At 59.1% G+C, this 57,671-nt stretch carries 48 protein-coding genes and 1 pseudogene (2 of these 49 cut by a window edge); 27 read left to right on the plus strand and 22 right to left on the minus strand.

The window, feature by feature from the left end; genetic code table 11:
• Positions 1-1,003: the 5' portion of a sarcosine oxidase subunit beta family protein gene (locus ACSQ8V_RS19905; RefSeq protein WP_436206879.1), read on the minus strand. It extends 248 nt beyond the left edge of the window; only the first 1,003 of its 1,251 coding nucleotides appear in the window; its start codon is at positions 1,001-1,003; its stop codon lies off the left edge, out of view.
• 36 nt (positions 1,004-1,039) lie between these two features.
• A complete protein-coding gene (locus ACSQ8V_RS19910) occupies positions 1,040-2,179 on the minus strand; it encodes a branched-chain amino acid ABC transporter substrate-binding protein (RefSeq protein WP_436206880.1) in 1,140 nt (379 codons plus the stop codon).
• A 235-nt stretch (positions 2,180-2,414) separates the two neighbouring features.
• Between ACSQ8V_RS19910 and ACSQ8V_RS19915 the strand changes: the two genes are divergently transcribed.
• Positions 2,415-3,329 carry a LysR substrate-binding domain-containing protein gene (locus ACSQ8V_RS19915; RefSeq protein WP_436206881.1) on the plus strand — a complete coding sequence of 305 codons (915 nt, stop codon included), beginning with the start codon at positions 2,415-2,417 and terminating at the stop codon, positions 3,327-3,329.
• A 1,633-nt stretch (positions 3,330-4,962) separates the two neighbouring features.
• Here ACSQ8V_RS19915 and ACSQ8V_RS19920 read toward each other — a convergent pair.
• The 7 genes from ACSQ8V_RS19920 to ACSQ8V_RS19950 all read right to left on the minus strand — a co-directional run bounded on the left by ACSQ8V_RS19920 (position 4,963) and on the right by ACSQ8V_RS19950 (position 15,077).
• Positions 4,963-6,378, minus strand: coding sequence for an inorganic phosphate transporter (locus tag ACSQ8V_RS19920; protein ID WP_436206882.1), 1,416 nt, complete (start codon positions 6,376-6,378; stop codon positions 4,963-4,965).
• 449 nt (positions 6,379-6,827) lie between these two features.
• On the minus strand, positions 6,828-7,955 hold the full coding sequence (locus tag ACSQ8V_RS19925) for a zinc-dependent alcohol dehydrogenase family protein (protein ID WP_436206883.1): 1,128 nt from the start codon (positions 7,953-7,955) through the stop codon (positions 6,828-6,830).
• Positions 7,952-9,616, minus strand: coding sequence for an acetolactate synthase large subunit (locus tag ACSQ8V_RS19930; protein WP_436206884.1), 1,665 nt, complete (start codon positions 9,614-9,616; stop codon positions 7,952-7,954). The genes ACSQ8V_RS19925 and ACSQ8V_RS19930 overlap by 4 nt, the downstream gene beginning before the upstream one ends.
• Before the next feature lie 91 nt (positions 9,617-9,707).
• On the minus strand, positions 9,708-11,684 hold the full coding sequence (locus ACSQ8V_RS19935; protein ID WP_436206885.1) for an acyl CoA:acetate/3-ketoacid CoA transferase: 1,977 nt from the start codon (positions 11,682-11,684) through the stop codon (positions 9,708-9,710).
• Between the two features lie 454 nt (positions 11,685-12,138).
• Entirely contained in the window at positions 12,139-13,275 is a 1,137-nt protein-coding gene (locus tag ACSQ8V_RS19940; protein WP_436206886.1) for a sensor histidine kinase, read from the minus strand.
• A 426-nt stretch (positions 13,276-13,701) separates the two neighbouring features.
• Positions 13,702-14,589, minus strand: coding sequence for a class I SAM-dependent methyltransferase (locus ACSQ8V_RS19945; RefSeq protein ID WP_436206887.1), 888 nt, complete (start codon positions 14,587-14,589; stop codon positions 13,702-13,704).
• Positions 14,586-15,077, minus strand: coding sequence for a polyhydroxyalkanoate granule-associated phasin (locus ACSQ8V_RS19950; RefSeq protein ID WP_436206888.1), 492 nt, complete (start codon positions 15,075-15,077; stop codon positions 14,586-14,588). Before ACSQ8V_RS19950 ends, ACSQ8V_RS19945 begins: the two co-directional genes overlap by 4 nt.
• A gap of 1,164 nt (positions 15,078-16,241) precedes the next feature.
• Between ACSQ8V_RS19950 and ACSQ8V_RS19955 the strand changes: the two genes are divergently transcribed.
• The 3 genes from ACSQ8V_RS19955 (at position 16,242) to ACSQ8V_RS19965 (ending at position 18,983) form a co-directional block, all read left to right on the plus strand.
• Entirely contained in the window at positions 16,242-16,691 is a 450-nt protein-coding gene (locus ACSQ8V_RS19955; protein ID WP_436206889.1) for a fatty acid desaturase, read from the plus strand.
• A 388-nt stretch (positions 16,692-17,079) separates the two neighbouring features.
• A complete protein-coding gene (locus ACSQ8V_RS19960) occupies positions 17,080-17,430 on the plus strand; it encodes a DesA/ISL3 alpha bundle tail domain-containing protein (RefSeq protein WP_436207968.1) in 351 nt (116 codons plus the stop codon).
• Between the two features lie 689 nt (positions 17,431-18,119).
• Complete coding sequence (locus ACSQ8V_RS19965; protein ID WP_436206890.1) at positions 18,120-18,983, plus strand: sensor histidine kinase; 864 nt, start codon at positions 18,120-18,122, stop codon at positions 18,981-18,983.
• Between the two features lie 49 nt (positions 18,984-19,032).
• Here the strand turns inward: ACSQ8V_RS19965 and ACSQ8V_RS19970 are convergent, their stop codons facing one another.
• Positions 19,033-20,049 carry a Crp/Fnr family transcriptional regulator gene (locus ACSQ8V_RS19970; protein WP_436206891.1) on the minus strand — a complete coding sequence of 339 codons (1,017 nt, stop codon included), beginning with the start codon at positions 20,047-20,049 and terminating at the stop codon, positions 19,033-19,035.
• A gap of 180 nt (positions 20,050-20,229) precedes the next feature.
• Here ACSQ8V_RS19970 and ACSQ8V_RS19975 point away from each other — a divergent pair, with 180 nt between their 5' ends.
• The 3 genes from ACSQ8V_RS19975 to ACSQ8V_RS19985 all read left to right on the plus strand — a co-directional run bounded on the left by ACSQ8V_RS19975 (position 20,230) and on the right by ACSQ8V_RS19985 (position 22,701).
• Entirely contained in the window at positions 20,230-20,562 is a 333-nt protein-coding gene (locus ACSQ8V_RS19975; protein ID WP_436206892.1) for a hypothetical protein, read from the plus strand.
• Between the two features lie 542 nt (positions 20,563-21,104).
• A complete protein-coding gene (locus ACSQ8V_RS19980; protein ID WP_436206893.1) occupies positions 21,105-21,746 on the plus strand; it encodes a chemotaxis protein CheB in 642 nt (213 codons plus the stop codon).
• A gap of 550 nt (positions 21,747-22,296) precedes the next feature.
• Entirely contained in the window at positions 22,297-22,701 is a 405-nt protein-coding gene (locus ACSQ8V_RS19985; RefSeq protein ID WP_436206894.1) for an AraC family transcriptional regulator, read from the plus strand.
• Between the two features lie 1,836 nt (positions 22,702-24,537).
• Here ACSQ8V_RS19985 and ACSQ8V_RS19990 read toward each other — a convergent pair.
• Together ACSQ8V_RS19990 and ACSQ8V_RS19995 are read right to left on the minus strand one after the other, a co-directional pair.
• The gene (locus tag ACSQ8V_RS19990; protein ID WP_436206895.1) at positions 24,538-25,674 is read right to left on the minus strand and encodes a sensor histidine kinase; all 1,137 of its coding nucleotides are present in this window, start codon (positions 25,672-25,674) and stop codon (positions 24,538-24,540) included.
• A 173-nt stretch (positions 25,675-25,847) separates the two neighbouring features.
• Positions 25,848-26,066 (minus strand): hypothetical protein, encoded by a 219-nt coding sequence (locus ACSQ8V_RS19995; RefSeq protein WP_436206896.1) that lies wholly within the window; start codon positions 26,064-26,066, stop codon positions 25,848-25,850.
• A gap of 311 nt (positions 26,067-26,377) precedes the next feature.
• On the opposite strand from ACSQ8V_RS19995, the gene ACSQ8V_RS20000 reads away from it, so the two are divergent.
• Positions 26,378-26,737 (plus strand): response regulator, encoded by a 360-nt coding sequence (locus tag ACSQ8V_RS20000; RefSeq protein WP_436206897.1) that lies wholly within the window; start codon positions 26,378-26,380, stop codon positions 26,735-26,737.
• A 202-nt stretch (positions 26,738-26,939) separates the two neighbouring features.
• Here ACSQ8V_RS20000 and ACSQ8V_RS20005 read toward each other — a convergent pair whose 3' ends face one another.
• The gene (locus ACSQ8V_RS20005) at positions 26,940-27,350 is read right to left on the minus strand and encodes a GFA family protein (protein ID WP_436206898.1); all 411 of its coding nucleotides are present in this window, start codon (positions 27,348-27,350) and stop codon (positions 26,940-26,942) included.
• 492 nt (positions 27,351-27,842) lie between these two features.
• A complete protein-coding gene (locus ACSQ8V_RS20010; protein ID WP_436206899.1) occupies positions 27,843-28,238 on the minus strand; it encodes a hypothetical protein in 396 nt (131 codons plus the stop codon).
• Positions 28,239-28,358: 120 nt separating this feature from the next.
• Here ACSQ8V_RS20010 and ACSQ8V_RS20015 point away from each other — a divergent pair, with 120 nt between their 5' ends.
• Positions 28,359-28,991 carry a helix-turn-helix domain-containing protein gene (locus tag ACSQ8V_RS20015; protein WP_436206900.1) on the plus strand — a complete coding sequence of 211 codons (633 nt, stop codon included), beginning with the start codon at positions 28,359-28,361 and terminating at the stop codon, positions 28,989-28,991.
• A gap of 711 nt (positions 28,992-29,702) precedes the next feature.
• On the opposite strand, the gene ACSQ8V_RS20020 is transcribed toward ACSQ8V_RS20015, so the two are convergent.
• On the minus strand, positions 29,703-32,120 hold the full coding sequence (locus ACSQ8V_RS20020) for a PAS domain S-box protein (protein WP_436206901.1): 2,418 nt from the start codon (positions 32,118-32,120) through the stop codon (positions 29,703-29,705).
• Between the two features lie 197 nt (positions 32,121-32,317).
• On the opposite strand from ACSQ8V_RS20020, the gene ACSQ8V_RS20025 reads away from it, so the two are divergent.
• From ACSQ8V_RS20025 to ACSQ8V_RS20065, 9 genes and pseudogenes are all read left to right on the plus strand, one after another.
• Positions 32,318-33,469, plus strand: a complete 1,152-nt coding sequence (locus ACSQ8V_RS20025) for an ATP-binding protein (protein ID WP_436206902.1) — start codon at positions 32,318-32,320, stop codon at positions 33,467-33,469.
• A gap of 355 nt (positions 33,470-33,824) precedes the next feature.
• On the plus strand, positions 33,825-34,325 hold the full coding sequence (locus ACSQ8V_RS20030) for a low affinity iron permease family protein (RefSeq protein ID WP_436206903.1): 501 nt from the start codon (positions 33,825-33,827) through the stop codon (positions 34,323-34,325).
• Positions 34,326-34,682: 357 nt separating this feature from the next.
• A complete protein-coding gene (locus tag ACSQ8V_RS20035) occupies positions 34,683-35,555 on the plus strand; it encodes a manganese catalase family protein (RefSeq protein ID WP_436206904.1) in 873 nt (290 codons plus the stop codon).
• 118 nt (positions 35,556-35,673) lie between these two features.
• Positions 35,674-36,444 (plus strand): glycosyltransferase, encoded by a 771-nt coding sequence (locus tag ACSQ8V_RS20040; protein ID WP_436206905.1) that lies wholly within the window; start codon positions 35,674-35,676, stop codon positions 36,442-36,444.
• Positions 36,445-36,673: 229 nt separating this feature from the next.
• Positions 36,674-36,877 carry a hypothetical protein gene (locus ACSQ8V_RS20045; RefSeq protein ID WP_436206906.1) on the plus strand — a complete coding sequence of 68 codons (204 nt, stop codon included), beginning with the start codon at positions 36,674-36,676 and terminating at the stop codon, positions 36,875-36,877.
• Between the two features lie 202 nt (positions 36,878-37,079).
• Positions 37,080-37,724: a PAQR family membrane homeostasis protein TrhA gene (gene trhA, locus ACSQ8V_RS20050; RefSeq protein WP_436206907.1), complete on the plus strand. Its 645-nt coding sequence runs from the start codon at positions 37,080-37,082 to the stop codon at positions 37,722-37,724.
• Positions 37,725-39,060: 1,336 nt separating this feature from the next.
• A complete protein-coding gene (locus ACSQ8V_RS20055) occupies positions 39,061-39,345 on the plus strand; it encodes a type II toxin-antitoxin system Phd/YefM family antitoxin (protein WP_213768150.1) in 285 nt (94 codons plus the stop codon).
• Positions 39,342-39,761 carry a PIN domain-containing protein gene (locus ACSQ8V_RS20060; RefSeq protein WP_436206908.1) on the plus strand — a complete coding sequence of 140 codons (420 nt, stop codon included), beginning with the start codon at positions 39,342-39,344 and terminating at the stop codon, positions 39,759-39,761. The genes ACSQ8V_RS20055 and ACSQ8V_RS20060 overlap by 4 nt, the downstream gene beginning before the upstream one ends.
• A 337-nt stretch (positions 39,762-40,098) precedes the next feature.
• Positions 40,099-40,290: pseudogene (locus tag ACSQ8V_RS20065) on the plus strand (electron transfer flavoprotein subunit alpha/FixB family protein); the annotation flags it as partial.
• Positions 40,291-40,503: 213 nt separating this feature from the next.
• On the opposite strand, the gene ACSQ8V_RS20070 reads toward ACSQ8V_RS20065, so the two are convergent.
• The 3 genes from ACSQ8V_RS20070 to ACSQ8V_RS20080 all read right to left on the minus strand — a co-directional run bounded on the left by ACSQ8V_RS20070 (position 40,504) and on the right by ACSQ8V_RS20080 (position 44,028).
• On the minus strand, positions 40,504-42,315 hold the full coding sequence (locus ACSQ8V_RS20070) for a chloride channel protein (RefSeq protein ID WP_436206909.1): 1,812 nt from the start codon (positions 42,313-42,315) through the stop codon (positions 40,504-40,506).
• A 107-nt stretch (positions 42,316-42,422) separates the two neighbouring features.
• Positions 42,423-42,836 carry a MarR family winged helix-turn-helix transcriptional regulator gene (locus ACSQ8V_RS20075; protein ID WP_436206910.1) on the minus strand — a complete coding sequence of 138 codons (414 nt, stop codon included), beginning with the start codon at positions 42,834-42,836 and terminating at the stop codon, positions 42,423-42,425.
• A 385-nt stretch (positions 42,837-43,221) separates the two neighbouring features.
• The gene (locus ACSQ8V_RS20080) at positions 43,222-44,028 is read right to left on the minus strand and encodes a LytTR family DNA-binding domain-containing protein (protein WP_213768155.1); all 807 of its coding nucleotides are present in this window, start codon (positions 44,026-44,028) and stop codon (positions 43,222-43,224) included.
• A 378-nt stretch (positions 44,029-44,406) separates the two neighbouring features.
• Between ACSQ8V_RS20080 and ACSQ8V_RS20085 the strand changes: the two genes are divergently transcribed.
• The 8 genes from ACSQ8V_RS20085 to ACSQ8V_RS20120 all read left to right on the plus strand — a co-directional run bounded on the left by ACSQ8V_RS20085 (position 44,407) and on the right by ACSQ8V_RS20120 (position 52,828).
• Positions 44,407-45,273 carry an FAD binding domain-containing protein gene (locus ACSQ8V_RS20085; RefSeq protein WP_436206911.1) on the plus strand — a complete coding sequence of 289 codons (867 nt, stop codon included), beginning with the start codon at positions 44,407-44,409 and terminating at the stop codon, positions 45,271-45,273.
• A gap of 46 nt (positions 45,274-45,319) precedes the next feature.
• Entirely contained in the window at positions 45,320-45,841 is a 522-nt protein-coding gene (locus tag ACSQ8V_RS20090) for a (2Fe-2S)-binding protein (RefSeq protein WP_436206912.1), read from the plus strand.
• Between the two features lie 71 nt (positions 45,842-45,912).
• Positions 45,913-48,324 (plus strand): aerobic carbon-monoxide dehydrogenase large subunit, encoded by a 2,412-nt coding sequence (locus tag ACSQ8V_RS20095; protein ID WP_436206913.1) that lies wholly within the window; start codon positions 45,913-45,915, stop codon positions 48,322-48,324.
• A 43-nt stretch (positions 48,325-48,367) separates the two neighbouring features.
• Positions 48,368-48,997 (plus strand): SRPBCC family protein, encoded by a 630-nt coding sequence (locus tag ACSQ8V_RS20100; protein WP_436206914.1) that lies wholly within the window; start codon positions 48,368-48,370, stop codon positions 48,995-48,997.
• Between the two features lie 18 nt (positions 48,998-49,015).
• Positions 49,016-49,909, plus strand: coding sequence for an AAA family ATPase (locus ACSQ8V_RS20105; protein WP_436183383.1), 894 nt, complete (start codon positions 49,016-49,018; stop codon positions 49,907-49,909).
• A complete protein-coding gene (locus ACSQ8V_RS20110; protein ID WP_436206915.1) occupies positions 49,903-51,117 on the plus strand; it encodes a vWA domain-containing protein in 1,215 nt (404 codons plus the stop codon). Before ACSQ8V_RS20105 ends, ACSQ8V_RS20110 begins: the two co-directional genes overlap by 7 nt.
• Positions 51,114-52,169, plus strand: coding sequence for an XdhC family protein (locus ACSQ8V_RS20115; protein WP_436206916.1), 1,056 nt, complete (start codon positions 51,114-51,116; stop codon positions 52,167-52,169). Before ACSQ8V_RS20110 ends, ACSQ8V_RS20115 begins: the two co-directional genes overlap by 4 nt.
• Positions 52,166-52,828, plus strand: a complete 663-nt coding sequence (locus ACSQ8V_RS20120) for a nucleotidyltransferase family protein (RefSeq protein ID WP_436206917.1) — start codon at positions 52,166-52,168, stop codon at positions 52,826-52,828. The genes ACSQ8V_RS20115 and ACSQ8V_RS20120 overlap by 4 nt, the downstream gene beginning before the upstream one ends.
• A gap of 118 nt (positions 52,829-52,946) precedes the next feature.
• Here the strand turns inward: ACSQ8V_RS20120 and ACSQ8V_RS20125 are convergent, their stop codons facing one another.
• From ACSQ8V_RS20125 to ACSQ8V_RS20140, 4 genes are read right to left on the minus strand one after another with little or no spacing between them, the layout of a single operon-like run.
• Positions 52,947-54,533 (minus strand): gamma-glutamyltransferase family protein, encoded by a 1,587-nt coding sequence (locus ACSQ8V_RS20125; protein WP_436206918.1) that lies wholly within the window; start codon positions 54,531-54,533, stop codon positions 52,947-52,949.
• Positions 54,534-54,548: 15 nt separating this feature from the next.
• Complete coding sequence (locus tag ACSQ8V_RS20130) at positions 54,549-55,139, minus strand: flavin reductase family protein (protein WP_436206919.1); 591 nt, start codon at positions 55,137-55,139, stop codon at positions 54,549-54,551.
• 39 nt (positions 55,140-55,178) lie between these two features.
• On the minus strand, positions 55,179-55,910 hold the full coding sequence (locus ACSQ8V_RS20135) for a GntR family transcriptional regulator (RefSeq protein ID WP_213768169.1): 732 nt from the start codon (positions 55,908-55,910) through the stop codon (positions 55,179-55,181).
• Complete coding sequence (locus tag ACSQ8V_RS20140; protein ID WP_436206920.1) at positions 55,907-56,893, minus strand: polysaccharide deacetylase family protein; 987 nt, start codon at positions 56,891-56,893, stop codon at positions 55,907-55,909. Before ACSQ8V_RS20140 ends, ACSQ8V_RS20135 begins: the two co-directional genes overlap by 4 nt.
• A 337-nt stretch (positions 56,894-57,230) precedes the next feature.
• Here ACSQ8V_RS20140 and ACSQ8V_RS20145 point away from each other — a divergent pair, with 337 nt between their 5' ends.
• Positions 57,231-57,671 carry the 5' end (the start) of an ABC transporter ATP-binding protein gene (locus tag ACSQ8V_RS20145; RefSeq protein ID WP_436206921.1) on the plus strand. It continues 618 nt past the right edge of the window, so the window shows 441 of its 1,059 coding nt (coding positions 1-441); the start codon lies at positions 57,231-57,233; its stop codon lies beyond the right edge, outside the window.

Genomic DNA, 57,671 nt, shown 5'->3' on the forward strand with positions numbered 1-57,671 from the left:
GCCGCAGGATACGCAGGCGCCGGAAACCGGGAAAATGCTCGGCCAGCGCGATGAGCGTGGCGGTTTGCGCGGGCAGGGTACCTCGCTGCGCATAAGAAACGTAGTGGTCGAGACCGCCGCCGATTACAAGCTCGCCCTTGTCCGACTGACTGACATACATTCCCGTTGCGGGCGAAAGAACGACCGTATCCAGGACCGGCTTGATCGGCTCCGAGACCATAGCCTGAAGCGTGAAGCTTTGCAGGGGCAGGGTGACGCCCACTTTTTGCGCAAGCAAGGAAGTGCTCCCTGCTGTATTCAGAAGAACGCCAGACGCCTTGACTTCGCCTTGATCAGTCGATACCCCGACAACACGACCATGGTCATCTCGCAGAAAGCCCTTTACTTCGCAGTTCTGCACAATATCTACACCAAGGGAACTGGCGGCGCGCGCATAACCCCACGCAACGGCGTCGTGGCGCGCGGTGCCCGCCCGGCGCTGGACAAACCCGCCGATAACCGGAAGTCGGGCGGTGCTGGACATATCGAGCGCGGGGATCATCTGCGCCACCTGTTCACGGCTCATGATTTCCGAGTCGATTCCATTGAGTTGCATTGCATTTGCCCAGCGCACGACGTTGTCCGTGTCATGTGGCGTGTGAGCCAACGTGACGATGCCTCTTTGCGAGAACATGATGTTGTAGTTCAGATCGCGGCTGAGATTTTCGTAGAGCTTCAACGAGAACTCGTACAGCGCTGCGGATTCCGGCAGCAGATAGTTGGAACGGATCACCGTCGTATTGCGTCCCGTGTTGCCGCCCCCGATCCAGCCCCGCTCAATGACCGCAACGTCGCGGATGCCGTGCACTTTCGCCAGGTAATACGCGGCTGCGAGCCCGTGACCACCGCCGCCGATGATCACGAAGCGATAATTTCGCTTGAGCGCAGGGGTTCTCCAGGCTTGCGTCCATCCCTTCTGGTCTCTTAATCCTTCCCAGAATAGCCGGCCAGCGGAATATCTCATTTCAGTCTCTGATCTGAATGTTCTACGCGCTGCTACTTACTGGCCCCGGCTCTTGACCTCGACCGTACCTACGGGATTCCATGTTCCCTTGCTCTCCTTGAACAGGCTGACGTGCGAGGTTCGCAGATCGCCCTTCTGGTCGAAGGAAACTTCGCCGGATACCCCGTTGAAAGAGACTTTATGAAGTGCGGCCAGGATGTCGGCAGGTGCGGTTGAATTGGCGAGTTGCATGGCCTTGATCAGCGCCCAGGCCGCGTCGTAGGCGTAAGGGGAGTAAAGAACCGGCTTGCCATACTTCGCGAATCGCTTCTCGAATGCGGCACCATTTGGCAACTGGCTGATGGGGTAACCCGACTCCGACGAGATGGAACCCTCTGCCGCCTCGACGCCCGCAAGCTGGACGAACTTATCGGTCTCGATGGTGCAGGACGCGAACACCGTTCCCGACATACCGAGCGAGGTCATCTGGCGCCGCATTGGACCTGCCTGGGCGTCCACGCCGCCATAGATCAACACTTGAGGCTGCTTCGACTTCAAGTTCGTCAGGATTCCGCGAAAATCGACCGCTTGATCGGTCGTGTACTCGCGCCCGACTGGCGTAATGCCTCGCCTCGCCAGGCTCTCGACGGCAGCGTCGCTGAATGCCTGGCCAAACGCGGTCCGGTCGTCGACCACGACAACCTGCTTCGCCTTCAGGTTGTCGACCACATAACCGACCAGCGCATCCGCGACGTCCCGGTCATCGCCTATTGTCCGGAACGTGGTTTTCATTCTCTGGCGCGTGAACATTGGATTCGTCGACGACGGAGAAATCTGCGCAATCCCGGCGTCGCTATAGACCTTCGACGTAGCCAGCGTCGCTCCGGAGTTGATGTGTCCGACCAACCCTACGATATGGTCGTCCACCAGTTTTTGTGCGACCGTAACCGCTGTCTTGGGGTCGCCCTGATCGTCCTGCACATCGAGGACGAACTGTACGGATTCCCCTTTGATTTTGATGTTCTGCTCATTGGCTTCATCGATTGCGAGCTGCGCGCCATATTGAGAGTCCTTGCCGATATGAGCAATCGCCCCCGTGAGGGGTCCTGCATAGCCGATCTTGACCACCTGGTCAGCGAATGCGCCAGAGGCTGCCAACGCGATAGATATCGCGAGTGTGCTTTCAAGGATCTTCATGGGATTCCCTCGTTTTATTGGTTTGCGGCCCGCGCCGACCTGCACATCCTCAAACCTCAAAAATCGTGCGTCAAAGCAGTTTTCCTGCGGCTTTGCATGCGAAAACTGATGCAAGGCTCCGGCCTCTCTCCTAAGATATGGGCCTACCATGAGTTTTTGATGCGATATCGGCCGCTCAGGCTGACTTGCCTGTGTCCAGCGTGGCGATACGATCGGTTAAACGGGAGTAAATACGGTGGCATCTTCAAGTAAGCGGCTTCCCCCGCTGAATACGATTGCGGCATTCGAAGCCTCTGCGCGCCATATGAGTTTTACCCGCGCCGCTAAAGAGCTATGCCTCTCGCAGGGGGCGATCAGCCGGCAGATCCAGATTCTGGAGCAGCGTCTCGGAGTGCCGCTGTTCGTCCGGCGCCATAAAGAAATACAGCTGACGAGGCCCGGCGTGATTTTTCAGCAAGCGATCACCGAGAGCCTTGGGACCATACGGCGGGCTGTGGCAGTCATTGAAACGCTCGATGACCGAAGCGTCACCATTTCCGCAAGCGTCGCGATGTCGAGCTTCTGGTTAATGCCAGCAATCCTCACCTTTACCGATGAACATCCGGACATCAAGATTCGCGTCGTCGCGAGTGATGAGCTCATTGACCCGTCACGTGAGCACATCGACCTGACGATCCGATACGGAGACGTTCAGATTGCAGGGATGCAAACTCAGAAGCTTTTCGACGAAGAGATATTCCCCGTTTGCAGCCCGGCATACAGGGATGCTCACCCTGTTTCTTGCCCGGAAGACTTGACCCGCCAGACGCTGATCGAGTACGACGACGGCATCTCATCGTTTACCTCCTGGGACAACTGGTTGAAACTGGCGCGCATCCGTCACCCGGTGCTGCATCCTTTCCTGCGCCTGTCCAACTATGATCTCGTCTACCGGGCCATGTGCGGAGGTAAGGGCATTGGCTTGTCTCCCGCGTACAGCATTCCGGCGGAAGCCAGAAACACGTTACTCGTGCGTGCTCTTGATATTGGCATCAAGACAGGGCTGGCAGAGCACATCGTTTACCCCGAAAGTGCGTCCTTAAGTCCCCCGGCCTCGTTCGTTCTCGACTGGCTGCTAGACCACGCTCGCTGCAGCGTCTGGTCCAGTTAAATTGAGGTCAGTTGAAAGCGTGAACACCGAGATTTCGCAAATTTAGGAATGGACGCATACGTGAATCGAATCATCAAAGCTGTCTTAAGGAGTTCCGTGAGAGAGCCCTGAAGCTGGCAATGACCAAGGGCATCGTCTATAGAGGCATGGTGTGTATTGCTTGCCTACTGCAGGAGAATGCGCAGATTCGTCACGGAGTCGATTACCCCTCACGAAGCCGGCGACCTTCTGGTCGCCGGCGGTATCGGTAAGCGGATCTGCCCAGAGTGCAACAATGGGATGATCAGTGACGGGTCTCGGGTGAGGTATGTCGCACAACGCGATGTTGGGGATGAGAGACATGATGCGGCGGGCGATGCACGACGCGATGCTCGTCGTTGTCGCGATGAATTGGTTCCGCAAAGGTAACGGTTGGGATCACTGCAGTTATCAACAGTGCACACGCTAGAACGGCTTTCTTTTTCATGTATTTCTCAAGGGAGGTGAAGGAGGCAAGGCCGTTGAACTAGTCATGATCATGATCGTGCCCTTGGTCGTGGCCTTCGTGGTAGTCACCACCACCATGGTGGTCGTCGCCCCTGCCGGGGAAAAAGCAACCGCTGAGGCTGCTGGTTAGCGAGAACGCAATCAATATCCATATCAGTGGTCGTTTCATCATGTCTGTTCCTTTATTTTGTTTTCTATCAGGCCGATGCGAGTCAAGGCCTTGTGCGGTGCGCATCATTTAGTGCGACCAGTAGCCTTACCGGCCCAGTCAATCGGGTTTGTGCGAGACTATCAAGATAACTGCAGCAATTATCGGTCCACGGCTACCTCGATCGGCTCACACGACAGTCGCGCTGATCCGAGAGCTGCAGCGACAGAACAAGTGAAACGTATCGGATGTTGGCCTTGCCATGTGTTGATGACCCTGGCCGCTATTACGGGCTCTCGCGTTCCCGAGATGGTGCCGTCGCGATCCAGCGTGCGTCGGGCAAGCGTTAGGCGCGCGCATTCACCGCGTAGAGCACGGGTGATCGCTAAACTCAGATCCACACTCAAAAAGGGAATGCCAGTGGTGATCGCAGAGCCGAGCATGGCGAATAGGCGGCGTTGCGTGATCGCTGTGAGTGCGACGTTATAGACATGGAGTCCTAACAGTGTCTGTTGACTTCGCCTGAGCCAACAGAGCACGCTATAGGTCAACGAATTGAGAGCGACAATGACACCGTAGAAAACAGTTCCATTCGTTCGGGTGGTCGGATTCGCGAGAGTCTGTGTTAGGACGGCGTGTGTAAGAGGGAAGCTCACACCCATCAGCAGGAACAGGTTTGCCAGCGGGAGTGGGCGGTCCGCTGTGCGTACGTATTCGATGAGCGCATGATGGTTGCGCCCACACTACGCCGATGATGAAGAAGCTGATCTAGTCGGGCCACCGTTGTTCTAGAGCGGGGCCAAAATCCGCAGGCCACGCAGCGCTCGGTCGCCGATGGCACGTTGATTTCGATCACGGGTAAGTCGATGGCGGTCGCGAACACACTGGCACTGAATGCATCGAGCTGGGCGGTCGGGACTGAGTCAGGTTGCCGGATTACGCACGTGGGTTTGCTCGGCAGGGTTGCTGGAGAGATCCCCGGAGAGGGTGGGTCGATCTTCAGAATTTGGGGTTGTCCAGAACATAGAACAAGCCGGCGGAAATCGCGATTGTTACCGGCAGCGTGACTATCCATGTGAGTGCGATGCGGAACAACACGCCGCTTTGTACCCCCTGACCGCCGGCGACCATCGTGCCTGCAATACCGGAGGTGATGATATGGGTCGTGCTGACCGGCAGACCGGTGAATCCGGCCGTGCCAATCAGCACCGAACCCACCAGTTCCGCGCTGGCACCCTGACCGGGCGTCATATGCTGCTTGCCAAGGCGCTCACCGAGCGTGCGCACCACGCGTTTATAGCCGACCATGGTGCCAACGCCGAGACAGAGCGCGCTCAGCATGCGCACCCAGAACGGTGCATATTGAACAGGTGGTCCCATCTGCTTGAGCAGATCCGCGGCCTTTGCCTTGTCCGTAGGACTGACATTCTTGATCTCGCCGATGTGCTTCATTTGCGACAGTATGTCGTACACCGCACCGCGTAATTGTGCGCGGGTGGTCCGTTCGCTGGAATTGGAATTGTCTTGCCCATTAGGCTTAAGTGCCTCGCTCGCCAGCTCGGGACCAGCATGTTGCAGCAATGCAGCCGATTTAAGCGCCTGGGGTTTTACGTCGTCGCCGTATTGCTGAATCAAGGGGATGGCGGCGGTGGCATTCTGGCTTAGTTGGGTCATCTGTTGGGCCGCCTGTGGATTGAGCGCATAGCTGGCCGGCAGCAAGCCGATGATGGTCAGCATGATGAGGCCGATGCTTTTCTGGCCGTCATTGGTGCCGTGCGAGAAGCTGACGGAGGTACAGGTGAGGATCAAAAGCCCGCGCAGCCACCAGACAGGCGGTTCTCCTTCCTTTGGCGCTTCGAACAGATGGCCCTGGCGCACAACGAGCCGCAGGATGCCGTAGAGTCCGCCAGCCAGCAGCAGGCCAAGCAATGGCGAAATGGCTAAGCCTTCCAATACGGTCACGATCTGCTTCCAATCAACGCCTTGTGTCAGACTGCGCGACTTCAAAAGAGCATCGGCGACGGCAACGCCGATAAGCGCGCCGATAATGCAGTGAGAACTGCTGTTGGGAATGGCGAAGGCCCAGGTCAGGATGTTCCAGAACAAGGCGGCGAAGATTGATACCAGCATGGGCAGTGCTGGGGATCCGTCGGGAGGCGTCAGCACATCCGGCGGCAGGATCTCGACGAGTGCGTAGGCGACGGCGATGCCTCCCACGAGGACCCCGACGAAGTTCATTAGACCGGACCACAGGACGGCAGGGACCGGCTTCAGGGACTGTGTGTAGATTACCGTTGCAACGGCGTTTGATGAGTCGTGGAAGCCGTTCGTGGCCTCAAATGCCAGAACCATGGCAAAGCAGACCAGCAGCATGCCGATGACAATGCCCGATGAGGGAACGAAGTGAACGAGCATATACGCTCCCAGGATTACTCGACGGCATGAATTTGAGATCCGGACGTATCCGCTGCGTCAGGACAAACCTTGATTTTATGTATCTGCCGTGACACAGGTAAGGCAATGACCACAATAGCCGGATTCCGGGTCGGTAGCGCTGATCCGGCATTTCAGGTCAACAAGAGGGCCACGCGGACTTCGCTCACACTTCATGTTTTAGTGCGGCGCAATGCTACATCCCACTTCGAGATGGTCGGACTCGGCCTTTTCTCCGGCCACGCAACGCGCGGTTATCGACTTACGTACTTGTTCAGCCCGCACCCCGGGGAGCTGCGGTATTCCCAACTTGCCGACATTCTTCGCTGAGCATAGCGACCGAGGGTTATGCCGTCGGCACGGGAACAGCGGCCGCAAGACCGCTTCGTGAATCTCGACCTATCCAACGGTTCAGTCTTCGACAGAGTCCTTCATTCGAATACCACTACTTGGCGGATCGCTTTGCCTTCGTGTAGCAGGTCAAAACCAAGATTGATCTCATCGAGCTTAAGATGCCCCGTGAGCAGCTTGTTCACCGGCAGACGACCCTGCAAATATAGATCGATGTAGCGCGGGATGTCCCGCGAAGGCACGCATGTGCCGATATAGCTGCCTTTGAGGGTGCGTTCCTCTGCCACAAGGCTGACCGCGGGAAGCGGCCAAAGCGCGGTTGACGGCGGCAGCCCGGCCGTGACGGTCGAACCGCCGCGACGCGTAATGCGGTAAGCCAGATCCAGCGCATTGATCGAACCGGCGAATTCAAAGGCGAACTCGACGCCACCGGAACTGAGCGCGCGGACGTGTTCGACAGCATCAGCCCGACCGGCATTGACCGTGTCCGTGGCGCCGAGGGCGCGCGCCTGCTCGAGCTTGGCGTCGGACAAGTCGATCGCCACGATCTGCCGGGCGCCCGCTGCCTGCGCGCCAATGAGCGCCGCCAGGCCAACACCTCCGAGGCCCGCTACCGCAACCGATGCGCCGACCCGGACCTGCGCCGTGTTGACCACGGCGCCAACGCCTGTGAGCACGGCGCACCCGAACAGCGCGGCTTCGTCCAGCGGAACGGCAGGATTTATCTTGACGACAGAGCGGCGCGAGACGGTCGCGTACTCGGCAAACACTGAACATCCGAGATGATGGTTCAGGGCCTCACCACCGCGCGTGAGACGACGCGCACCGGACAGCAACGTGCCGGCGCCGTTTGCAGCAGCGCCGGGCTCGCACAAGGCCGGGCGGCCTTCGGCACAAGGCGCACAGTGGCCACAGCTCGGCACGAACACCACGACAACATGGTCGCCAACCTGGAGGTCGGTCACGCCTGCCCCTAGTTCCTCGACAACACCCGTGGCTTCGTGACCGAGCGCCATAGGCATTGGACGTGGCCGGTCGCCGTTGATCACGGACAGGTCGGAGTGACACAGGCCGGCGGCGGCGATCTTGATCAGCACTTCATCGGCGCCTGGCGGTGCGAGGTCAATCTCTTCGATATGCAAAGGGCGGGAGACGGCGTAGGGCGGTGTTGCGCCCATCGCCTGCAGGACTGCTGCCTTGATCTTCATTGTGCGACCTCCATGACCCGGTTCTTGAGTTCCTCGACGAGTACGCGGGTGTTCTCCGAGTAGTCGACCGGAACGATGACCAACTGCACGCCGCCTTCGCGGAATGCCGCTTCCAGTGTCGGCGCCAGCGCTTCGGCCGACTCAACGCGCCGTCCTTTGGCGCCATAGGCATCCGCATACTTGACGAAGTCGGGGTTGCCGAAAGTGAGACCCCAGTCCGCGAAGTTGTCGACGGCCTGTTTCCATCGGATCATTCCGTAGGCATCGTCCTGGATGATCAATACGACGAGGTTCAGATTCAGCCGGACGGCGGTCTCGAGTTCCTGCGAGTTCATCATGAAGCCACCGTCCCCGCACACCGCCATCACGCGCCGGGCAGGGTAGAGCAGTGCCGCCATCATGGCCGACGGCAAGCCCGCCCCCATTGTCGCCAATGCGTTGTCGAGCAGCAGCGTGTTGGCACTGCGTGTCCGGTAACATCGCGCGAACCAGATCTTGTACATGCCGTTATCGAGCGCGACGATGCCGTCGGCCGGCATCACCTCGCGCACGTCGTGGACGATGCGTTGCGGCGTCAGCGGGAAGCGCGATTCCTGTGCCCGGTCCAGCGTGCGTCTCAAGATACCTTCGCGCAGCGGCGCCAATGCAGCCGCGTTTGGAAGCTTGCCTTGAACCTGGTCGGCAAGCCGCGCCAGACTCAGGCCGAGGTCGCCCACTACTTCGGCATGCGGGAAGAACACCTCTTCAACGTGCGCTGGCGTATAACCCACGTGAACGACCTTTGGTCCCTTCGGCCCCATGATGAACGGTGGCTTTTCGACCGTGTCATGCCCGATCGCCACGATCAGGTCTGCACGATCGATCGCCTCGTGCAAGTAGTCGCGCGCACTCAGCGCGGCCGTTCCCATCCAGAGTTCCGTGGCCTCGTTGTTACCGACCGCAGCGACAGTGCCCTTGCCCATCTGGGTGTTGAAGAACGGGATACCGGTACGCCGGATGAACTCGGTCAATTGACCTGCCAGCCGTGGCCGGTTGCTGGCGGCACCGAACATGACCAACGGCCGCTCGGCTTGCATCAGCAAAGCCGCGGCCCGTTCGATGGCAGCCTCTTGCGCCACCGGCAGCTCCACGGGATGCAGCGGAACGAGCGTCACGTCATCGCTTACCTCTTGCGCGGCCACGTCTTCGGGCAGCTCAAGATGGACCGGGCCAGGCCGCTCGTCCGCGGCCAGCCGGAACGCCTCGCGCACGACTGTCGGAATGCTGGTCCCGCTGACTATTTGCCGGGACGCCTTGGTCAGGGGTTTCATCGTGGCGACAATGTCGACTATCTGGAATCGCGCCTGGTGCGCCGTCATGATGGGCTTCTGGCCGGTAATGAGCACCATTGGCATGGCGCCAAGATGGGCGTAGGCGGCACCCGTAACCAGATTTAGCGCGCCGGGACCGAGTGTCGCCATGCAGACGCCGGGCCCGCCCGTCAGGCGGCCGTGGGTCGCTGCCATGAAGGCCGCGGACTGTTCATGGCGGGTCACGATCAGCTGGATACTGGAGCGCCGCAGCGACTCGACGACGTCGAGATTTTCTTCGCCCGGCACGGCGAAGATTCGCTCGACGCCTTCATTCTCCAGCGCCTTGACGAACAAGTCGGATGCTTTCATAGGGAGTCACCTTGCTGGTTTAGATCACAGCTAATCGTGGGTTGAATTGATGGTTGTGTCCGCGTGCTATTGAGGCGTGAATCAGCGGGTCTTACTTGCGCGCGCCGGGCTCGCCGAACTGCTTGCGGCCGATATCCTCGTGTGCGCGTGTTGCATGCGCTGCTGCTTGCGCATGTGTTTCGCAAACGTGGGATGCAGAATCGAGCTCGCTAAATGCAGCGTCAAGCTTCATGCGCATGAATGCGCTGGTAGTAAAACGAGTAGCCGAGCTGTAGTACTTGAGTTGCAACTGCCTGACCATCTCGAAATACGCATCGGCCTCCGACTCGTCCAGCCGGAATCCGTCGTAGTTGACCATTAGCGAAACCTTGTGGCCGATGCGATCGCAGAATGCCGTGAGCACGCGCCGAACACTTTCGATATCGCCGTTCGAGCGGATCGCCATGCCTTCGAAATTCGCGAACATCGCGTTGCGCCCGGCGTCGTAGCTGAGCCGGTCGCTCACCTGCAGATCGAGCAGCACGGTTGCCAGTCCCATGATCTGTGGCCAGAAAATTCGAGGGTCCATCAATCGCACGTCTCGCACAATGGGTGCGAAGTCCATGTGGGCGAGAATGTCGCGGTCGATATCGATGCCGGGTGCAGTCTCCGTCAACTCGAGTCCTTCAGGCACGCGACGAAAGACGCATCGTTCAGTCACGTACATCACTGACTGACCGCGTTGCGCAGCGAGCGATCCATTGAATGTAATCTGCTCGACAGCCTCGACGAGTTTCTTCTTCGACCCTTCCGAAATAATACGTAGGCGTCCATCCTCGACCACCACTTCCAGGCCGCCGGCTGTGAACGTTCCGGCGAATACCACGCGACGGGCGTTCTGGCTGATGTTGATAAACCCGCCGGCACCGGCTAGTCGCGGCCCGAAGCGGCTGACGTTGACGTTGCCGCATCGATCGATCTCCGCCATGCCGAGACACGCAAGGTCCAGCCCTCCACCATCGTAGAAGTCGAACTGCTGATTCTGATGAAGCAGGGCATCAATGTTGATGGCGGCGCCGAAGTTCAAGCCGCCCTGCGGGGTGCCACCGATCAGGCCGGGTTCGGCGGTCAACGTGAGATGGCTTAGCAGCCGCTCTTCCGCTGCCACGGCTGCAACGACTTCTGGAACGCCAATGCCGAGATTAATCACGCCACCGAGCGGCAGCTCGAACGCGCATCGGCGTGCGATCACTTTGCGCTCGTCGAGCACCGGGCTTTCCATCGTCCCCAACGGGACTTTCATTTCGCCGGAGAACGCAGGGTTGTACGCGGTGCCGTACGTCTGGGCGTGCGTGTCAGGGCGGGCGACAACAACGCGGCCAACAAAGATTCCCGGTACGACCACTGCGCGCGGATCGAGCGTGCCGCTCGCGGCGATCCGTTCCACCTGGACGATCACCAATCCGTTTGAATTATGGGCGGCCATGGCGGCCTCCATGGCATCGAGCACGAGCGCCTCGCGTTCCATCGTCACGTTGCCTTCGGGGTCGGCCGTGGTGCCCCGAATCAGGGTCACGTTAATTGGAAAAACCTTGTAGAAGAGCCAGGTCTTGCCGTCGATGTCGATTGTGCTCACCAGGTCTTCTGTCGTGCTGGCGTTGATCTTTCCGCCTCCGTGACGCGGATCGACAAAGGTGCCCAATCCAACCTGCGTCAGCGTGCCCGGCCTATGCGCCGCGATGTCCCGATACAGATGCGACATCGTCCCTAAAGGAAGGTTGTACGCCTCGATCAGGTTATCGGTCGCCATGCGGGCGAGCTTCGGCAACAGCGCCCAATGTCCGCCGATAGCACGTTTGACCAGCCCCGGCAGTGCCAGGCGATTGAGCCCCCGATCCCGGCCGTCACCGGGCGCGGCGGCGAACACAAGGGTCAGATTGCGTGGCTCAGCCGTGCCGGCGAATCGTCGCTCCAGCGCCATGATCAATTCGTCTGGTGTACCGATGCCGACAAAGCCGGAGCAGCAGACGCTGTCGCCGTCGCGAATCAGCGCGACCGCTTCGTCAGCGGTGACAATCTTGTCTTTCATGACGCAGCTCGAAGAAGAGGTGAATGTGCGGTCGCGGTTGGTTCCAAGCAGAAGGAAAGACGTTCTCCCGCTGGAAACCGGTGTCCCACCTGCAAACGGCTAACAGCTTGCTGAACGCTGAGCGGAATATTGTCGAGCCGTCAGGTCGTTCGCTTACACAGCAGCAGGCGCAACAAACAGACCTGTCTTCGGTGGGCAAAGCGATCTGATCCGGTAGCGCGGCCGTGTTGAACAATCTATCGTCGTGCTCAGGCGAAGTCAGTCGCCCCGGTGTCCTTGTACGTCACAATACGTCCCGCAAATACGATTCAACTGCGCACAGTTCTGCCGAGCGTAGCCCGACCACTTCATCCCCATCATCACCAATGGTAGGGCAAATTTCTTAACGCGCACGGTGCGCTAAAAGCCTCCAATTAAATGATTAGGGGGAAGTTGTTTCAGACATCGACTTGCGTCATTGCAGCACCATTGCATGTCGGGGCAGACTGATAGTGAAGACACACCCTGTGTCCGGGATGTCGCGCACGCTGAGAACCCCGTCGCTTGCCTCCACGCTGCGGCGGGCTATCGAAAGTCCCAATCCGAGCCCTGTTCTGTCAACGCCGTTTTGCTTGAATGGCTGGAACATGCTTTCCACATCGGTTGCCGACAATCCCCCGCAGTGGTCCTTTACATCGACCAGGATTCGGCCCGCCACAGCGTACGCGTCAAGACTGACCTCGGTGTGAAGGTGAGTGAACTTGAACGCGTTCTGCAGCAAATTCCCCAGCGCCGAGAATAGGAGATCCCGGTTCGCGCAAACGGCAAGATCTGCATCGACGTGAGACACCGTGAACACACACCCGTGAGCGCGGGCCGCGAGGTCCGCCGCCTGTTTGATCTCGCCAATGAAATCAGCCAGTGAGAACATTTGCGCTGGTGTCGGGCCTTCGGCTGTCAGCCGAACCTCAGCCAGAGAATGATCTATCAGGTCCCGCAGCCCGGTCAGGCTGCGCTCAAGCACTGATCCCGTCGCGCCTGAAAGGCTAAGATTGCCGGCTTTGGCTGCGGTGAAAGCGAGCGTTGCAGTCTGGAGGAAATTGCGCAGTTCATGGGCCAAAAATCCCAGGCGTTCATTCATCTCTTCGACGTGTTTGTCTGTCGAAGCTGAGTCACGCTGATAACTGAATTCCGTCACCGCATCGGCAATCGCATTGTCCAGGCAGCGGTTGAGCGTTCGAAATTCGTCGATTTGAAACGGCGCATCACGCTCATAGGCCAAGTCTGTAATCGCCTGACACAAATCGCCGTAGTCGTGGACGACCTGATCGACGGAAAACCCGAGCTCCAGGAGTTGTCGTCCATGCTGCGCGGCTGACATGCCAATCGCCGAAAACGACGGCTCGCCACCCGACGGGCCGGAAATCTTGCGACTGTCCATGGGCTCGACCGTTTGTTCGATGCGCAGTGTCTGAATAAGCTGATCCAGAAAAAGCGGCACGCCGTTCTGCAACTGCTGCACAGTTGCCCCTCGGGCGGGCCGGTGCGCGACTTTTACGCGGCACCGTTCAATGAGGTCGTCGCGGTTGTTTGAAAGAAAATCGTGCATCATGATGCAATCCCTCGTTTTGTCGGCTGTACTTGCCTGAGCGCCTGCGGTCGCCACAGGACATTCGCTCAGGCGCCGTGAACTTCGCTCAAGATGGCGAGTAGTTCAATTTGCCCCCCAGGCATACCCCCGCATGTCATGTGCGCATGCCCAACCGTAGGGCTAGTGCGCCAGTCGCGAACGACGCTGTATGGCCGTCAAATGGCCAACGGTCAAATGACGACGGTTAGCACGTACCATTTCGGCGGTTGGCATCAGCCTGAAACATTCGAACGGACTGTAGGGTTGCCGGACAATGCGCTCGCCGTTATCGTTCACGCGTGGCTGCACATGCAGCTGTCCTGTCAAGAAATCAAACGGTATGGTTCCCGCGGTCCCGCACCTGCGACCGGTCCGCAATAGCAGATGATCACTGGTTATGCGCGGCAGTCAGGGGTTGTGCACTTTGAGATGCACTAGGCAAGGTAAATGGCGCTTGGTCAGCGGATTCATACGAAAAAGGTCTTCCATTATTTTCGGCCAGCCACGAGGCACCCGGTACTCAAGCATGTTCAACGTTTCGATGCCTGACGACCAACTGTGTAGGCGGGCGGTTATTTCATCTCCGTCGATGCCCCATGGCATGGGCGGCAAACGATAGTACGGCGTTTGCATGACGCCCCACATGGTTAACTGAGAGAACCACCGTGGGATCACGTCGAATGCAATTTCGGCGCCGGGAAAACGCTTGACTATCTGGGCAAACAGGCGTCTCACCGCTTCAGGCTCAAGATACATAAAGAGGCCTTGAACGACGATGAATACATCGGGGGTCCGTTCAATCTCGTCCATCCAGCCTGGCTCGAACACACTCGCGGCCACGTGACGAAAGCGCCTGGACGAAGGAAGGAATTGCTTGCGCAGTTCGATCGCAACCGGCAGATCGACCGTGAGCCAACGCATCCGACCATTGTCTACGCGGTGGACCTGCGTTTCCAGGCCTTCACCCAAGGACACGATCAAGCCGTCTGGATGGCGCTCGAGCCAGCGCCTCAAAAGCTCGTCGATTTCTGCAGCTCGCGCGGCGAACGAACCGACGGGGTCTCCAAAATGGCGCGTGAAGTCATAGTCGATTGCATCGCATATGCGAACGCTGTCAGGGTCGACTAGAACACCGTCGGAACGACGTGCTTCGCATGCCCGATCGTAGAGCGTCCAGAGCATCGTTTCCGACACGCCGTCCAATTTGGACGTAACCTTCGCCACGCCGTCACCGTTGCGATTGCGCACACGCCGATTCTCTCCACGAAGCGGCGGCGCCAGCGCGGCGGCTGTCAATTCGCACCCAGACGTTCGGCATTCGCGGTCGCGCGGCCGTGAATGGGCGCCAGACTTTCCTGCACAATGCGGGCCGTCGAGTTGGCCAACAGCAGAGGGCGCGTGGGATATTCCGTCGCAATCTTCAGAAGCGCCGCCTGGCGCTCATGCCATTGCGCGGCTGTATGACTCGAACTCAACGCAAGAATAGCGGCTGAAGCTGCGGACATTTGCCTGCCGGTCTCCATGGCCAGTTCCAGGCTCAGATTTAAAAAACCCGATCTCAGGGCTTCGATCGATTCAGACGCCGCTTCAACTTTCTCGCGACTCATCAGGCTGAACTCGTATCGGTCGCGCTCGTTTGGCATCGGCCCGGCCAATGCCATGCGTGCCGTGCGATGTCCAACGACCTTGTTTGTCGCGTTGAACATTTCGCCGGCTTCCATCAAAACGCGCCACCAGTTCATCGAAAGTTCGCCCAAAGACGGGAGCAAGACTGATGTATTCATATTGTCCTCGGAGTAAGTGAGCGTGCCGATTGACCGCGTAGGGACAATGGCAATGCAGATGCGGTGCCGTTCGGTGCTGGCCGTCTGGTCAGCGCTGAAGTCAAGAAAATTGGTCTACTGGACCGCTCAGTGCACTAACGTCTATGTCGCGTCGGCCGACGACAACATTCACGCACGTTGACGTTACCGCCAAGTGAATCGACGGCCACGCGGAGACCCAGAGGTGGCGATGGCAGAAGGTGAGCGCGCTAGATGCAAACTAATCCGTTTGCTTACAACGAGGCCACCTGTCAGAAGCGTGACGTAAAAAACAAAGGTGACTAGGTTCATGTTTACACCGCTCGGAAGACTCCGGCCGCCGTTGGGGGCAGTGGAGATCGACTATTCCTGCACGACCGTTTCGGGGCGTCTCGAACTCGCAGATTCAAGACGAACGCAATAGACAGTGCACGCAATCAGAGTACGCGTCGGTACGGTGCCGTACCACGCCTCGAACGGGTTCGTGAGGTTGGCGGAGTGACGTGACAGCTGACACGAGCGAACGCCGCCCGCACCAGCCAGCGAGCGGTCAGCCACACGTTCATCACACGGCGCGCTCTGCCACCGAACCATGCGATCAATCTGGTTGGTTATCCGAGTACCGACCACCGTACAGACGCGCCCAGTTGCAAGTGGGACTGTGCTATTTAAGTCGGCGAGCCTCAGCGATTCTTGAGACCGGTGAATGCGACCCAGGGCGATAGGCCTATATCGTGAGTAATGGCGAATAACCGGTGGGCGAAATCTGATAAGCGGACGTGTCTGTCGCGGTTGACTTGCTTGTGCGAATGTCGACTTATTCGATACTCCGAAAACGCGCGCACCTCAGTGCGTTTTCGGAACTCGGTGCAGGGCCGTAGGACCATCAAACATCGCTTAGGTGCGCGCGTTGTGTGCTGATGCTGCATGTACGGCATCGGTGCATGGGAGGCATGACGTATGCAGAACACTCGCCCGCGATTGCCGGGCCGCAATCACTCGCGCTTCACGACTGGATCACAGCATGAATCCACTGATGCTCTTCCTTTTCGCGGCCCTTCTTCTTGCAGTCGTTGATTTTGGCGTCCAAGTCCGTCTGTATCGAATGCGTCAAGACGACTCACTGTCGCGAGGCTAACGATTTTTATGTCTCTGCTCGAATTTCTCTCCAACGGCTTGCTAAGCTATTCATGGTGGCAGATTCTCCTGGCCGTGCTCCTCTCGACCCATGTCACTATCGTTTGCATGACGGTCTATCTCCACCGCTGCCAGGCGCACCGTTCGCTTGAACTGCATCTCGCCGTGAGCCATACATTCCGTTTCTGGCTCTGGATGACAACAGGGATTGAGACCGGCCCATGGACTGCGGTTCATCGAAAGCATCACGCCCGATGCGAAACTGATGAGGATCCCCATAGCCCGCAGACCCGCGGAATCTGGAAGGTGATTTTCGAAGGGTCGGAGCTATACACCGCGGAAGCCAGGAACGAAGAAACGTTGCGCAAATTCAGTCACGGCACACCGATCGACTGGATGGAGCGGAACGTCTATGCGAGGTACCCGAATCTTGGAATAAGCCTACTGATTGGTGATTGATGTCGCGCTATTCGGTATTGTCGGCGTATCGGTCTGGGCCGTTCAGATGATATGGATTCCGTTCTGGGCAGGTGGAGTCGTGAACGGCTGCGCGCACTTTTGGGGCTACCGCAATTTCGGGCCTGCCGATAAAAGTACGAACCTGTTTCCGCTGGGAATATTGATTGGCGGCGAAGAGCTTCACAACAATCACCACGCATATGCGACTTCGGCAAAACTATCTAACAAGTGGTACGAGTTTGACATCGGCTGGATGTACATTTGCATATTTTCGAGCCTGCGATTAGCCAAGGTCAAGAGAGTGGCGCCCACGCCGCATTTGATCAAGGCCAAGTCGATACTCGATAACGATACGCTGGAAGCGGTGCTTTCCAATCGCTATGAGGTCATGGCGAGCTATGCCAGGCTGGTCAGCAGGGCCTGTCGCCATGAATTGGCGAAGGGCGAGCGTCTGCGTCCACATGAGAAGCGTCTTGCGCGCCGCGAAAGGAGGCGGCTTTTCCGGGAACAATTGAGCCGGAACGACCCGCGGCAATTAGCGTTGCCGCAAATATGCGCCGGCAGCCCGAAGCTGCGGCTTTGCCTCGAATTTCGCAGCGATCTGTCGTCTATCTGGGAACGGTCGAATGCATCGCCCGAGCAATTGCTCTTTCAATTGCAGGACTGGTGCAGTCGTGCGGAGCAGAGTGGTGTGAAAGCGCTAGAAGAATTTTCTATACGCCTTCGTCAGTACGCTTGAGGCGCAGCGGTTGCTTATCGTTTCAACGGTCAGCGCCGCGGCGGGAATTTTGTCGCCGCGCGGGCGGCGGCTTCCGTTGCATTCGACGTCGTGAATGACGTTGGGACCAAGTCATCTGAGGACGTGGGTGAAAGATCTTTTTATGGCCCTGGGAATATGGTCGATCATGTCGAATGAGTTTGACGCTAGCACAGAAAAATGTATCTCCCCCGCCTGACTGACGCGCATCGGGCCATGGCGATTGCTAGCAATGTCGCTGCGCTGGAGCTAGCGGCAACATACAGCGGAAACAGCCGCAGGGATGACGCAGGTGTGACGGTTTTCCCGTTGCGAGGCCCGACAAACAAGCATCGCCTTACAAAACGCGTTCGCCTTCGATATCATGGCTGTCCAGCCACGACCGCTGGGCAAGCATCGAATTCGTATGCAAGCAGATACATAGTGTTTTCTGCCGTCTGGTTCCCTGTTATTTTTCTTCCCCGAGTCGCCGCGGTCACCGTACAGATGCGCGGATCACACTTGTGCGAAGGTATAGGCTCGCATTACACATCGGCGAGCTATGGATGTTTCGGACCGTCGGCAGCCTCGACGAACGGCGAATACCGGCAATCCACTGGCTCTGGCCACTTGTGTCCCGGCGTCGACGCATCCGTGCGTTCCCGTCAATGCCTCACAAAGCGGAGGTCAACATGTCCACGCTTACCGCTCAGCCGCAATCGCCGGCTGGGCCGGCCTTTATTGATACGACAGGCGCATTGGATGATATGGCTCCGCGCTTCGCGGGCTCCGCTGCTTCGCCTTCCTTCAATGGTGTCAATCTGCTCGAGGTCCGAGCAGAGCGAAATCGAAACGACGAACTTCTCGCGATGGTCGCGCACGAGCTTCGCGGTCCTCTGAATGCACTGAAGCTTTCCACCGAGATGATTCGCAGAGTTTCGTCCGGCCGTCGAGAGATTGAACGATCGGTCGAGGCCATCGACAGGCAAATCGCACATTTGACCCAACTCGCGGATGACTTGTTGGATGCGACGCGCGTCGCCCATGGCGTGCTTCATTTGCATAAAGTCAGGACGGACTTCGATACCGTTCTCACGGATAGCCTTGAGGGAGTTGGGCTTGCTGCAGAGAAACGTGGTCAAACGTTCAGCATCGAAACACCCGTTGAAAAAATCTGGACTAACAGCGATCCCATACGACTTGCGCAGGCCATCAGCAACATGCTGGTTAACGCCGTGAAGTACACTTCAATCTCGGGTTCGATTAAGCTGACCGTACGAGCAGAACGCAACGATCTGGTGGTTTCAGTGAAGGACAACGGGCAGGGCATATCGAGTTCTCTCCTGCCACATGTCTTCGACCTCTTTGCGCAATCGCGCAGGACGATTGCGTCTAGCGCTGACGGTCTGGGTATCGGGCTTGCGATCGTGAAGGCGATTGCGGAACTACACGGCGGGACGATTTCAGCTAGCAGTGCGGGCCCAGGCGCTGGCAGCGAATTTGTCCTCCGACTCCCGATCATTGTTGCGCGAGAGAATGTTTCAAGCAGTCAATGACGGGTATGTGAATCGCTCGTTCGACGGTGGAGCGCCTTCACTCTATCGTTCACAGGCTGCTAAAGAGCCTGTCGCTCTCGCGTTTTACCACCTTGTAGCATTCACAAACTTGCGCCTCCAGTGCATGGCGGTCTACCACCTCGATCAGTCCCCGGCTGTAGCGGATCGCTCCGTCTTCCTGTAGTTTTCTTGCGGTCTCTGTAACCCCGGCCCGGCGAACGCCGAGCATGTTCGCAATCAGTTCCTGGGTCATCCGGACATCATTCGATTCGAGGCGATCCAGGCTCAGTAACAGCCAGCGGCAGAACTGCTGCGCAATCGAATGGTGGCGGTTGCAAACCGCTGTCTGCGCCATCTGTGTAATAAGCGCCTGGGTATAGCGGAGGAAAAGACGTTGTATTGCGCCACCTCGCGCGAACTCCTGCTTCACGATCTCGCCGCTTAAGCGCAGTGCCTGCCCCGCGCTCTGCACAATGGCTCGATTCGGCATGGTCTCGCCGCCCATGAAGAGCGCGACCCCCAGAAGCCCATCTCGACCTACGACGGCAATCTCCGCAGAGGCACCGTTCTCCATCACGTACAACATCGAAATGATGGCGGTAGTTGGCAGGTAGACGTGGCTCAGATGGTCGCCTGACTCATAAACCACTTGACCGAGTTGCATGGAGACGGGTGACAGATGCGGCGCGATACGCTCTCGCTCGTCCGATGGCAGGGCGGCCAGCAGATAATTCAGGTGTGAAAGAGAATCGTCTGTGTCATTCACCAGATCGTGATCGAGTAATGCTCCGCTCCGGTTGACTCGTGCAATGAGCCGCTGCTGCTGGCTTATGTGCTCTTCACGGTTCTTCTCCGGGACCAAGCTCAATACCGCCGAGCGCAGCGTATCGTGACCCAGGGCATCCAGGATTTTAATTTTAGTCAGCGTTCCGAGGTCGCTTTTGCCATTTCGCCACGCGGAAATTTGCGAGCGTGTCAGAGCGAGGCTGTCCGCCAATTGCGCGTCACTGTTGAAACGACCTCTGCGTTTCAGCTCCTCGAACAACTCGTACCAATCGAACTGCATCGTGTGATAGCCAAAAAGATGTCAAATTTATTTGACACGACCTGGCGACCATGAAATACTGTCTTCTGACCCGGTGCGTCAAACGCATTCGACACTTATAGCACACGCACGACCTTGTCGTGATGCCGGGTTCACACCTTTCGCATTCATGCCGCTCTCGTGCACACACGGGATTGCTGCATGAACGCTCCAACTTCGTACATTCGTCTGCCTTCCGCCCTCTCCGACGCCCCGTTGGTCGTTCTCCCGCCTTCACTCGATGATGATGAATTCGCCGCCCATCAGGTTGAATTCATCCAGCGCGTGTTTGGTTATTGCGAGTTCCTACGTGCTCATTCCCGCGAAACGCCAGTCTCCGATGCGTTTCTGGCAGCCTTCGTCAATCTGTTTGAAGCCATGAACACAAACGCGCCCGAGGACGCGCGTCGGTGCGCTAAGCAACTGCAGGAGATTTTGCGTGTTGTGTTTCCTGGACTTGACCCGGGCGCGCGGTCGCCCATTGAGTTGCCCTAACAGCCAGACGTCGGGTCCGCAAGTACAGAAGGCATCCTGTGATAGCCAGGTGTGGTGTTGACGTGCGCTTTACATGGGCTGTGAACCCGGTTCTCGGTGTGTCCTTGCCTAGCGCATGGGCGCCGCCGTGAGTGCCTTTGAAAGCCATCTCGATCTCCGCGCTGATTGTAGCGAGGTCTTGGCGTAAGCAACTCGACGGTATGATGCACACGGTCGCTACGGTGGGGCCGGGCTGGGTGGCGTTCTTGGGTTGGTGGTGCTCGTTCTCTTGTTGCTGTGGATTTTCGATGGCTTGGGCGGTGCGGGCAGGATTTAGACTGATCAGCAGCCCTGAGGGTATAATTCGCTGCAGTGACAGATGGGACATGCCGGGCGTCTTCTTGGCGAACTGGAGGGCGGGAAATAGTCGGTTTTAAGGGACTTTCGCAGGCCTACCGTCTGCCTCAATCAAGCGATACAGAAGCCCGCGGCTGGCATTGCCACCTCCAAAGGTGGATCCTCAGTGAGATCATGGCGGACAAGCTATTGTGAACAAACCTCCCATGACTCGCTTCACAGAGAAAAACCTTGGCATTGCCAATAAAGGGTTTCCTGTTGTTTGCGTAGGCGGGTCGGCGGGCGGCCTGGATGCCTATATCCGGCTACTTCAGTGCCTACCGGCCGACATGGGAGTTGCGATCGTCATTGTTAATCACCTGAGGCGCGTGGCTACCCAGCTCCATGAGATTCTCCCGCGCTATACCGAAATGCCGGTGGATCTGATCACGGAAGGTTTGGTCCTGCAGCCAAATCACGTATTCATCATCCCGGCGCAGCGAGATCTGCACGTCCTCAATGGCGAGTTCCGCCTCAAACCGATTTCAAAGCCGAGGGGATGGCCGGACGTCATCACCGTATTTCTACATTCCATGACGCAGCATTGGGACGGTCAGCTTATCGCCGTGATCGTCTCTGGTTATGACGGCGACGGGGCGGCGGCGCTGTGCGGCATACAGGAAGCGGGCGGCATTACTATCGCGCAGAAGCTTGAGACGGCTAAGGAGCCAGATATGCCCGAAAGCGCGATAGCGACCGGGTGCGTCGATTTCGTTCTTTCGCCCGAAGATATCGCACAGGAGATCGTGCGAATTGCGCACGAAGATATCTTGCCGCGTAAAGCGGCACCTGAGCCGTACAGTCCTTGATGCACAGGCACCCGAATGGATTGCCAATTCACTTCGCTGTTCCCCATTGGTCTTCGGCTTTGAGACCGCGAGTGGACTGATGGACGTCTTCAATCAGTTATCGGGGGAAGGTTCGGCGTCGATTTCTCGTTAGTGTATGTAAGACAGATTATGATCGACCTGGGCTTCGCGGATCGACTAAAGGCTCGAAGAGGTCAAACGGCAAACTCGAATTCTCAAGCGCTCACACCGGCTACGCTCTCATGGATTGCCGCGGCGTTGCGGCATTCCCCGAGGGTCGAAGGTTTCAACACAGATAGGTGGCCGAACGAGCGGCTGAGGGACGCGCTCGAGTGGAACCGTTTAGAAGTTTGGTACTCACGCATACACGTATGGAAAATTGCGACGGACCTTGGGCTTTCGCATTTGATCAGCAAGTCAAGGAAATGAGCGACGCAGATAAAATACCGATGTGATTCGGTTAGCGCAGCGGCTCTCGCCCAACTGATGTTGGTAGTGCCGATTTGCAGTTCCATGGGACGTTGTTGCATAAAAGCGGGGATGGACTGAGGTGACGTTTACAAGCAACGGTCGAGGTGCTTGCGCTGTTAACCCCTGTCGGAATTGCGTAGATTCTCGATATTTGGCGGCAAGATGCGCAAGGACGAACGCAAGAGTCGCGAGCCCAAAGGGGTGGACGTTGGAGATGTTGTCATCCGCAGTGGCGATGTCGCGGTCCGCATTCTCCAAGCGGTTCAAGTCGCTCGTTGGCTTTGCGCCGCTCGACTACCTATTGCGGTGGCGAATGAGGATCGCACGCGATCTTTTGCGGCATGGATCCATGGTGCGGCCGTCGCCAGTCAAGCTGGATACTCATCGGAGAGCGCCTTCCGACATGCGTTCAAGCTCCTTTATGGCCATGGGCCGAAACGCTATTGGAAAGAATCGGGCGACTCGTAAGCTGGATTACAACTGAAGGCCGTGTCCAGTCGAACTCTGCAGTACGCGCTGAATTTAAAGATGACTCTCAACGACCGCCTTGGTGAAACACATCTGTCTCTTCTGTGTCCACTCTGGCAGCTCATGTTCCCATCTGGTCCGCCCATGACCGCCCGTCTATGGCCTTGCCGGTCCTCTCCATCTGCCGAGCGAGCAGCAATTGCGACATTCTTGTAAGCAGGCCGCTGAACAGCGAACGTCCAGAGATGGGACGATAAATTCAGATCTTGGTCGCCATTGTTGCGCACGTCGTCGTGGATCGCGGCTGCGAGAGCCGATAATATGAACCAATCTTATCGCGTCACCTTCGCCGGACTCTGAATCAAACATGCCACGCCCAAGACAGTTGATTAGCCCAGCGGCGCGAACTCACCTACTTTGCTATTTAGTGGCAAGTGCACTTGCATCACATGCTTTGACGAAAACGTTGCGCGTCGACCACGTCGTCGAATCGGCACGCATCTGGTTGGCTAGGAATCGGATGTCGGCGGGTTGGCTTGACCGATTAGTGCTCGGACAAATGGCGTTAAAGTTGTCTCGTGAGCACCTCGCAGCTTCGCATGCGGTACGTCAGTCGGACGCGCTTACCATGTTCACAAATGAGCTAACGCTGGACTATCGAAGCCCACTGGTCGGGCACCTTTGGCAAAGGTGCAGCGATGCGCTATCCGCCAACTCCGACCGGACCGGCGCATAGCGGCCATCAAGAGGCGTTCGCGCCGCGCAACGCAATGACCGAAGTTCGGGACATGGCCGACATTCGTACACCGTCCGATTTTTCTTACTCGGACATCCATCAATTTCGCCGCGTGGACGTGCTTGTTGGCAGGCGGTGATACCGCATGGAGCGGGTCGACGAGCGGTTGCTTGGCTATCCCGAGCGACGTTCTCTCGGGTACCGCCGCTTTCCAGACAGGCGATCACGCGCGTCCTGGTACACGGATCAGCGAGGGCTGGAGAGGAATTTGCTCAAATTGCGTATTAGTACGCTCTCGGTAGGAGGAGCAATGTAAACGCTGGTACGAGTAATACGGCCTCGACGCTTGAGCGAGCCAATTCGCCTAATGGTTGACGCCTTGTTCGAAGAAAGCGCAGCATCGCTGGAATCCGACGATTGCACCGTTTCGCCAGTGCGCGCGACAGTGCGTTACCACGATGGTCGTCCAGTTACTGGCTTAGGATCGGAAAACTTCAGCATTGTAAGTGCGGAAGACTTCTCCGACTTGGCGGGTTTATTTTGCGTTACGGCATTTGCCGCTTTACCTCAAGCCGGAGTTTACGAAATCGCGATGCACGGTGCGAGTTGGAGCGGCTACGAAACCAAGAGCCATTGTTGTCTTGTCCACGTCACACGGGTCGCTCGGCTAAGTCATGCAATCGAGTTGGGACGGGCGCGATGCTGCATGTCTTAGCGCACCGTGCCGGATTAAACAGGTCCAAACCTCAATGGTAATAAATTCTGTTTTCAGCGTCGAGGAACCTTAATGAATTGCGCCTCTCCTGTAATCGCCGCTGACATTGCGGTCATTACTAGTTCTCTAATGAAATACGCTGTCAATGTCGACACCCGTATATCTGGTGCCGCACTTTATGAGAGCGTTAACGAGCTAATGGATTTGGCGGATCGACTGCAGGACACAAGTCCAATCGATCGGGAAAGGTTGGTACTCGCTCGTTCATTATTGGAGCGTTCTCTAACGGAGGCAGCATTGGAAATGCTGGACAGCATTTTTCGAAACTATGTTAATTGGCCGCCGCAAACCCGGCGTCCCCAAATGCATTTGTCCCTTGTCCCAAGATAGTTAGCCTGCGATCAAGCCACCGGCATCGAATATCGGGGCAGGCTGACTGTGAAGACGCATCCGACACCCGGGACGTCCGAAACGCTCAACGTTCCACCGTACGACTCGACGCCCTTTCGCGCGATCGACAAACCAAGGCCAAGTCCGCTCTTGTCGGCGGAGTGCTGCGTGAACGGTCGAAACATATGTTCAACACTACCGACCGGCAGGCCGCCGCAATGATCTTTCACATCGATCAAAACACGGTCGGCCAGGGCGTACACGTTCAAAGTCACTTCGGTATGCGCGCGTGTGAATTTAAAAGCGTTTTGCAGCAAGTTTCCAACTGCGGCATATAAAAGGTCGCGATCGCCAGCCACCGCGAGATGTGGGTCCACGAAGGAAACCGTGAGCGTGCAACCTCTTACGCTAGCTGCCAGATCCGCTGCGTGTTTGACCTCAGCGATGAAATCGGCCAGCGAAAACAGTAGCGACGACTCACTCTTTTCGGTCGATCCCCTGACGTCATCCAAGGATCGATCAATCAGCGTGCGCAACCCCATCAAGCCGCGCTGCAGTACAGAACCAGTGGCACCAGACAAGTTCAAATTTCCGGCTTTAGCCGCTTCAAACGCGAGCGTTGCAACTGAGAGAGCATTGCGCAATTCATGTGCGAAAAAACCCGCTTGTTCGTGGGCATCGCGCACCCGCCGCTCATCGGCGACATGGTCTCGCTGATAGCTGAATTCAGTGACCGCATCTGCAATCGCGTTATCAAGGCAACGGTTCAGAGTCCTGAACTCGTCAATCTGAAACGGAGCGTCGCGCTCGTCAGCGAGATCTGTAATCGCCTGGCAGAGATCGCCGTAATCGTGGACCACTTGGTCGACCGTAAATCCGAGCCGAAGAAGTTCATGGCCGTGTTGAGCCGCCGATGTCCCTATTTCCGACATTGCGACGGTACCGTTGGCAGGGCCGGAGACCTCGCGGCTCTCGAGCGGGGCTCCCGTCTGCTCGATGCGAAGCGTCTTTATAAGCTGGTCCAAGAACAGCGGCACACCATTCTCAAGCTGCTCCGCAGAGGCCGCTCGGGCTGGCCTGCTGGCAACCTTTAAGCGACACCTGTGGATAAGCTCGGCGCGATTGTTCGACAGGAAATCGTGCATCATCGGAACCTCCTTACGCTCTCGGATTGGCCGATTAGTGGCGAAAATACTCGCCCGTTAGCCCGACAACTGGTGGTGGCATCGCACGAAGCGCGTCAGCTTGGTGAGCTTACGGCAAGAAGACGGATGCTCAGTATGGGCCTTTTACCTTACTAAACGCGCCCAACAACAAAACGTCAGGCGCGATCGGACGCTAGCAGTCGGACCATGAGACGTTTGGCGCGTTCATGCTGAGATGAAAACTGATCTGTTTCTTCGATGACCGTGTTAATTCTACCGGTCCAGTACTGCAGATCCATTCCGTGAATACGTTCGATGCGGCCTTTGCCGCGGCCGGTTTCGCGAATCATTACCGACAAATGATCCAGAATCCCATCCGCATGTCGAGCGGACATCGATCTCGAACCAGGCAAGGTTGACCTCATAGTTGGCGAATTTCCCATGCGAACCCTCGTTGGTAAGTAGATCCTTCAGAGAGCACTTAGCGGACCCGCGTACGTGGTAAACCCGCTCCGGGCAGAAACGCGGACATGCTAGGCGATTAGGAATGGGAAGAATTCACACGTCTCGTAAGTTGAGCCGCCCCTTTTGTCGGGCATGCTCGGTGCTAAATGGCGATGAAATTGGGAGATAAAACATGCCGCTACGTCGCGACACGCGAGTTCATGCGTGGACAAATCGACAAATCCACCTTCGGGAGGAGCAAATGCGGGTGTTGGTTGTCGACGACAACCCGGTCGCAGCGGAGGCCCTTGCGATGGCTTTATCGCTCGAAGATATGATTTGTCGAACTGCATTTGATGGGTCCGAGGCTATCGCTATCGGTTTTGCGTGGGCGCCGCACGTCATCATCATGGATATATCCATGCCGGACTGCACCGGCTTCGAAGCAGCGCTTGCGCTACGCCTCGATCCGCGCACCGGAGGAGCGTCTATATTCGCATTCACGGCGCTGGATGAGACTGAGGTTCGCCGCCAGGTCGTTGATAGCGAATTCGACGGCTATTGCCAGAAAGGACAATCGCCCGCGACGTTGATTGCGCTGCTCATGAGGATGAAGCACTGACGGGCCGTCAGTCGACTCAAACGTCGGGCGCTATCGGGAACGCACCCGGCCGCTGTTTTTCGATCGCGTGGGAGATAAAAGCAATATTGCTGCGTCGCCAACTTCCACTTCAGAATCTGGCTTCAGGTGATCTACCCGCGATGTCCACCAAGCTGGTGTACGGAGATAACAGAAATAAAAGAACGACCCGATAGCCGCGGAATCAGGCTGTCGGACGTTGCCCTAGATGCTTCGGTAGCTGGTCTGCCAAATGAATCCATGGCAACCTTCGCGCGGTGCGCACATGGTCCGTAGGCGGAACGGATTCCGGAACGTCGAGGCTGCAAGTGGTCACGTCGATCTCGTCTGGCAATTCGGAGTGGACGAATGTCAGGTGCGTGCCGCAATCAGGGCAGAAACTTCGAGTACCCCAAGCGCTCGATGCAAAGCTTTTGGGCGAGCCTCGCGTGAGCTGAAATTCCCGCCTCTTCACGGAGAAGCACGCCACGAGCGGTGCTGCAGCCGCTTTTCGACAGTCGATGCAGTGACAGATAGTTGAGTTAAATGGTCGGCCAGTAACTTCATAGCGAATATTTCCGCAGAAACAACCGCCCGTGAGCACTTGCGCTGGCATCACCTTCTCCTATGAAGCGAACTAGAATTGAGATTATGCGTCATAGCACAGTTGGCTACAGGATGGCCATTCAACCGTGGAGAGCGGTCGTCGAACGCATCGCCGCCTGATCGGCCGAAACGGATCGTCAAGAGCCTCTCACTTTCTCGGACCGATCCTTCTTTGCCAGCATCGGCGGTTATCCACTTCGTTGCGGCTTTATTTGCATCCGCGGCCTTTCCCGGCTGTCCAATCAGTTCTGTTTTACGTGCGGCCCGCGTTCCTGTTCGGCGAGTTGTCGACTGAGGCTTAGTACCGCCCCAGCCTCGGCTAGCCGCACCTAGAAGACGCCTGCGACGACGGCCGAATTCGGGGAGTCCAATCAATTCCGTACTTTCGTGCCTAACTAACTGCGCGCTAGTCTAAGTAATTCCGTTTGCCGACAATATGAAGGTGAACCGAATTAGTTAGACTGTGCGCCACTACAAATCAAGGACTTAACATTGAATTCGATCACGCGCCAGATGACGCGGAACCGAATTCATTGGACTTGCCGGATTTGTAACGCGAATTCGTTAGATTCGCCGAAGGCTGAGATTGGCCCGGGTTGCGCCGGTTGCGCCGGTTGCGAAAGACTGTGCGGCCATCGTCGGCCATTTGTGAACGGCGGTCGAAATCCGCCACTAAACGGCGGCGTGTGTTTTTCCGGGAACGATTTTTGAGCAACGCTTGAGCAAAAGGTCTCGTAGCGGGGTCAAGGGCAAGCGCGGCTTGGCGCAGCGAATCCTTGACGCCGCGAAGGGACAGAAAACTGGTATTGGGTGCGACCGAGGTCGCACCCATAAAAGCGCATTCTCGCCGCCGTTTAATGGCGGTTTTGCACCGCCGCCAACACCATTCGCGGTTCATGTCTACGTCGCTGACAATCGAGCCGGACGCAGGCTCTTCAGATTAGTCGCCGACCCCGATTCCCAAGCCGGGCGGGCGCTTTTGTGCGAGCATTGTGAATCGATACCCCGTTTTGACCTGATGGGCACACCGAAGGACATGCTACCAAGCGTGACGTTACGGTTAGAAGCCGCTCAACTACTTTCGGAAGGGAAATCCCCTGTCCAGGTCGCCGCTGCGCTCGGCATTTCCATCCCAACCGCGCGGCGCTACCGAGCGCTTCTGGCCGAAGGTGGCTTGGACGCGCTGGAGCGCATGTCAGTAGGAGGGAAGAAGCCTTCCCTTAGCCTAGAGGCCCGGGAATGGATAGCAACAGCGCTACGCGGCTCAGCCTCGGCGCACGGATACAAGACAGACCAGTGGACGGACGGGCGCCTTCGTTCCTTGATCGCAAGGGATCTCGGGATCAGCTTTTCCCGTGTGTACGTCAGGCAGCTCATCATCGACCTCGGGTTCGCCGACTGCCTCAAACCCAAAAGCGACTCGCACGTCGGGTCGAGCCCACAAGTGTCGACGGCAACATTAATGTCTTGGGTAGCCGCCGCGTTACGCCATTCCCCAAAAGCACAAGGAATCGAAGCTGATAGCTGGACCAACGAGCGGCTTCGCGCGGCGATCGAACGCCGCTTTGGCATTCGATATTCTCGCGGCCATGTCTGGAAAATCGCGACGGATCTCGAACTATCGCATTTGATACGCAAAGCGCGTCGTTAAAGGAGAGAGCCTTTAAGCATTGCCGGCTGACGCTGCAAACACATGCGTGCGCGGCGGCGACCGGCCAAGGGCAAGCGCCGGCTAGGCGCATGTCGGGGGATGCGACTGATAAATTCAGTTCTCAGTCGTCATTGTTGCGCACGTTGTCGTGGATCGTGAGCGCGAGTGCAGATAACATGCGTCTACCCTATCGCGACACCTTCGCCGGAGTCTGAATCAACAAACATGTCACGCCAACAACAGTCGATTAGCCCAGCGGCGCGAACCCACCTACTTGCTATTTGGTAACGAGTGCGCTCGCCTCGCATGCTTTGACGAAAACATGGCGCGTTGACCATGTCGTCGAATCGGCACGCATCTGGTTGGTTAGGAATCGGATGTCGGCGAGTTGGCTTGACCGTCTGATGCTTGTACAAATGGCGCTAAAGTTGTCCCGCGAGCACTTGACTGGCGTGCATGCAGTACGTCAATCGGATGTGCTTACGCTGTTCACGAATGAGCTGACGCTGAACTATCAAAATCCACTGGTCGGGCACATCTGGAAAAGGTGCAGCGATGCGCTGGAGGCCAACGCTTCCCGGACCGGCGCACAGCGGCCAGAAAGAGACGATTGATCGTACGTTTCGTGCGACCGCTTGATGCGCGACTTGAGACATTGAAGCGGTACTCGAACGATTGCGTAACCCAGCAAATGGAGCGTCAATGATGACGTCAGCTTGCTGCCTCTGACTCACTATCGCCAGCTTGCCACGCTTGTTGCGAGCGGTCATCTGACAGCACCGCGACGCGCAACTGATCGAGGGTATAGGGCTTGCGCAAAGCCTTCCATTTGAAGCCGAATTTTTCGTCGACCTGCATGGCGTTTCCGGAAGCAAAGATAATCTCCAGTTCCGGCTGCATGGCGACCGCGAGTCGTGCCAGCTCGATGCCCGACATCCCAGGCATCGCGACGTCGGTCATCAGAATGTGAAAGACATCCGTTTCAAGCGCGTTAAGCGCGGCCTCCGCGTTTTCCGCTCGCTGTGGACTGATTCCGATCAACATAAGCAGTTCGCACGTCGCCTCCAGCGAAGCTGCATCGTCCTCGACAACGAGGAGACGCAAGGCTTCACGACGTTCCATCGGGGTTCCGTCGAGACCTGCCTGCGTGTCATCCGCTGCGGCGGCCTCCTCTCCGACCGGCCCGACCCCGAGCACCTGACGTACCTTGAGTGCAAGCTGCTGTCGACTGTATGGCTTGCTTAGTAGTTCCACACCTGGATCGAGTCGGCCGCCGTGGACGATTGCGTTCTGCGTATAGCCGGATGTGAAAAGTACCTTCAGCCCCGGTAAGGTCTGGACTGCGCGCCGAACCATTTCCGGGGTGCGAAGCGGGCCGGGCATGACGACATCCGTAAATAACAGATCGATATGTACGCCGCTCGCAACGACGGCCAGCGCCTGTTCAGCATCGTTAGCCTTGAGCACGGCGTAGCCAAGGCCGGTAAGCAGTTCAATTGCAGTCGCCTGGACCTTCGGGTCATCCTCCACAACGAGGATTGTCTCGTCGCCATGTTTCAGAAGACTCCCTGCAGTGCGTGCCTTAGCTTCGACCACCGTCCCGGTTGAACGTGGCAGATAGATCTTGACAGTCGTTCCGTGGCCGATCTCGCTGTAGAGCCGGATGTGGCCACCGCTCTGCCGGACGAATCCATAAGCCATGCTCAGACCGAGTCCTGTGCCCTGGCCTTCACCTTTTGTGGTAAAAAAAGGATCAAACGCGCGCTCCATGACCTGCCGGGTCATGCCGGAGCCGGTGTCCGTTACCGCCAGCATCACATATTGGCCGGCAGGGACTTCAGGCTCTGTCGCGACGTACCCGTCGTCGAGGTTGGCATTGGCAAGTTCCAGCGTGAGTTTGCCGCCATTGGGCATCGCGTCACGCGCATTGATCGCCAGATTCAGGATCACATTTTCGAGCTGATGTGGATCGACACTGGTGTTCCACAGGCCACCCGCAACCACCGTTTCAATCTCTACTGTTTCGCCGAGCGCACGACGCAGCAGATCGTCCAGTGCGCGCAGGTGCCGCGCTGGACTGATGACGACGGGAGCCAGGGGCTGCTGACGTCCAAACGCAAGCAGTTGGGACGCGAGCGTCGCGCCGCGGTCCACGGCGTCGAGGGCGTTCCCGAGACGCTCGCGGCTCCAGGAGTCCCGCCCGTGCCGGCTTTCCAGTAGGTCCAGATTGCCCCTCAACACCTGTAGCACGTTGTTGAAATCGTGGGCCACACCGCCGGTGAGGTTGCCGAGCGCTTCCATTTTCTGCGCCTGGAAGAGTGCCTTCTGCGTTTGCTCGAGCAGTTCATCTGAGCGCCGTCGCTCCGTAATATCACGCGTGACTTTCGCAAAGCCTGCGAGTTCACCATCTTCCCGGATGGCGTCAATCACCACGTGCGCCCAGAAACGGCTCCCGTCGTGTCTCACGCGCCAGCCCTCGGCCTCAAAGCGCCCCTCCTGCTTCGCAATCTCCAGCCCACGCAAGGGGACGCCGGCCGCCGCATCCTCAGGCGTGTAAAAGCGGGAAAAATGTGAGCCGACGATCTCGCTTTCGGTGTACCCCTTGATCCGCCGCGCGCCGGCGTTCCAGTTCGTGACGTACCCATCGGGCGACAGCATGAAGATGGCATAGTCCGTAACACCCTGGACCAGCAGGCGAAAACGCCGCTCACTTTCGAGTACTGCATCGTGAGCGGTCTTTTTGTCGCTAACGTCACAAATCACGACGCCGAAGCCAGCAAGGCGGCCGGCGGCATCAGGTAGCGCCGTTATCACGACGTTCGCCCAAAAATTCGTGCCGTCCCTGCGCACACGCCAGCCCTCTTCAACATACCGCCCATCCTCGGTTGCATCGCGCAACGCCGCTTCCGGGTTGCCAGCAGCACGGTCCGGTTCCGGGTAAAAAAGGGAGAACGACCGTCCTACTATTTCTTCGGACCGGTAGCCCTGGATGTCCTCGCCCCCTAGGTTCCACGTCAGGACGATGCCCTCGGGCGAGAGCGCAAAGATCGAGTAATCCCGGGTAGATTCAGCCCAAAGCCTGAGCCAGATCGAGGTGAAATCGTCAGTTTGCGGGATAAGGGATGTCATTTGGGCGAGGTTCCGATCGCCAGTCTCGCAGGCGCGTGGCAGAAGTTGGGGTGGGCTAACTTTAGCCCAACTCCGGCCGCAATTACCGGACCCGGCGGACGGGCCGACCAACAAGGTGAGGTGCCAGCTGGAATCGGCTACGATGAACGGATTCCGGGCCATCAGGCCGCCGTGACACTTCAGTTTTTGGGAAATCCATGCGACTGGCGCAGTTCATTTCTGTTGAAATGGAAGCGATTCTCGCCGAATGGGAAGCTTTTGCCGTTACGTTGCTGCCGGCGGCACAAGGCATGTCATCCCTGGAGTTGCGCGACCATGCGCAGCAGATACTGGAGGCGATCGCGAGAGATCTGTCCACACCGCAGACAAGGCAGGCGCAGATAGAGAAATCGCAGGGACGCCCGCCGCTGTCGAGCACTGCACCGGAGACCGCTGTCCAGACGCACGCAACGCTACGCGCCCGCAGTGGCTGCGATATCAACCAGCTGACTGCCGAATATAGCGCCTTGAGGGCCGCAGTGCTCAGGCTCTGGCTCAGCGGCGGCGGGACGCAAGCGCATGCACTCCACGACGTGATCCGCTTTAACGAAGCGATCGACCAGGCGCTCACCGAGTCGGTGGGCTTTTTCAGCACACACGCCGATCGGAGCCGCAACCTGCTGCTGGGCATGCTGGGGCACGACATGCGCAGCCCCCTGCAGACCATCCAGATGACCGCCGACCATCTTTCCAGACTCGGCGACGGCCGGGAAATCTCCGCCGCAGCGGCACGATTGATCAGAAGCGGCGCACGGATGCAGGCGCTTCTCGATGACATGCTGGACTTCAGCCGGACGAAGCTGGGCCTGGGCATCCGTGTCGCACCTGGTCCAGTCGATCTTGCGGCGCTGATCGCCGACGAACTGGACCAGTTGCGGGTCGCGCATGCAGGGCGGACGGTCGAACTCGAGGTCGCCGGCGATACCGGAGCTATATGCGACGGCCGGCGCATCCAGCAGATGCTTGGAAATCTTGTCGGAAATGCGTTCAAGTACGGGGAGCTGACTATCCCCGTTCGGGTGGTGGTGACCGGGAGCGAACAGGACTTGTCAATCCAGGTGGCAAACCGTGGACCGGTGATACCGCCGTCCGTACTGCAACGCATCTTCGAACCCCTCGAGCGGGGTCCGGGTGCAGAAACCCGGCCGGGCTCGCAGAATAGCCTTGGCCTAGGGCTCTACATTGCGCGGGAAATTGCCCAGGCCCATCGGGGAACCATTGAAGCGCGTTCTGACGAAACCGGCACGATCTTTACGGTTCGCCTGCCCCGCCACGCAGCCGTCCTGTCAGGCCTGGAGGGCAACGCCTAGCGATTTCGATTCTGATCGAGCCGTTCATCGCTCGCTGGATGGTTTCGTCGGAAGCGGTGTCGTGATGAACCATAGTGAGCGTGATGGTTTACGCCATCGGTTCAGCTCCCGCCTACGGATTTGCGAGGTGACCGGATGACCTCGATATCCGCCATTGTGGTTCGCATTGCTTCCGGGCGGCTTTGCCGGGCAGTCGGTGGGGTTCGCTGAATTCGTACTTCGACGGCCAAAAACGTGCTGGTGGTTCCGCGCGGTCTCCATCCTGTATCGGTCATAGCAGCAGGGTGTACAGTCAAGCAGGGAGCCGTGCGGTATGCATATTGCTCCGTCCTCTCATCTACGACAGGGTGCAGCCATGCATACGGACCCAAGCCAGTCGTCGACTGACGTCCTGGAAACGGTTCCGGACAGTTCAAGTCCCGCCTACGCGAGTTCAAATCCTCTTACACGTGTCTTTGACAGATTTGTCAGCGAGGTGACCCGATTCGCGGGCTCGCCAGTCGCGTTCGGCCTCGCAGTCATTACCGTGATTGTCTGGATAGTGACCGGTCCCATCTTTCATTACTCGGACGGATGGCAACTGGTTATCAATACCGGCACGACTATCGTCACATTCCTGATGGTCTTTCTCATCCAGCAAAGCCAGAACAAGGATAGTGTCGCGCTTCATCTCAAGCTGAACGAACTGATTGCGTCTCATCGTGCGGCGAGTAACGGAATGATCGGGATTGAAGACGCGAGCGAAGAGGAGTTGCGGCGCCGGGCTGCGGCGTACCTACGCATGAGCGGCGCGGCTGGCATTGGGCGACGACGACAGGACAGACACCAAAGAGGAAAGCCGGTCGGGTCAGGCTGAGAAGAGTTAGCTCGCGATCCAAAAAAGCACATCACCGACGTCAAGCCGGAAAGTGGCCGGCGATGATCGATGCCGCTTATGCCTTCACCGGGATTTGTGCTGCGTGCGATTTATTTTGCCGGCGGCCGACAGGGTCCCGGGCATAGTCCATGCGGCAGTGTTTGCGGCGCAGCCATGCACAGTAATCACGCGGTGCATATGCCAGAGTCGTTCTGAGAGCCGGACGCCCGCTCCCGGGTGTCATGCGTCCCGTTGATCGTATGACCGTCTGGCTGTTTGCCACGGTTGCGCACGCCTTCCCGTACTGGTCCGGATGAGGCCTGAGGTGGGCGTGTCGCGCCGGTCACCGGAGGAAACATGTTCATTCACAACAAACGTCTGCAATACACCGTTCGTGTCGCGGAACCGAACGCCGGCCTCGCCAATCTGCTGCTCGAGCAGTTTGGCGGTCCACAGGGCGAACTCGCCGCCGCATGCCGCTACTTCACCCAGGCCGTCGGCGAGGACGATCCCGGCCGCAAGGATATGTTATTCGACATCGCGACTGAAGAACTGAGCCACCTGGAAGTGGTGGGTTCGATCGTCGCGATGCTGAACAAGAGCGCAAAAGGACTTCTGGCCGAAGCGGCCGAAGCCGAAGCAGAGCTATACCGGTCAATGACGGGAGGCGGAAACGACTCACACATAACCGCGCTTCTCTACGGTGGCGGCCCGGCTTTGACCAATTCGGCGGGCGTTCCGTGGAGTGCGGCATATATCGACACCATTGGCGAACCGACCGCCGACCTGCGTTCGAACATTGCGGCGGAGGCGCGCGCCAAGATCGTTTACGAGCGGCTGATGAACGTGACGGACGATCCGGGTATCAAGGACGCCCTTGGCTTTCTGATGACACGTGAAATCGCGCATCAGAAGTCGTTCGAAAAAGCGCTGCATTCCATCCAGCCTAATTTCCCTCAGGGCAAACTGCCTGGCGTGCCGGAATATACGAACGTGTATTACAACATGTCGCAAGGAGAGGAGGCGCCCCGGGGCTCGTGGAACGAGGGGCCGGAATGGGAGTTCGTTAACTCGCCGCAGCCGGCGGTAGATGGCGGCGATGGTCTGGCGACGGTCAATGTCTCGAAAAAGGATGTGAAGGTGCTCCAGGCGATGGCCTCGCGTACCGCGTCGGATACGTCGTCCGACCCCACGACAGGCGCCGATCTCGGTTCGGGACAAACCGGGTGATTGCGCGAGCGCGGGGCGAGGCTTCCGCGCTCAAGGTTCCCGTGGCCGTCGGTGCACCGGACAAACGCCAGCGTGGAACGCTGTCCGACGCGGTGTGCAAGAAGAACAGGAGAAAACCATGCTCGGCGTCGTTATACCTGCCCACAATGAGGAAGCCCTGATCGGTGGGTGCCTGCGTTCAGTCATTCGCGCATCTCTCCATCCCGCGCTCGTCGGCGAAGAGGTGAGGATTTTTGTCGTGGTGGATAGCTGCTCGGACGGAACAGCGGCCATTGCGCGGGCGCTCGGCGCGCAGGTTCTTTCTGTCGAAAAGCGCAATGTCGGGGCGGCCCGCGCGACAGGGGCCGCCGCCGCGCTGTCGCAGCGTGCGAGGTGGCTATCGTTCACGGACGCTGATACGACGGTCGCGGATGACTGGCTGGTACAACAGCTTCGATGTGGAACGGATGCGGTTTGCGGTGTAATTGGCGTGGAAGACTGGACTGGCCACAGTAGCGCCGTCCGGGAGGATTTTGTTGCAACTTACCGGGACGCTGAAGGGCACCGGCACATTCACGGCGCAAACCTCGGTGTCGCTGCGACAGCCTACCGGCGGGTCAATGGATTTCAGTCGCGCATATTCAACGAAGACGTGGCGCTGGTTGAAGCGCTGATTGCTGCGGGGGCAACGATCGCATGGAGCGCGGCGCCCCGCGTTGTAACGAGCGCGAGGCTCGAGTGCCGCGCTCCTGGTGGCTTCGGCGCCGCGTTGTGCTCAGCCAGCCGCCGTCTCGAACGGGTGGCCATGTCAGAGACAGCAGATGAGGCGCTTGATGTCAGCGAGCCTGTTCTTGCCCGCATACAGGAAGACAGCAATATATGCTGGCCAGAACCGCCTGGTGTTGACTAACAGATCGCCGGGCTCGCTTTTCATCGCCCTGTGGGCCGACCGGCGAGTGGCCGAAGCGACCGGCAGTAGCAGGATGCCTGGCGTGGACGACAGTACGGAGCGGCCGCACTCATCAGCGCTGCTGAACTAAGGAGGCTTTGATACGCGATACGCCTCGGGGGGAGCAGATCCGGCTATACGGCGACATTCGCACACTGTAACGATGGCAGCGCCATGAAAGGAGGTACAGATGCAGCAGCTGAATGACTTAACACTGGCGAAGATCGAGCAGGCGATAGTCGCAATCGAAACGCAGATGACCGTTCGGGTCACGCAGATCGAACTGTTGGGAGCCGAATTATCGGCTGCCAGGGCGATCTTGGGGTCGTTGAAAGCCTTGCTTGTGGAGTGCGATGAGCAACGCACCGCGATAATCAACCGGACGTCCCGCTAGACCGGTTGCGGCAGGTGAGAACGAAGGGGCGCCGGGCGCCGGCGTTGCGCCGGATTATCTGGATTCAACGCCAAATTACGGCCTCACCCCGTCTATCGCGCCGATCTTGAGCCGCCCTCACGATTTTTGCCGCAGGCGCGGGACCGCTCATGCGGCCAACGCGCAGCGTTCCTATAATTTCAGAAACTTCGCGAAGAACACCATGAAGTCTTTTGACGTGCGCGCGCAGACGATAGGCGAGGAGATTGCCAACACCGCCATTCACGCTACGGCGCTGATATTGATCCTGGCGGTGGCGATCCTGGCATGGCCTGCTCGACGCGCCGATTCCGTGCGGGTCCCCGCACCCGCGATTGCGGTCTACCTCTCGACGATGGTCCTTCTGTATGCGACGTCGGCCCTATACCACGGTGTGCCACCAGGGCGGGGCAAGCGGCTGCTCATGAGACTGGACTACTGCGCCATCTATCTTTTTATCGCTGGCAGCTATACGCCGTTCGCGCTCGGGGTACTGGCTGCGCATGGCGGCATCGCACTTTTGATCGCCATATGGACGCTGGCAGGAGGAGGCGTCGCATTGCAGCTTTTGGGCAAGCTCTCACATCCATTTCTGTCGACCGGTTTCTATCTCGGTATGGGCTGGGCTGTGCTTGCTCTGGCATGGCCGCTTTTCACCCTGCTGCCGCTTTCCGGCGTCGCCTGGCTGGTCGCAGGCGGGCTGTGCTATACAGGGGGAGTCGTTTTCTTCCTGCTGGACAGTCGTCTTCGGTTCGCCCATTCGATATGGCATCTTGCGGTACTGGCGGGCTCGGGCTGCCACTTTTTAGCGATCGCCCGATATGCATAGCTGCAGCTTCTGAACACCGACTGGAATCGATTGGGGAATCGATAAAATGCTGGATCTCCACGTCCGGTTACGTATTGCGGTTTCCCTCACCTGAGACAGTGACGCGTTGGATGCAGCAGGTCCTCCCGACCGCAACTGCATATCAGGCGTGGAGCGCCCGCGCAACCGGTCCGCGTGCCGGGTTGCCACCTCCCGCTATGAACCGCGATTTCCGGGAGCGAAGCCACCCTTCGAGCGTCCTTTTGCGACCGTTCAACTGACGTTCGCCACGACGGCATCAACGACTGTTGAGGGTCGACAAGACTCATTCGAATATCGCGTCAACGGTCATTCACTTGCCCGTTGATTGTTGTGTAACCGGTCAGATGGCGACTCGGAACGCTTGCTATGCCGGTCTCCGATACATTCGACACCCATTCGAACGAGCAAATTCCGCATATGGCTGTCGATGACGTCGACGTGTAAATGGGTAGCCTGCTGATTGGCCATCTACGGGTTGGTGGTGGCAGGTCTCAAGCCTAACAGATTGAGACCTGCCACTTGTCGTAGCCACGCGCCTTGATAACACGAGTCAGGTTGAAAGATGCGACCAAAAACGGGGTTGCTGGAACGGAGATATTCGATTCGACAACTTATTCTTTATTTCTGTCCGCTTGGCCAGTTTATGCTTTTTCGAACCGGCTGCCGGGAGTTACTGCGCCCAATGAACGGACGGCTTATGCTTTAATTCGCGGTCGCTTTTAGGCTAACGGCACATGCGCGCGCGGCGTCCCCTTGGGGGGGGCGGCTGGGGACAGTCACGTTCAGCAGTGTCCTGAAAACCCGCGTGCAGCGGGGGTTTTCTTTTCGGGACTATAGGGCTTCGTGGGGGTAACTTCCGATCCTCCGGAATCGATACCCCAGACTCATTGTCGATTCTGCCCCACCAAAGAGTCCCGCAGCTGGCGCCGCTTGGACCTTCCGCAAGCAACTGGAAGGACCATGGGCGAGCACCTTATTTCGGCCCACTGTGAATTTTCCTATCCGACAAAGTGAATCCCAATATTTGGCGGCCGGCTGTGGAGCGTGCCCGAACCAGTCCGCCTGTTCAACGTTCATCAGGTCTTTCACGGTAGGCTGATTCGCGAATCGCTAGCGGTGTCAAAGCGTCTCTTTTCGGCAATAACCAGTCCTTGCTTTCGAAACGCGAATATCTGAGACGGTCGCCCTGCCTACGTCCAGGCCGTCCGCTGGGCGCGAGCGCGCCCGCGCCGACCGGCCTTGCATCCAGGGCCCGCTCAGCGTAAAATGTGTACACACAGATTCACAATCAGGCGCCATTTGTGGAGGCGAGATCATGGAAACAATCAAGGTTGGTATCCGGGAATTCCGGGCGGATCTGGCAGAGTATATTGCCGCGAGCACGCCGGTGGCTGTCACACGTCACGGGCAGACGGTAGGCTACTTCATTCCGGCACAAGGTCAGAACGAAGGGGATATTGCAGCTCTGAAAAAAGCAGGCAGGACGTTGGATCGGCTTCTTGCAGAGCAGGGCGTTGATGTTGAAGCAATCGTGTCCGATTTCAAGGCAGCTCGCAGGCCCGCCGGCGACCGCAAAAAGGCGCACGCGAAAACTGCATGAGTAACAAGGCGATCGTTCTAGATGCAAATATTTTGATTCGCGCTGTCCTCGGCAAGCGAGTGCGCGAACTTATAGTCGAACACGCTGTTGCAGTCAGATTTTTCGCCCCTGATGTTGCTTATGCTGACGCCAGAAAGTATCTACCCCCACTGCTGAAGAAGCGTGGTATTCCGAGTGAAGCTGCCATGCAGGTACTCGACGATCTGGTTTCAGTCGTTCAGGTCATTGATGCCGACATTTATCTCGACATGAAGCAGAAGGCCCTGCAGCGCATTGAGCGAAGAGACGCCGATGACTGGCCTGTTCTTGCGTGTGCGATGATAATTGGATGCCCTATTTGGACGGAAGATGCTGATTTTTTCGGCACTGGCGTAGCAACCTGGACGACGGACCGCGTCGCGCTGTACTTTGCGTAGTTGAAGCGTTGTCACTCGCGACCATAAACACATGCTTCCTTTCGGCCGGGTCGGAGTCGTTCAAAGGCCGACCGACATAGCAGGAAGGTAGGGTTTGTAGGTGAGCGGTGGACATCCAGTCCGAGCCAATGGAAGTCGGGCGAGAGAACGACGATCTGACGCGGCGGCCGTGGTGCACAGCTAGACCGCTCCGGGTTCACAACGGCTGTTTAGTCCGGCTGGGGCTTTCCGTCGACCTTCGTCGCATATTCCCTATTCAGTTGTCCTGCATATTGTTAGAGGGTACCCTTCCATGAGTCGGCATTGCAAGAGCGAGCGTATCTAGCGGCGGATGGTCAAGATCGTGGCGCCTAACTTGTACGTCGCGGTCGGCATCTCGGGTGCGATCCAGCACTTGGCGGGGATGAAAGACAGCAAGGTTATCGTCGCGATCAACAAGGACGCGGAAGCCCCGATCTTTGGCGTGGCGGATTATGGACTCGTGGGCGATTTGTTCACGGTCGTGCCCGAGTTCACAGAGTCGGTCTGATAAAGCTTACGTGTCAGTTCCAGGTTAGCGAAAGCATCGAGTTTCGAGGAGATGGATTTGCGCAAGACACGAATAGCCATTATCGGTGCGGGTCTTGCCGCGACACCTAACGCGTTAGCGCTGAATTAGTTGCGTGATTGTTTTTCATTTGGCCGACGTGCGATCCCGCAAGGTGCCGGTCCGCTCGTTCTCAGGAACCGCATATCAGGGGCCTTACAGGCGCTCCCGGGTTGCGTCATCTTTGTGCCTGTTCAGTAATGCAAACCGTCTCTTCAGATGATGCAGGGGAGAGCGCCGGAACATCTCGCGCCGCTCCTCTTCCTCGAAGAACGCGAGCGACGGCTTCACGAGGTCGCTACGGCTTATCAAGCCCACCAGACGACGCGACTGCGCGTCCGACACCACCGGCAACCGCTCCAGTCCATGCACCGCCAGCCGGTTGGACACGATCCGGCAAGTTTCCCCGGGCAACGCCATGATCGGTGTGTTTGCGCCGAACAGGTCGCTCATGACCTGCATGGCTGGATTGCCGGTGCGCGCGATCAATCCGTCGCGCTCGATCATTCCCACCAGCGCGCCGTCTCGCGTCACCGGAAACGCGCGATGGTTTTGTTTTTCACCAAAGTATTTCGCCATCACCTCGGCGACCGGCAGCTCTGCATCGATCGTCTGGACCTTGCGCGTCATGACTTCCTCGACGAAATGGCGTTCGAGAGGATCGATGCCGTACTCCCGATAGATGTGATAACCGCGGCGTGCGATCTTCTCGGTCAGGATGGAGCGCCGCATCAGCAGTACCGTGAATCCGTAGGCGACAGCCGAAGCCATGAGCAGGGGCAACAGTACGTTGGCGTCATGGGTGAGTTCGAACGCGAATACGGTTGCCATGATCGGTGCGCGCATCATTCCGCCGAGCGTCGCCGCCATGAAGACCAGCGGCCATACTGCCGGCTCCCCGCCAGGCAGGAACGGTCCGACGATGGTTCCCATGGCCGCACCCATCATCAGCAGCGGAGCGAGTACGCCTCCAGACGTGCCGGAGCCGAGGGCGATGATCCAGATGATCGCCTTCACCAGTATCAAGCCGGCCACGACGCTGATAGCAAGATGGTTGTGCAGCAAATCGCCGATGACGTCATACCCTACGCCGAGCGCGCGTGGCTCGACATATCCGCCGATGCCCACGGCAATGCCGCCAAGCGCCGGCCACCACATCCAGTGGATCGGCAATTTGCCGAAGAGGTCCTCGACCTTGTACAGCGCCGATGACAGGCCCCAGGACATCGCGCCGGCCATGAGACCCGCAACCACGCATGAAACGAGGCCGAGCGGACCCAGTGCGATGGTTTGCAACGGGAAGAGGGCGCCGCTGCCGATCAGAAGGGGTCGAGTGAAACCGGCCACCGCGCACGCGACGGCAACGGGCAGCAGGCTACGCGGGCGCAGTTCGAACAGCAACAGTTCGACCGCGAGCAGGACGGCGGCTACAGGCGTACCGAAAACCGCGGTCATGCCGGCTACGGCGCCGGCGACTAGCAGCGTCTTGCGTTCACCCGCTGTCAAATGGAAATACTGCGCGAGCAGCGACCCCAGTGCGCCGCCTGTCATGATGATTGGCCCTTCCGCACCGAACGGGCCGCCGCTGCCGATGGCGATGGCGGAGGAAAGAGGCTTGAGCACGGCGACCTTCGGCGACATCTTGCTCTTGCCGAACAGGATGGCTTCGATCGCTTCCGGAATGCCATGCCCGCGGATGGCTTCGCTGCCATAGCGCGCGATCAGTCCAATCACGAGTCCGCCGATTACGGGAATCACGATCACCCACAGACCGAGCGTATTTCCGGCGGGCGAGCGACTGTCGAACGATAGCGACTGGAAGAAGAAAAGGTTGGTGAAAAAATTGATCAGATGGAGCAGGACATAGGCCGTGACCGTGCTCAACGCGCCGATCACTACTGCAATGGCCGTGATGCGCAACAGGTGAGCATTCGCTGCAAAATCCCCTCTTGAAGCGTTTTCGTGCACATTAACTCCTCATCAATTCAGATTTGCGTTGCATCGGCTGCCGGAACAGCGTGACCTTGCTGAAATTGAAATGCCAGCAAAGGTGGGCAGTGTCGGTGTGCCCTGATCTAAAGGTCGATCTGCGGAACGCGGAAGGTGCCCGCGAGGGACTTCAGTTCTGCCCGATGCAATTGGGCGAGCCGCGAGAGGATCATCTCTCCGGGTTTCAGCAAATGAACCTCGACCTGACGGCGATCGATTTCGCTAGGCTTTCTCTTGACCAAGTCCAGCGCCTCGCACCGCGACACGAGCGAAACGACTCCGTGGTGATGCGCCTGAAGCCGCTCAGCCAGTTCGCCGACAGTTGCCCAATCCCGGTCCGGGTAGCCCTTGATATGCAACAACAGCAAATACTGCAGCGGAGTAATGCCTTCGTCCTGAGCAGCCTGCTCGGAGAACCGCTCGAACCGCCGCATCTGGTAACGAAATTCGGACAGCTGTTCAAAGTCTTCTTTTCTCAAGGTGCGAAAGGTTTCTTTCATGGGGATAGTCCAGTCAGGATCCTGGGTTAAAATAATATCACATCATGATATATATGGGCGCGTGCTGAATGTGCAGGGCCGGGAGGCCTTGGCGTGACGAGCGCTTGGCTGATGGGCGACAGCGCATGCAGTGAGCGCGGCCACGCACGTCAGTGATAGCAACTATATGGGCTGCGGTGACTGCTTGGAAATTTGGAGTACGAACGAATTGCCAGGGGCGCGCAAGTCCGATAGATTCCCTATCCCCTTTTGCGTGCACGGAGTGGGTCGATGCACTCCCAAGCCAGGACATGAGGCGGACCAGAAGCGGCGTTCCACGCAAGGTCGGTACAACCATGCTGAGCGCGCTTTTCAATAACCATTCTGGGGACCGCCGCACCGCCCCTTAAACCACTCCAAGCAACTCTTTCAATTGCGCGGTTCTCGACCGGCTAACCGGAACCTGGGTCTGATCGGCGTCGTCCATTACAAGGTTGACGCTCTCCTCCGACTTGACCAGTTCGACCGCATACGGAAGGCTCACGATATGACTGCGGTGCACGCGTAAATAGATGCTGTCGTCGAGTCGCAGTTCGAGATCCGCTAGCGAAAGATTGGAAAGATACCGATCATCCCGGGTGACAATCGTCGTGTAATGTCCGTCCCCCTGAAAGCGGACGATGTCCTTGAGATCGATCAGGATCACGCGGTTCTTCCGGTAGACGGGAATCTTGAACAGCCTGCGCGGCAGTGCAGCATTGCCGCCGGATTGCTGCCCCGACGGTTCGGTCGTGAGATCGGTGACATCGTAGAAAATCATGCAGGTGCCGCAAGCGCCCTGCGCGCCGCTCATTTTCGACACCTTGATCATCAGGATCCGATCGGGGATGTTGATCATCATCGCCACCGGCGGCGGCGACTTGATCGGGCAGCCGCCCGCGTCCTTCGATTGCAGCAGGAAGCGCAGCTTGTCGCGGCTCTTCTCCGGGTGCAGTTGCACCACGTCGATGCCGAACAGCTTGTCCTGGCTGACCCCCAGCGACTGCTCGCCGGCCGGCCCGAGGATCTGCAGCGCGACGTCGTTAAAAGCCGTCACGTGCCCTTGCTCGTCGAGCCAGACCATCCCCGGATTGAACTGCTCCAGCTTATGCTGGAATGTCTCGTTGCGACGATGTTCCGACGTCGGCGGCCCGGCGTGTTCAAACGGTTTCATCCAAGGCCTCCTGCCCTGAAAAGCGGTCGCCGCTCTCTGGCGGCTGTTCTTTGTTGTATGTCTTTTCCGAAATTCGCGCAAGTTTTCGAGCCGTTCACGCAGGTAAACCCGCCATTCAGGAAATCCGCTTGAACTGCTGCGCTGTGTCGTGAAATCGTGATTTTTCGGGCCGGGCGGGCGAAGCGTCGCGCATGGCGGGGTCACTCGGCCCGTCTCGGGTTTCATGCCCGTTTTCCGTTAATTGGCGCAAGCGAACTGCCGTTCGGGAAATCGCGTTGAATGGCGGCGCCAGAATGTGAAATGCTCATCAAAGGCTAATACGAAAACGCTTCATTTACGCTTCAGTTCGCCGGCGGATGAAAACCAAAGGAGGCCAGTGTGATCCCCCGTCCATTCGACTATTACGTTCCGCGTACCTTGCCCGAGGCTGTCGCTCTGCTGAGCGAGCATGGCGACACTGCCAAGCTGCTTGCCGGCGGCCACAGCCTGTTGCCGATGATGAAGTTGCGCATGGCCGAACCAAGTCAACTGATTGACCTCGGCAAGCTTGCGGAACTCAAGGGCATCCGCGAGGCAGGCAACGAAATTCGCATTGGCGCGATGACCACCGAGAACGAACTGATCTGGTCCGGATTGCTGCAAACACAATGTCCGCTGATCGTGGAGGGCGCGCGCCAGATTTCGGATCCGCAAGTCCGCTACCGGGGTACGCTGGGCGGCGACATTTCGCACGGCGATCCAGGCAACGATCACCCGGCGCTGATGTTGGCGCTCGATGCATCGTTCGTGCTCGTGGGGACAAGCGGCGAACGTGTCGTGCCCGCCGATGGGTTCTTTCTCGGCACTTATATGACGCTGCTCGAACCCGGCGAGATCCTGACAGAGATCCGCATACCCATTCCCGCCGCGGGAAGTGGCTATTGCTACGCGAAGCTCAAGCGCAAGACCGGTGACTTCGCGACCGCGGCCGCGGCAGTGACGCTGCGCATGAGCGGCGGCACTGTGGCCGACGTGCGCATTGCGCTGACGAATGTCGCGGAAACCGCCTTTCGGGCGACCGGCGCGGAGCGGTCGCTGCTAGGCAAGCCCATCGATGAACAAACGATAGCCGAAGCCGCGCGTCAGGCGATGGCCGCCTGCGCGCCGGTTGCGGATCTGCGCGGCGACGTTGAATACAAGACGGCGATGGCGGGCGAAATGACGCGACGGGCTCTCGCCACCGCCTTTTCGCGCGCAGTTCATTGAGCATTGGGTAATTGAGTATCGAGCGCGATTTCCTGGAGAGAAAGACATGAACAAGAAAGTCATGGTGTCGTTCAAGCTGAACGGCAAGGAAACCGATGTGGTGGCCGAGCCGCGCGAATTGCTGATTCATACGCTGCGCGAAAAGTGCCTTCACACCGGACCGCATATCGGTTGCGAGACTTCGCATTGCGGCGCATGTACGGTCGATTTCGACGGCATGTCGGTGAAATCCTGCACAGTGCTGACCGTGCAGGCCGAAGGCGCGCAGGTGCTGACCGTCGAAGGCCTTGCGCAGGGCGGTGAACTTCATGCGCTGCAGGAAGGGTTCATGCAGGAGCACGGTCTTCAATGTGGCTTCTGTACGCCGGGCATGCTGATGCGTGCCTATCGGTTATTGCAGGAAAACCCCGACCCGAGTGAAGAGGAGATCCGTTACTGGATGGCGGGCAACCTGTGCCGCTGCACGGGTTATCAGAATATCGTGAAGGCCGTGCAATACGCCGCGCGCAAGCTGCGCGGCGAACCGGTCGAGACCTCGCACCCGCTGATGGCAGCGCACGCGCACTGACGACCGCAAGCAGCTTGCATGGGACCGGAGTAGGCGCTGAAGCGCTAACTCCGGTCGACAGGAGAACCGTGATGGGAAACATTGACACCAATCTCGATCGTCTTGCCGCGCTGGAAGGCATGGGCTGTTCGCGCAAACGCCGCGAGGATCCGCGCTTCATTCAGGGCAAAGGCACTTACGTCGACGACATCAAGATGCCGGGCATGCTGTTTGGAATAATGGTTCGTAGTCCATATGCTCATGCGCGGATCAAGAAAATCGACAAATCGCGCGCGCTCGCCCATCCCGGCGTGCATGCGGTGCTGACAGCCGACGACCTGAAGCCGCTCAAGCTCCACTGGATGCCGACACTCGCGGGCGATGTGCAGGCGGTGCTCGCCGATGAAAAGGTGTGCTTCCAGAACCAGGAGGTGGCATTCGTCGTGGCCGACGATCGTTATGTCGCCGCCGATGCCGCGGAAATGGTCGAAGTGGAGTACGAGGAATTGCCGGCGGTAGTCGATCCGTTCGCCGCCCTCGCTCCGGATGCGCCGGTGATCCGCGAGGACATCCGCGACAAGCAGACTGGCGCGCACGGCGCACGCACGCATCCGAATCATATTTTCACGTGGAATATCGGCGACAAGGACAAGACTGATCGCGTATTCGACAACGCGGACGTGACCGTGGTGCAGGACATGCTGTATCCGCGCGTGCATCCGTGTCCGCTGGAGACCTGCGGTTGCGTTGCATCGTTCGATAAGGCGCGAGGCGATCTGACGGTCTACATCACGTCACAGGCGCCGCATGTCGTGCGCACGGTGGTGGGCTTGTTGTCGTCCATTCCGGAGTCGAAGATTCGCATCATCTCGCCGGACATTGGCGGCGGTTTCGGCAACAAGGTCGGCGTGTATCCCGGCTATGTCGTATCGATTGTCGCGTCGATCGTGCTCGGGCGGCCCGTCAAGTGGATCGAGTCGCGTATCGAGAACCTGAGTTCGACGGCTTTCGCACGCGACTATCACATGACGGGCGAACTGGCCGCTGACAGCGACGGCCGGATCAAGGCGCTGCGGGTGCACGTCACGGCGGATCATGGCGCGTTCGATGCCTGCGCCGATCCCACCAAGTGGCCCGCCGGCATGTTCCACGTCTGCACCGGTTCCTACGCAATCCCCAACGCGTTCGTCTCGGTCACTGGCGTTTATACGAACAAGTTTCCAGGCGGCGTTGCTTATCGATGCTCGTTCAGGGTGACGGAGGCGGTCTATCTGATTGAGCGGATGGTCGACGTGCTGGCGCAGAAACTCGGTATCGACAAGGCCGAAATACGCTTGCGCAATTTCATCCACAAGGAGCAGTTCCCGTACACCACGCCGCTCGGACTTGAATACGACTCCGGCGACTACGAGCCGGCGTTCAAGAAGGTGCTTGCCGCTGTCGACTACCCGGCGTTGCGCGCCGAGCAGGCCGCGCGCCGTGCCGATCCGCACGCTGAGTGGTTGATGGGTATCGGCATGGTGAACTTCACCGAGATCGTGGGCGCGGGGCCGTCGAAGATGTGCGACATCCTGGGCGTCGGCATGTTCGATTCCTGCGAGATACGGGTACATCCGGACGGCTCGGCGATTGCGCGCATGGGCACGATCACGCAAGGGCAGGGCCATCAGACCACCTATGCGCAGATCATTGCTTCAGAGGCCGGGATTCCCGCCTCGGTGATTACGGTCGAGGAGGGCGATACCTCCACGGCGCCCTACGGGCTCGGCACTTATGGCTCGCGCTCGACCCCCGTGGCGGGCGCAGCAATCGCGCGGGCGTCGCGCAAGATCCGCGAGAAGGCCCGGCAGATCGCCGCGCATTTGCTGGAAGCCAGTCCGAACGACGTCGAGTTTGATATCGATCGTTTCGTGCTCAAGGGCTCGCCGGAGCAGTTCAAGACCATCAAGCAAGTGGCCTGGGCCGCTTACAACAACGTTCCCAATGGCATGGAGATGGGGCTTGAGGCAGTGGACTATTACGACCCCCCCAATTTCACGTTTCCGTTCGGCGCGTATGTCTGCGTGCTCGACGTGAATCGCTACACGGGGGAAACACGCGTGCGCCGCTTTTATGCACTCGACGATTGCGGCACGCGGATCAATCCGATGATCATCGAAGGGCAGATCCATGGTGGCTTGACGGAAGGGTTCGCGGTGGCGATGGGGCAGGAAATGCCCTACGACGAAGCGGGCAATCTGCTGGGCGCAACGTTGCTGGATTATTTCATACCGACTTCGGCGGAGACGCCTCATTGGGAAACCGATTTCACCGTGACGCCGTCGCCGCATCATCCGATTGGCGCGAAGGGCGTGGCTGAATCGCCGCACGTTGGATCGATTCCGTGTTTTACGTCGGCCATGGTCGATGCGTTCGCGCATCTGGGTGTGACGCACATGAATATGCCGCACAACGCGTATCGAGTGTGGCAGCAGTGCCATTCGTTGGGCCTGACCAGGCAATAGTGATCCGGTCGCAACGAAACTCGATTATGCAAAGGGTGATGGAATGAAAGTCGTACTCGAAAAGGTGTTTCCACTAGACGCTTCGTCGGATAGCGCCTGGCAATTGCTGCAGGACATTGAGACGGTGGCCGGATGCATGCCCGGCGCGAAGATCACGGAGCGCGTGGACGCGACCCATTACAAAGGCACGATCACCGTTCGGCTCGGTCCGGCCACGATGTCGTTCAAAGGCGATATCGAGGTGTTGAATCTCGACACGGCGGTGCGCAGTCTGCATCTGGTGGGTAAGGGAACGGACGCCACGGGCAGCTCGGCGGCATCGATGGATCTGGTCGCGAGTGTCCAGGCCACGGGCGACACGTGCGAGCTGACGGGCAGGAGCGAGGTGACGATGAGCGGCAAGGCCGCCGCGCTCGGAAGCCGGCTGATGGGTCCGGTCGCTGACCAGATGCTCAAGCAGTTCGTCGCCAACTTTGCGGCGCGGCTTCAGGCCTTTGCGACCCCGCAGGTGACGTCCGTGGCATCGGAAGCACCGGGGAGCGTGCCCCAATCCGTCATGTCCGTCGCGCCGGAAGCCGCTCACGTCCCGCCCTCCGAGCTCAATGGCCTCGCGTTGGCGTGGGCGGTCATGCGCGAGTGGTTCCGTGGGCTTTTCGCCCGCAAGTCGGTCTGAGAGCGGACAGAGGCAGTCATGGTGACCGACCGGATGAACGATGTCGTGAGCCTGCAACACAGGCTGGAGGGTCATGGTTTTATCGCCGAGCGCAGCTTTGCGGCGACCCTCCTGCTGACGATGGAAATGCGCCGGCCGCTGTTGCTGGAGGGCGAGGCCGGTGTTGGCAAGACCGAGGTGGCGAAAGCGCTTGCGCGGCTCCTCGATACGCGGCTGATCCGGCTGCAATGCTACGAAGGCCTTGATGCGCACTCCGCGCTGTACGAGTGGAACTACCAGCATCAACTGCTCGCGATCAAGTTGTTTGAACAGGACGAGCGATCGGTTCTCGACAAGGAGCAGGATATTTTCTCCGAACGCTATCTGCTCAAGCGGCCGCTGCTCGAAGCGATCACGACGACGCCGGCGCCTGTCCTGCTGATCGACGAGATCGACCGCACCGATGAAGCGTTCGAAGCCTATTTGCTGGAGTTGCTGTCCGACTTCCAGATGTCGATTCCCGAGCTTGGTGTGATACGCGCCACAGAAAAGCCTTTCGTTATCCTGACTTCAAACGGAACGCGCGAGATTTCCGATGCGTTGCGCCGCCGCTGCCTGTATCAGTACATCGACTATCCGGGCTTCGAAAAGGAGTTGCTGATCGTGCGTACCCAGATTCCGGAAGTGCCGGAGAAACTGGCACGGCAGATGGTGGAGTTCGTGCAGTCGGTCAGGCAGATGGATTTGCAGAAAAAGCCCGGTCTGGCCGAGACACTCGACTGGGTATCTGCGTTGCTTCGTCTGGGGGTGAGCGTGATTGATACGGATGGGGTGGAGCAGATCATGGATTCGCTGTCCGCGCTCGTCAAGACGCGTGAGGATCAGGCCGGCCTGACACGGCCGGTCGTCGAGAAACTGGTGGCCGCATGTTGAGCGTGAATACTCGCACCGATGATCGTGCGCCTCCGTCGGGCATTGAGGAGGTTTTGGTCGCCCGCTACACCGGGTTTGCCGGGTGGCTGCGCGCGAACGACTTTCGCGTGACGACCAGCGACATCGCGACATCAATGGAAGTCGCCCAACTCGCGGGCCAGACCAACAGCCAGATCTTGCGCTGGAGCCTGCGTGCCGTGCTGTGCTCGCGCGCCGAAGAATGGCGGCGCTTCGATGACCTGTTCGACGCTTACTTCCTGATGCCGAATCGGCGAGCGCTGGTTGAAGTGCGTGCTGGCGGCACCGGCCGGATCGAGCGGGATAACGAGCGCGACAAGAACGCTGGCCAGCGCGACGGCAGCGAAGGTTTGCCGTTGTCCCTGGCCGGAAGCGGCGCGGACCCGGAGCATGCAGACGGCAGCACAGCCGACCAGGGCGCCTCAGGCGAAACCCCGCTCTCCCATGCGGACTTCCGCCACCTTAACGAGCCGGACGAACTGTTTGCAATCGACGAAGCAATCCGGCGTTTCGCGCTTCGGCTGCGAGGCATCCAGATTCGCCGTGAACGCCGCGCGAACGCGGGCCGTGTGATCGATATGGCGTGGACGATCCGTCGCAGTGTCTCGCGCGGCGGGCTGCCGCTCGATCTCGGCTGGCGCAGGAAGCGGCGTCTGCGTCCGCGCATCGTGCTGTTGCTGGACGTCAGCCGTTCAATGAGCCTGTACAGCTTTTTCTACCTGAGGTTGGCACGCGTGCTGAGCGCCCGGGTGACCGATGTCTATAGCTTCATCTTCCACACGCGCCTCGTGAGTGTCGCGCAAGCGTTGCGGGACCCCGACCCGCGACGCTCGCAGGAGCGGCTGCACATGCTGTCGGCCGGGTGGGCGGGAGGCACGCGCATTGGAGAGAGTCTCGATGAATTCATCCAGCAGCATGCGACTCGGCTGCTGCACTCGCGCACCGCAGTCGTGATCGTCAGCGACGGCTACGACGCAGGTGAGCCCGATAGCCTGCAGCAGGCACTCGCGACAATCCGCCGGCGTTGCCGCCGTCTGGTCTGGCTTAATCCTCTCGCGGACCGCGCTGACTTCACGCCATCGAGCGTTGGCATGCAGGCTGCGATGCCTTATATCGATTTACTGGCAGGCGCACGCGATCTGGCGAGTCTCGAGCGAGTGCTGCCCCAAGTGCTGTCCACCCTGCAATGAGCACCGATACCATCCTGCAACTCGAACAACGGCTGATTGAAGAGGCGCAGCCGTTTGCCGTGGCCACTGTTATTCGGGCCGGGCCGCCAACGTCTACCTGGGTCGGTGCGCAGGCGCTGATAGACAGTGAGGGCGCGCTGCACGGCTGGATTGGTGGCGGCTGCTCGCGAGCGATCGTGATCCAGGCGGCGCTGGCAGCGATCCGCTCGGGGCAGGCCAAACGCATTCGCATCAGCAACGAGCCGGCGACGCAAGACGCGGACGTTGAACTCCACACCATGCCTTGCGCGAGCAACGGCACCATCGAGCTCTTCATCCAGCCGACAGTGCCCGCGCCATTGGTACTCGTGCTGGGCTCGACACCGACCGCGCTCGAAGCATGCGTGCTCGCGCAACGCATGGGGCTGCGCGTGTGCGCTGCGGCGAACGTGAGCGCACCGTTTGCCGCTCTCGGCCTGACGCGCGTCATTCAAGGATTCGATGCCGATGCCCTGGGCCAGATCAAGCCGCAACTGATTCTGGTTGCTACGCAAGGCGACTGCGACGAGGACGCGCTTGAGGCGGCGTTGCGCACGTCGGCGGCGGCTGTGTTGCTTGTGGCGAGCGAGCGCAAGGCGGACAAGTTGCGCGACACCATGCGTTTGCGCGGTATTGCGCAGGAGCGCATGGCCGCGCTGCATGCGCCCGCCGGCCCTCATATCCACGCGCATACACCGCAGGAGATCGCGCTTGGCGCCGTCGCCGGATTGGTGACGCAGTGGCGCGAACTTGAGCTGGCAGCGGCCGATGCCGGTGCGCCGCGTATCACCGGCGACGATGCGGTGCCGAGCGTGCCGCCATGCGAATCGATGGCATCGGTTGAGCCCGCGGTGGCACGCTATGTCAATCCGGTGTGCGGCATGCCTGTCGATATCGCGTCGGCGAAACATGTTGTCGACTGCGGCGGACAGCGTGTCTATTTTTGCTGTGATGGTTGCAAGATCGAGTTCGAACATTCGCCCGATAAATATCTTGCGATTGCTCAAGGCAGGCGGGAACGGGAGAAGACATGAACGACGCGCGGAACATGACGGGGCCGGCGTTTTCGGTCGTGGTGCTGGCAGCGGGCTTGTCATCGAGGATGCAGGGACAGCACAAGCTGCTGCTGCCCGTTGATGGGCAGCCCGCAGTCAGGCGCACCGTGAGCGCGTTGGCTGCTGCAGGCCCCGAGGAAATCGTGGTGGTGACGGGCTTCAAGGGGCGCGCCGTCATGGAGGCGCTGGACGGCTTGCCGGTCATCTTTCAGTGCAACCCGCGCTATGAGGATGGGCAGATGACGTCGGTCGCCGCGGGTGTTGCCGCGCTCCGGTCGCCTTGCAGCATCGTGCTGGTCTGCCTCGCAGATCAGGTACTGCTGGAGGCCGCCGACTACCGCGAACTTGTCGACGCTTTCGCCGCGATGCCGCGCGGATCGATCCTGATTCCCATGTTCAACGGACTGCGTGGCAACCCTGTGGTTTTTTCCTCCAGCTATGCCGCCGAGGTCATCAGCGGACACGTCAATCCAGGATGCCGCAAGCTGATCGCCGAGCATCCGGATGAGGTGTTCATTCATGAAGCCGCGCATGATCGCTTCGTCGTCGATATGGACACGCCGGAGGACTATGCGAGCATTCTGGCGCGCGTGGCGCAGATTTCCGCCGAAACGGCCGGTCCAACTTCCAGGGTATGACCGGCGGCACGAACTCGAGCGTTCCGGCATGCACGCCAGCGGCATATGCTCGATCAACTGCGTGAACGTGACGCTCGCAACGTCACGTGCCCCCAAACCCGCTACGCCGAGCGCGGGTTTAAAGACCCAATGCCTGGCCGTCGCTACGCGGATCGTGAGCCCCTGACAGCGCACCGTCCGATTCAATTCGAATCACCCCCGGATGACCCGCAAGCGGACTTTGCGCTGCAATAGCGCTCACCTCATGCCCGCGCGCCGCCAGCGCGGCGAACACATCGGCACCGGCGTCTTCCTCCAGCTTCAACGCATCGCGGGTATCCGAGAAGGTCTTGCCAAGCAGGAAACGTGGATGAGCCAGCGCGCTCAACGGGTCCATCCCGTAGTCGATCAGCCGCGTCAATACCGCTGCCAGTGTCTGCGGCTGACCGTCCGCGCCCTGCGTGCCGAACAGCAGATGCGGCCGCCCATCCTTCAGGTACATGCCGGGATTGAGCGTATGAAATGGCCGCTTGCCCGGCCGCACGGCGTTGTGATGCGCGGGGTCCACACTGAACGACGCGCCGCGGTTATGCCAGAGGATGCCGGTGTCTCCTGCCACAACACCGCTGCCCCAATCGAAGTAGACCGTCTGCAACATGCTGACGCTGCGGCCTTGCCCGTCCGATGCACCGATGAACACCGTATCGCCCGGGCGAAATATGTGCGGCCAGGCCCGCGCTCTATGAAGGCTGATCGAGCGCGCGTGGGCATCGAGCGTGTCGGTCGAGAGCATGTCACCGACAGGAACGTGATTGAACTCGGGGTCAGAGACCCAACGGTCCCGATCGACGAACGCGCATTTCACTGCCTCCACCAGCAAGTGATAGTAGTCGGCGCTGCCCTCGGCAATGGACGACAGATCGAAGCGTGCGAGCGTGCCCATGATCTGCAGCGTGGTGACGCCTTGCGTTGGCGGTTGCAGGCTCACGAGTTCCCCGCCGCGATACGTCACGCGCAGCGGTGCTTCGTCGCGTGCGCGGGTGTTCGCAAGGTCGGTTGGCGTCAGTGGCGAGCCGGCCTGCTGCAGGCCGCGTGTAATGCGCTCCGCGAGTTCGCCTTCGTAGAATTCGCGCGCACCATAGGTTGCGATGCGTTCAAGACTGCGCGCGAGCGCCGGTTGAACGAAGCGCTCGCCAATCCCGGGAGCGTGGCCGTCGGGTGCAAATACCGCTGAAAAGCCCGGCATTGCGCGCAATTCATCGGCGCGAAACTGCTGCCAGAAATGTTGCGATGGCGTGACCGGAAATCCCTCCGACGCATAGCCGATAGCGCGATCGAACAGAGACGACCACGTGCGTTGGCCGCCCCATGACGTCTGGCTGATTGCGTACGCCTGGTGCCAGGTATCGACCGTTGCCGCCGTGGTCAGCGTCGAACCGGCGCCGCGCAACGGAATGGCCGCAGAGAACGAAGGCAGCGTCTGCGCCGCCTGTCCGATGCCCGATAACGTACGCAACATTCCCGTCCGGTCACCGATGACGCAGAATGCATCGCCGCCAAGACCGGTGAAATGCGGGTAGGTCACGCTCAGCGCGGCGCCAATCGCGATGGCCGCTTCAATCGCGTTGCCGCCCGCGCGCAGCACCTCGAGTCCTGCTTCGCTCGCAAGGGCGTGCGGGCTGGTGACTATGCCTTCGGTGGACGTGGCGAGGGTTGTGTTGTGCATGGATTGCGTCGCCGGTCAGCCGAGCGTGAAGCGCTCGCGGGTGGTCACATAGTCGCTCGCGCCAAACCGTCCGACCGGGAAGTAATGTTGAAGCCGCACGTGCCATGTTTCTGTATCGATCAGTTCGTCGCGTGCATGCAGTCTGTGGACGCGTCCAATGAAGATCTGCCGGCTTGTGGTTTCCAGCGTCTCCCACAACGTGCATTCGAACGCCACCGGTGCTTCCGCGATCCGCGGCGGCGCGACCCGCGAGCTTGCTACCGGCGTCAGCCCAACCTTCGCCAACTCGCTGACATCGGGCGGCAGACGTTCCCCGCACCGATGCATTTTTTCGGCCATCGCTTCGTCGCAAAGATGCACGACGAACTCGCGGCTGCGTGCAATATTCACGGCCGTGTCCTTGAGCGAGCCATCGTCGAGACGGTTGATGCTGATCATCACGATGGGCGGTTCCTCGCCCAACATGTTGAACATCGAGAAGGGCGCGGCGTTGATCGTGCCGCTCGCGCTCATGGTTGTCACCAGCGCGATCGGACGCGGCACGATCAGGCTCGCCATGAGCTTGTATCGCTGATATTCGGTGGTGGCTTCGAAGTCTATTTCCATGATGGCGTGGATCAGTGAGCTTAGGTTTGACGTTCGGATTCAACTCATGCCGAGCAGTTGTCCGAGGCTCTTCTCGCCCAGCATGCGTGAGGTCTCAATGCGCTCTTCCAGTTCGCGCAGATGCGCTTCCATGCGCGCAATGGCGCCGGCCGCATCGCGCGCTTCGATGCAGTCGACAATCGCCGCATGTTCCTCGTGCTCGCAGGGGGCGTGGCCCGGCGGCTCGTAGACGCCCACGATCAGCGAGCATCGCGACACCAGTTCCGTCAGGTAGCGTTGCAGGATCGAATTGCCGCCAAGCGCCGCGATACGCAGGTGAAAGTCGCTCGCCAGCCGCGCCCACGAAGGCTGGTCGAAGCGATGCATGGCTTCGTGCTCATCGGCTAGTTGACGGCGCAGTTCCTTGATGTCGCGTGCGGTCGCCCGTTGCACGGCGAGTTCTACCAGCACGCGCTCCATCGAGCGGCGCGCTTCAAAAATCTCGCGCGTTTCCTCGGGAGTCGGCTCGGCGATCACCGCGCCCTTGTTTGGCCGCAATGCAACGATGCCGTCGTACGCGAGCTTTTCCAACACGCGTCGCACGACTGCACGGCCCACGCCGAACAACTGGCACAACTCTGGCTCTGGAAGTTTGGTGCCGGGCGTCAGGCGATGGTTGAGCACACCGTCGAAGATTGCCTGGTAGAGGCGGGCATCGGCGTCCTGCGCTGTATCGGGCACGGTTTTTTGGGGCGGCTTTGCAGCCACTTTCAATGCGGGTTTCGGAGTCATTTTTCTGCGGGAAGGAGGGTCTGTTTCTTCGTGCCGACGAGACCCGCGCTCTCCATCTCGTCCATATGACGGGCGATTGCCCCGGGTGTTGTCATCCACACGTCGCCGTTCGCGCGGGCGGCGGCAATGTGCTGCAATGCACGACGCAAATGGCGCAGCCGATAGGGCTGTCCGACGAGGTAGGGATGCAGCGCGATGCCCATCACGAGCGCTTGCGGATGGCGGCTGCGGTTCGCCTGTTCGAGCATTTCGTCGAACTGGTCGATGATCATGTCGGCGAAGTCGCGCGCGTCGAGATGACGGCCGACCATCATCGGCAAGTCGTTGAGTTCTTGCGGGTAGGGGATGGACCACAACGAACCGGCGCGCGTTGCCATGCGCACCGGGCGGTCGTCGTGGCACCAGTTGAGCGTGTAGCCGTAGCCGGTTTCCGCGAGCAGGTCGGGCGTGACGCGGGACTCGGAGATCCATGGCGAGAGCCAGCCCGAAGGCGGCGTGCCGGCATGCGCGGTGATGCGCTCGCGGCAGTGCAGCAACAACGCGCGTTCGCTGTTTTCGTCCAGGTCGCTCTGGCGGTGCGCATTCGTATGGCCGTGTGCGATCAGTTCGTCGCCGCGTGCGAGACAGGCGTCGATGACCTCCGGGCAATGGTCATACAGCGATGTATTGATCAGCGTGCCCGACGGCAGTTCAAGCTGATCGAAGAGTTCGATACAGCGCCATACGCCCACGCGGTTGCCATATTCGCGCCAGCTGTAATTGAGCACATCGGGCTGCGGCGAGACCGGGCCGAGGGCCGCGCCAAGTCCCTCACCGAACGCAAAATGTTCGATGTTGAAGCCGAGATAGACCGCGAGGCCAGTGTCGCCCGGCCAACGAAACGCGTCGGTATCGGTGATCGGCCGGTATGGAAAACGGCCATGCGTGGTGAGCGGACCGAACGCAGGATCGTGCGACGCGCAAGCGTGGCGGATAGTGTCCATGTACAAAAAGCCCTGAGTGACAAACGTGCTGACAACGTGCCGCGCGTGAACCTTTTTGGGGGATCGCGCCCCGTGGCGGACCCGCGGCGCACCGCGATTGTGCGAATTAGCGGGTTTGATCGCCGACAGTTCGGTTTCGAATTGTGTGCAATTTACACGCCATATCGTCTACGTTCAATAGAGGTGATGGTTCGCAATAAAGTTATCGATATGCGAACAAAGTGGCATATGTCTTGCATTCGGGGTCTCGCAGAGATATTGCCTCCGCCGCTGATTGCGCCTGATTGCCGCTCGCCGGCGCTTTTATTGAGGAAATGCCCTGCATGAGCTCGTACTTATGAGTCAGCCCACTTCAGCCGTGCTTAAGACCGAGCCCGCCGATATCGAACTGGTGCATGTATCGAAGCAATATGGCGATTCGCTCGCCGTCGATTCGATCGACTTGCGGATTCCCGGCGGCCAGTACTGCTGCCTGCTCGGGCCGTCGGGCTGCGGCAAGACGTCGACGTTGCGGATGATCGCCGGCCATGAGTCGATCAGCGACGGCGACATCCTCATCGGCCAGCGCAACGTGACGCGCGCGCAACCCGCCACGCGCGGCACCGCGATGGTCTTCCAGAGTTATGCGTTGTTCCCGCATCTGTCCGCGCTCGACAACGTCGCGTTCAGCCTGAAGATGCGCGGCGTAGCCAAGGATGTACGCCGCCGGCGGGCGGGTGAACTGCTGGAACTTGTCGCGATGAGCGCCTATGCCGAACGCAAGCCGTCGCAACTGTCG

This window comes from Caballeronia sp. LjRoot31 (assembly GCF_964253885.1).
Classification (GTDB): Bacteria; Pseudomonadota; Gammaproteobacteria; order Burkholderiales; family Burkholderiaceae; genus Caballeronia.

What these genes read in the sequence shown, in the direction of transcription:
- ACSQ8V_RS20015 (WP_436206900.1), top strand. Translation starts at nt 28,359, where the DNA reads ATGGGCACACCGAAGGACATGCTACCAAGCGTGACGTTACGGTTAGAA.
- ACSQ8V_RS19965 (WP_436206890.1), top strand. Translation starts at nt 18,120, where the DNA reads ATGTCCACGCTTACCGCTCAGCCGCAATCGCCGGCTGGGCCGGCCTTT.
- ACSQ8V_RS19940 (WP_436206886.1), bottom strand. Translation starts at nt 13,275, where the DNA reads ATGATGCACGATTTTCTTTCAAACAACCGCGACGACCTCATTGAACGG.
- ACSQ8V_RS20140 (WP_436206920.1), bottom strand. Translation starts at nt 56,893, where the DNA reads ATGGACACTATCCGCCACGCTTGCGCGTCGCACGATCCTGCGTTCGGT.
- ACSQ8V_RS20005 (WP_436206898.1), bottom strand. Translation starts at nt 27,350, where the DNA reads ATGCCAGCGCAAGTGCTCACGGGCGGTTGTTTCTGCGGAAATATTCGC.
- ACSQ8V_RS19960 (WP_436207968.1), top strand. Translation starts at nt 17,080, where the DNA reads ATGGCGAGCTATGCCAGGCTGGTCAGCAGGGCCTGTCGCCATGAATTG.
- ACSQ8V_RS19935 (WP_436206885.1), bottom strand. Translation starts at nt 11,684, where the DNA reads ATGAAAGACAAGATTGTCACCGCTGACGAAGCGGTCGCGCTGATTCGC.
- ACSQ8V_RS20090 (WP_436206912.1), top strand. Translation starts at nt 45,320, where the DNA reads ATGAACAAGAAAGTCATGGTGTCGTTCAAGCTGAACGGCAAGGAAACC.
- ACSQ8V_RS20060 (WP_436206908.1), top strand. Translation starts at nt 39,342, where the DNA reads ATGAGTAACAAGGCGATCGTTCTAGATGCAAATATTTTGATTCGCGCT.
- ACSQ8V_RS20040 (WP_436206905.1), top strand. Translation starts at nt 35,674, where the DNA reads ATGCTCGGCGTCGTTATACCTGCCCACAATGAGGAAGCCCTGATCGGT.
- ACSQ8V_RS20105 (WP_436183383.1), top strand. Translation starts at nt 49,016, where the DNA reads ATGGTGACCGACCGGATGAACGATGTCGTGAGCCTGCAACACAGGCTG.
- ACSQ8V_RS20020 (WP_436206901.1), bottom strand. Translation starts at nt 32,120, where the DNA reads ATGACATCCCTTATCCCGCAAACTGACGATTTCACCTCGATCTGGCTC.
- ACSQ8V_RS20095 (WP_436206913.1), top strand. Translation starts at nt 45,913, where the DNA reads ATGGGAAACATTGACACCAATCTCGATCGTCTTGCCGCGCTGGAAGGC.
- ACSQ8V_RS20080 (WP_213768155.1), bottom strand. Translation starts at nt 44,028, where the DNA reads ATGAAACCGTTTGAACACGCCGGGCCGCCGACGTCGGAACATCGTCGC.
- ACSQ8V_RS20115 (WP_436206916.1), top strand. Translation starts at nt 51,114, where the DNA reads ATGAGCACCGATACCATCCTGCAACTCGAACAACGGCTGATTGAAGAG.
- ACSQ8V_RS20125 (WP_436206918.1), bottom strand. Translation starts at nt 54,533, where the DNA reads ATGCACAACACAACCCTCGCCACGTCCACCGAAGGCATAGTCACCAGC.
- ACSQ8V_RS20055 (WP_213768150.1), top strand. Translation starts at nt 39,061, where the DNA reads ATGGAAACAATCAAGGTTGGTATCCGGGAATTCCGGGCGGATCTGGCA.
- trhA (WP_436206907.1), top strand. Translation starts at nt 37,080, where the DNA reads ATGAAGTCTTTTGACGTGCGCGCGCAGACGATAGGCGAGGAGATTGCC.
- ACSQ8V_RS19995 (WP_436206896.1), bottom strand. Translation starts at nt 26,066, where the DNA reads ATGTCCGCTCGACATGCGGATGGGATTCTGGATCATTTGTCGGTAATG.
- ACSQ8V_RS20075 (WP_436206910.1), bottom strand. Translation starts at nt 42,836, where the DNA reads ATGAAAGAAACCTTTCGCACCTTGAGAAAAGAAGACTTTGAACAGCTG.
- ACSQ8V_RS20120 (WP_436206917.1), top strand. Translation starts at nt 52,166, where the DNA reads ATGAACGACGCGCGGAACATGACGGGGCCGGCGTTTTCGGTCGTGGTG.
- ACSQ8V_RS20030 (WP_436206903.1), top strand. Translation starts at nt 33,825, where the DNA reads ATGCATACGGACCCAAGCCAGTCGTCGACTGACGTCCTGGAAACGGTT.
- ACSQ8V_RS19910 (WP_436206880.1), bottom strand. Translation starts at nt 2,179, where the DNA reads ATGAAGATCCTTGAAAGCACACTCGCGATATCTATCGCGTTGGCAGCC.
- ACSQ8V_RS20000 (WP_436206897.1), top strand. Translation starts at nt 26,378, where the DNA reads ATGCGGGTGTTGGTTGTCGACGACAACCCGGTCGCAGCGGAGGCCCTT.
- ACSQ8V_RS19975 (WP_436206892.1), top strand. Translation starts at nt 20,230, where the DNA reads ATGAACGCTCCAACTTCGTACATTCGTCTGCCTTCCGCCCTCTCCGAC.
- ACSQ8V_RS20135 (WP_213768169.1), bottom strand. Translation starts at nt 55,910, where the DNA reads ATGACTCCGAAACCCGCATTGAAAGTGGCTGCAAAGCCGCCCCAAAAA.
- ACSQ8V_RS19950 (WP_436206888.1), bottom strand. Translation starts at nt 15,077, where the DNA reads ATGAATACATCAGTCTTGCTCCCGTCTTTGGGCGAACTTTCGATGAAC.
- ACSQ8V_RS19970 (WP_436206891.1), bottom strand. Translation starts at nt 20,049, where the DNA reads ATGCAGTTCGATTGGTACGAGTTGTTCGAGGAGCTGAAACGCAGAGGT.
- ACSQ8V_RS20035 (WP_436206904.1), top strand. Translation starts at nt 34,683, where the DNA reads ATGTTCATTCACAACAAACGTCTGCAATACACCGTTCGTGTCGCGGAA.
- ACSQ8V_RS19925 (WP_436206883.1), bottom strand. Translation starts at nt 7,955, where the DNA reads ATGAAGATCAAGGCAGCAGTCCTGCAGGCGATGGGCGCAACACCGCCC.
- ACSQ8V_RS19980 (WP_436206893.1), top strand. Translation starts at nt 21,105, where the DNA reads ATGACTCGCTTCACAGAGAAAAACCTTGGCATTGCCAATAAAGGGTTT.
- ACSQ8V_RS20010 (WP_436206899.1), bottom strand. Translation starts at nt 28,238, where the DNA reads ATGAACCGCGAATGGTGTTGGCGGCGGTGCAAAACCGCCATTAAACGG.
- ACSQ8V_RS19990 (WP_436206895.1), bottom strand. Translation starts at nt 25,674, where the DNA reads ATGATGCACGATTTCCTGTCGAACAATCGCGCCGAGCTTATCCACAGG.
- ACSQ8V_RS20130 (WP_436206919.1), bottom strand. Translation starts at nt 55,139, where the DNA reads ATGGAAATAGACTTCGAAGCCACCACCGAATATCAGCGATACAAGCTC.
- ACSQ8V_RS20045 (WP_436206906.1), top strand. Translation starts at nt 36,674, where the DNA reads ATGCAGCAGCTGAATGACTTAACACTGGCGAAGATCGAGCAGGCGATA.
- ACSQ8V_RS20100 (WP_436206914.1), top strand. Translation starts at nt 48,368, where the DNA reads ATGAAAGTCGTACTCGAAAAGGTGTTTCCACTAGACGCTTCGTCGGAT.
- ACSQ8V_RS20110 (WP_436206915.1), top strand. Translation starts at nt 49,903, where the DNA reads ATGTTGAGCGTGAATACTCGCACCGATGATCGTGCGCCTCCGTCGGGC.
- ACSQ8V_RS19955 (WP_436206889.1), top strand. Translation starts at nt 16,242, where the DNA reads ATGTCTCTGCTCGAATTTCTCTCCAACGGCTTGCTAAGCTATTCATGG.
- ACSQ8V_RS19930 (WP_436206884.1), bottom strand. Translation starts at nt 9,616, where the DNA reads ATGAAAGCATCCGACTTGTTCGTCAAGGCGCTGGAGAATGAAGGCGTC.
- ACSQ8V_RS19920 (WP_436206882.1), bottom strand. Translation starts at nt 6,378, where the DNA reads ATGCTCGTTCACTTCGTTCCCTCATCGGGCATTGTCATCGGCATGCTG.
- ACSQ8V_RS20025 (WP_436206902.1), top strand. Translation starts at nt 32,318, where the DNA reads ATGCGACTGGCGCAGTTCATTTCTGTTGAAATGGAAGCGATTCTCGCC.